The sequence below is a fragment of the Alistipes sp. D31t1_170403_E11 genome (assembly GCF_015553985.1).
GTDB lineage: Bacteria > Bacteroidota > Bacteroidia > Bacteroidales > Rikenellaceae > Alistipes > Alistipes montrealensis.
In genome coordinates, this window is the sequence record NZ_JADNHQ010000004.1 from 437,096 (window position 1) to 494,766 (window position 57,671).

The 57,671-nt window shown below is 58.2% G+C and carries 39 protein-coding genes and 1 tRNA gene (2 of these 40 running past the window's edge); 16 read left to right on the forward strand and 24 right to left on the reverse strand.

Annotation, left to right across the window (positions count from 1 at the left end; genetic code table 11):
- The 8 genes in view from I2E69_RS11040 to I2E69_RS11075 are tightly spaced (at most 33 nt apart) and all read right to left on the reverse strand, a layout consistent with a single transcriptional unit that may run on beyond the window.
- Positions 1–1,045, reverse strand: partial view of a hypothetical protein gene (locus I2E69_RS11040; protein ID WP_195461261.1) — the 5' portion only. 1,250 nt of this gene lie to the left of the window's left edge; the window shows 1,045 of its 2,295 coding nt (coding positions 1–1,045); the start codon lies at positions 1,043–1,045; its stop codon lies beyond the left edge, outside the window.
- A gap of 33 nt (positions 1,046–1,078) precedes the next feature.
- Entirely contained in the window at positions 1,079–2,650 is a 1,572-nt protein-coding gene (locus I2E69_RS11045; protein WP_195461262.1) for a RagB/SusD family nutrient uptake outer membrane protein, read from the reverse strand.
- A gap of 18 nt (positions 2,651–2,668) precedes the next feature.
- The gene (locus I2E69_RS11050) at positions 2,669–5,875 is read right to left on the reverse strand and encodes a SusC/RagA family TonB-linked outer membrane protein (protein ID WP_195461263.1); all 3,207 of its coding nucleotides are present in this window, start codon (positions 5,873–5,875) and stop codon (positions 2,669–2,671) included.
- Between the two features lie 9 nt (positions 5,876–5,884).
- A complete protein-coding gene (locus I2E69_RS11055; RefSeq protein WP_195461264.1) occupies positions 5,885–7,816 on the reverse strand; it encodes a hypothetical protein in 1,932 nt (643 codons plus the stop codon).
- A gap of 31 nt (positions 7,817–7,847) precedes the next feature.
- Positions 7,848–9,764 (reverse strand): S8 family serine peptidase, encoded by a 1,917-nt coding sequence (locus I2E69_RS11060; protein WP_195461265.1) that lies wholly within the window; start codon positions 9,762–9,764, stop codon positions 7,848–7,850.
- A 22-nt stretch (positions 9,765–9,786) separates the two neighbouring features.
- Positions 9,787–11,292 carry a BACON domain-containing protein gene (locus tag I2E69_RS11065; RefSeq protein WP_195461266.1) on the reverse strand — a complete coding sequence of 502 codons (1,506 nt, stop codon included), beginning with the start codon at positions 11,290–11,292 and terminating at the stop codon, positions 9,787–9,789.
- 20 nt (positions 11,293–11,312) lie between these two features.
- On the reverse strand, positions 11,313–14,873 hold the full coding sequence (locus tag I2E69_RS11070; protein WP_195461267.1) for a BACON domain-containing protein: 3,561 nt from the start codon (positions 14,871–14,873) through the stop codon (positions 11,313–11,315).
- A gap of 14 nt (positions 14,874–14,887) precedes the next feature.
- Positions 14,888–16,063, reverse strand: coding sequence for a BACON domain-containing protein (locus I2E69_RS11075; RefSeq protein ID WP_195461268.1), 1,176 nt, complete (start codon positions 16,061–16,063; stop codon positions 14,888–14,890).
- A gap of 459 nt (positions 16,064–16,522) precedes the next feature.
- On the opposite strand from I2E69_RS11075, the gene I2E69_RS11080 reads away from it, so the two are divergent.
- From I2E69_RS11080 to I2E69_RS11090, 3 genes are all read left to right on the forward strand, one after another.
- Positions 16,523–18,355, forward strand: a complete 1,833-nt coding sequence (locus I2E69_RS11080; RefSeq protein WP_195461335.1) for a peptidase U32 family protein — start codon at positions 16,523–16,525, stop codon at positions 18,353–18,355.
- 20 nt (positions 18,356–18,375) lie between these two features.
- Positions 18,376–19,263 (forward strand): class I SAM-dependent methyltransferase, encoded by an 888-nt coding sequence (locus I2E69_RS11085; RefSeq protein ID WP_195461269.1) that lies wholly within the window; start codon positions 18,376–18,378, stop codon positions 19,261–19,263.
- A gap of 118 nt (positions 19,264–19,381) precedes the next feature.
- Complete coding sequence (locus tag I2E69_RS11090) at positions 19,382–19,669, forward strand: hypothetical protein (RefSeq protein WP_195461270.1); 288 nt, start codon at positions 19,382–19,384, stop codon at positions 19,667–19,669.
- A 1-nt stretch (position 19,670) separates the two neighbouring features.
- Here I2E69_RS11090 and I2E69_RS11095 read toward each other — a convergent pair whose 3' ends face one another.
- The 11 genes from I2E69_RS11095 to I2E69_RS11145 are packed head-to-tail and all read right to left on the reverse strand — an operon-like array spanning position 19,671 to position 29,953.
- Complete coding sequence (locus I2E69_RS11095; protein WP_195461271.1) at positions 19,671–20,360, reverse strand: hypothetical protein; 690 nt, start codon at positions 20,358–20,360, stop codon at positions 19,671–19,673.
- Positions 20,361–20,372: 12 nt separating this feature from the next.
- Positions 20,373–20,945, reverse strand: coding sequence for a chromate transporter (locus I2E69_RS11100; protein WP_195461272.1), 573 nt, complete (start codon positions 20,943–20,945; stop codon positions 20,373–20,375).
- 18 nt (positions 20,946–20,963) lie between these two features.
- Positions 20,964–21,398 (reverse strand): DUF3828 domain-containing protein, encoded by a 435-nt coding sequence (locus I2E69_RS11105; protein WP_195461273.1) that lies wholly within the window; start codon positions 21,396–21,398, stop codon positions 20,964–20,966.
- Positions 21,399–21,410: 12 nt separating this feature from the next.
- On the reverse strand, positions 21,411–21,971 hold the full coding sequence (locus I2E69_RS11110; protein WP_195461274.1) for a chromate transporter: 561 nt from the start codon (positions 21,969–21,971) through the stop codon (positions 21,411–21,413).
- Between the two features lie 2 nt (positions 21,972–21,973).
- Positions 21,974–22,738 (reverse strand): NADH:ubiquinone oxidoreductase, encoded by a 765-nt coding sequence (locus tag I2E69_RS11115; RefSeq protein ID WP_195461275.1) that lies wholly within the window; start codon positions 22,736–22,738, stop codon positions 21,974–21,976.
- A gap of 24 nt (positions 22,739–22,762) precedes the next feature.
- The gene (locus tag I2E69_RS11120; RefSeq protein ID WP_195461276.1) at positions 22,763–24,286 is read right to left on the reverse strand and encodes an NADH-quinone oxidoreductase subunit C; all 1,524 of its coding nucleotides are present in this window, start codon (positions 24,284–24,286) and stop codon (positions 22,763–22,765) included.
- Positions 24,283–25,683: a complex I subunit 5 family protein gene (locus I2E69_RS11125; protein ID WP_195461277.1), complete on the reverse strand. Its 1,401-nt coding sequence runs from the start codon at positions 25,681–25,683 to the stop codon at positions 24,283–24,285. The genes I2E69_RS11120 and I2E69_RS11125 overlap by 4 nt, the downstream gene beginning before the upstream one ends.
- Before the next feature lie 4 nt (positions 25,684–25,687).
- The gene (locus I2E69_RS11130; protein ID WP_195461278.1) at positions 25,688–26,317 is read right to left on the reverse strand and encodes a hypothetical protein; all 630 of its coding nucleotides are present in this window, start codon (positions 26,315–26,317) and stop codon (positions 25,688–25,690) included.
- Positions 26,314–27,228, reverse strand: coding sequence for a respiratory chain complex I subunit 1 family protein (locus I2E69_RS11135; RefSeq protein WP_195461279.1), 915 nt, complete (start codon positions 27,226–27,228; stop codon positions 26,314–26,316). The genes I2E69_RS11130 and I2E69_RS11135 overlap by 4 nt, the downstream gene beginning before the upstream one ends.
- Before the next feature lie 2 nt (positions 27,229–27,230).
- Positions 27,231–29,219 (reverse strand): proton-conducting transporter membrane subunit, encoded by a 1,989-nt coding sequence (locus tag I2E69_RS11140; protein WP_195461280.1) that lies wholly within the window; start codon positions 29,217–29,219, stop codon positions 27,231–27,233.
- 20 nt (positions 29,220–29,239) lie between these two features.
- A complete protein-coding gene (locus tag I2E69_RS11145; protein WP_195461281.1) occupies positions 29,240–29,953 on the reverse strand; it encodes a 16S rRNA (uracil(1498)-N(3))-methyltransferase in 714 nt (237 codons plus the stop codon).
- 129 nt (positions 29,954–30,082) lie between these two features.
- Between I2E69_RS11145 and I2E69_RS11150 the strand changes: the two genes are divergently transcribed.
- The 9 genes from I2E69_RS11150 to I2E69_RS11190 all read left to right on the forward strand — a co-directional run bounded on the left by I2E69_RS11150 (position 30,083) and on the right by I2E69_RS11190 (position 46,038).
- On the forward strand, positions 30,083–32,197 hold the full coding sequence (locus I2E69_RS11150) for a M3 family metallopeptidase (protein ID WP_229095465.1): 2,115 nt from the start codon (positions 30,083–30,085) through the stop codon (positions 32,195–32,197).
- A gap of 76 nt (positions 32,198–32,273) precedes the next feature.
- The gene (locus I2E69_RS11155; RefSeq protein WP_195461336.1) at positions 32,274–34,355 is read left to right on the forward strand and encodes a M3 family metallopeptidase; all 2,082 of its coding nucleotides are present in this window, start codon (positions 32,274–32,276) and stop codon (positions 34,353–34,355) included.
- Between the two features lie 138 nt (positions 34,356–34,493).
- The gene (locus I2E69_RS11160; protein WP_195461283.1) at positions 34,494–35,459 is read left to right on the forward strand and encodes a hypothetical protein; all 966 of its coding nucleotides are present in this window, start codon (positions 34,494–34,496) and stop codon (positions 35,457–35,459) included.
- A gap of 462 nt (positions 35,460–35,921) precedes the next feature.
- The gene (locus I2E69_RS11165; protein ID WP_195461284.1) at positions 35,922–36,458 is read left to right on the forward strand and encodes an RNA polymerase sigma-70 factor; all 537 of its coding nucleotides are present in this window, start codon (positions 35,922–35,924) and stop codon (positions 36,456–36,458) included.
- Between the two features lie 75 nt (positions 36,459–36,533).
- The gene (locus tag I2E69_RS11170; protein ID WP_229095466.1) at positions 36,534–37,523 is read left to right on the forward strand and encodes a FecR family protein; all 990 of its coding nucleotides are present in this window, start codon (positions 36,534–36,536) and stop codon (positions 37,521–37,523) included.
- A gap of 196 nt (positions 37,524–37,719) precedes the next feature.
- On the forward strand, positions 37,720–41,154 hold the full coding sequence (locus I2E69_RS11175) for a SusC/RagA family TonB-linked outer membrane protein (RefSeq protein WP_195461285.1): 3,435 nt from the start codon (positions 37,720–37,722) through the stop codon (positions 41,152–41,154).
- A gap of 13 nt (positions 41,155–41,167) precedes the next feature.
- On the forward strand, positions 41,168–42,919 hold the full coding sequence (locus tag I2E69_RS11180; protein WP_195461286.1) for a RagB/SusD family nutrient uptake outer membrane protein: 1,752 nt from the start codon (positions 41,168–41,170) through the stop codon (positions 42,917–42,919).
- 18 nt (positions 42,920–42,937) lie between these two features.
- Positions 42,938–43,813, forward strand: coding sequence for an endonuclease/exonuclease/phosphatase family protein (locus I2E69_RS11185; protein WP_195461287.1), 876 nt, complete (start codon positions 42,938–42,940; stop codon positions 43,811–43,813).
- A 5-nt stretch (positions 43,814–43,818) separates the two neighbouring features.
- A complete protein-coding gene (locus I2E69_RS11190; protein ID WP_195461288.1) occupies positions 43,819–46,038 on the forward strand; it encodes a DUF5689 domain-containing protein in 2,220 nt (739 codons plus the stop codon).
- Between the two features lie 108 nt (positions 46,039–46,146).
- Here I2E69_RS11190 and I2E69_RS11195 read toward each other — a convergent pair.
- A tRNA-Gln gene (locus I2E69_RS11195) sits at positions 46,147–46,217 on the reverse strand.
- 138 nt (positions 46,218–46,355) lie between these two features.
- Here I2E69_RS11195 and I2E69_RS11200 point away from each other — a divergent pair.
- Positions 46,356–47,600, forward strand: a complete 1,245-nt coding sequence (locus tag I2E69_RS11200; RefSeq protein WP_195461289.1) for a nucleoside permease — start codon at positions 46,356–46,358, stop codon at positions 47,598–47,600.
- Between the two features lie 42 nt (positions 47,601–47,642).
- On the opposite strand, the gene I2E69_RS11205 is transcribed toward I2E69_RS11200, so the two are convergent.
- Entirely contained in the window at positions 47,643–48,089 is a 447-nt protein-coding gene (locus I2E69_RS11205) for a GNAT family N-acetyltransferase (protein WP_195461290.1), read from the reverse strand.
- A 129-nt stretch (positions 48,090–48,218) separates the two neighbouring features.
- On the opposite strand from I2E69_RS11205, the gene I2E69_RS11210 reads away from it, so the two are divergent.
- Complete coding sequence (locus I2E69_RS11210; RefSeq protein ID WP_195461291.1) at positions 48,219–49,082, forward strand: nitroreductase family protein; 864 nt, start codon at positions 48,219–48,221, stop codon at positions 49,080–49,082.
- Positions 49,083–49,144: 62 nt separating this feature from the next.
- Here I2E69_RS11210 and I2E69_RS11215 read toward each other — a convergent pair whose 3' ends face one another.
- From I2E69_RS11215 to I2E69_RS11225, 3 genes are all read right to left on the reverse strand, one after another.
- Entirely contained in the window at positions 49,145–49,942 is a 798-nt protein-coding gene (locus I2E69_RS11215) for a DNA/RNA non-specific endonuclease (protein WP_195461338.1), read from the reverse strand.
- Between the two features lie 60 nt (positions 49,943–50,002).
- Positions 50,003–52,273, reverse strand: a complete 2,271-nt coding sequence (locus tag I2E69_RS11220; RefSeq protein ID WP_195461292.1) for a hypothetical protein — start codon at positions 52,271–52,273, stop codon at positions 50,003–50,005.
- Between the two features lie 433 nt (positions 52,274–52,706).
- Positions 52,707–55,550: a putative LPS assembly protein LptD gene (locus tag I2E69_RS11225; protein WP_195461293.1), complete on the reverse strand. Its 2,844-nt coding sequence runs from the start codon at positions 55,548–55,550 to the stop codon at positions 52,707–52,709.
- 140 nt (positions 55,551–55,690) lie between these two features.
- Here I2E69_RS11225 and I2E69_RS11230 point away from each other — a divergent pair, with 140 nt between their 5' ends.
- Together I2E69_RS11230 and I2E69_RS11235 are read left to right on the forward strand one after the other, a co-directional pair.
- Entirely contained in the window at positions 55,691–56,965 is a 1,275-nt protein-coding gene (locus I2E69_RS11230) for an N-acetylmuramoyl-L-alanine amidase (RefSeq protein WP_195461294.1), read from the forward strand.
- Positions 56,966–57,092: 127 nt separating this feature from the next.
- Positions 57,093–57,671: the 5' portion of an MlaD family protein gene (locus I2E69_RS11235; protein ID WP_195461295.1), read on the forward strand. The gene runs 429 nt beyond the window's last position; the window shows 579 of its 1,008 coding nt (coding positions 1–579); the start codon lies at positions 57,093–57,095; the stop codon falls past the right edge of the window.

Consider the following 57,671-nt stretch of genomic DNA (forward strand, 5'->3'; position numbering starts at 1 on the left):
ACTGGCGCACCTGCTCCTGGCGGGTACTGTTGTTCGTGATGTCGCCTGCTATCACCGCCGCCTTGTAGAATTTCGTGTAGCTGTTGGGCGAGAAGTAGAGTTTCGGGGCCTTGAATCCGGTGCTGGTAGTTTCGACGCCCTTGAACTCGATATTCACCACGGGGGTCGTATCGAGGTCGCTGTCGAAAACCAGCGTCTCTTTGCCCTGCGCGAAGTAACCCGACGAAACGTAATAGATCAGGTAAAACGAATAGGTGTTCGTATTCTTGTCGAATGTACAGGGATAGGAGCTGTAAGCCGCATCATTGCCGGTGTACACCGCCATGTCGGCGACGTAGACGTACTCGTTGTAGTTCGAGTTGTAGTAACCGATCGACTGCGCCGGAACCGTGCAGGTATCGTCGTCATGGACGATGAACTTGAACGTTACGCCGCTTGCCCAGTCCTTCAGCCGGTAGATGTTGGCGCCTACGGCCTTTTCGACCTCCAGACCCGAATCGCGGCCCGTGTAGTAACCGTTGTAGTGGTAAGTGGCCAATTGCGGAATCGTTTCCCCGCTCTCGGTGGTCCGGTAAAAAGTCTCCCATTCCAGCTCGAAGGAGGCCGAAAGGGTTACCTTGTCGCTGTACTGTGCTACCTGTGCGGAATTATTGCCCGGGAGCGCTTCGCGGTCGCTGATGTAGAGCGTGGTCTTGTAGCTCGATCCCATGACGAATTTCGAGAGGTTCACTCCGACCTGGATTGTGACGGCGTGTTTGCCGTCGGGAATCGTCACTTCGGTCGGAATCGTGAAAATGTCGTCGTTGACGCCTTTGGTCGTCAGGTAGACCGTATAGGCGCCTTTGTCGCCCGGACGGGCGATCTCTACGTCGATCACTCCGTCCCGGACATCCTGTGCAAACTCCTTCTCGATGGATGACTGGATGAAATGAATCGCCTTTGCATCGTCTTTGTTCGGGGTGTAATAGGTTCCCTCCTGCGTCTGGCTGCATGCAGTCGCGAGGAGCAGCAATCCCGCACCCAGGTATTTCGATATGTTTTTCATAGTGTACATGATTTTCACCGTTTCAATCGCTTGTTAGGGATTCTGGTCCTCTTCGTTGATGTTCGGGTTGGCGTCGAGCTCGGCTTTGGGAATGGTCAGCACCCAATCGTAGGTGTCGGGCTTGGTGATATCCACGTTGCGGCGGTTCATGCCGGAGATGCACTCTTCGGAAAAACCGTCGTCCGAACGGCGGTCGATGCCCTGTCCCAGACGGCGTACGTCGAACAGACGGCCGTATTCGCCCCACAGTTCGATCCGGCGCTGGGTGATGATGTCTTCGAGCAGCGACCCCGTCCAGGTCGTGGTCGTAGCGCCCAAATTCAGGCCGCTGCGGTTGTTGGCGTTGTACTTCGAATCGCGCTCGGCCATGACCGTATTCATCAGGTTGCGCGCAGTTTGTACATTGTCGGCAATGGTCTGGGAACGCAGGGCCGCTTCGGCCGCCGTGAAGTACATCTCCTCGACACGCATGTAGATGTAGTCGCCCAGGTAGGACGCCAGGTTGCTGAACGAGAATTTTTTGCCGATATAAGGAGACTCCTTGTCCGCGGGATCCCACCAGGCACGGCGGATGTCGGTCGGATTGATGCGGTTGTAGAGCTGCTTGTTGATCAGTTTCGGCGCCGACTTGGCATAAGTTCCCTGCTGGTTGTCCATGTGGGTGAAAAATCCGGCATAAACACCCGATTGGTCGGCAATCTGAATGCCTGCGCCCCAGATGACATTTCCCTTGTTGAGCGAGTTCATGCCGCCCATCAGATCGCTCTTGGTCCCTACCGTATAGCCGCCTTCGTCGATGACGCGCATTGCGGCCTTGTAGGCTCCGTCCCAATCACCTTCCGCCAGGCAGGCCCGGGATTTGATGCCCAGGGCTGCATAGAGGCCGATGTGCGATTTGTTGTTCTCGGCCAGGGTGGTCTCCTTGCCCTTTTCGAGCAGTTCGATGGCGCGGTCGATATCTTCGTCGATGCGGTTGTATACGGTACGTAACGATTCACGGGGTTTACCGCCCGTTTTGATCGTGGTTCCGGTCGTATAAACCGGAACGCAGGCCTCGGTCCAGCGGGAAGTCCCCGTCATGGGGTTGTAGGGGGCGCGCGAAAACCAGGTCGCCAGATTCAGGTAGCAGAAAGCGCGGATGGCGTAAGCCTGCCCGATGACATAGGCTTTGTCGGCTTCGGAACCCTCCATGGTCGTCTCTGCGTCGATAATGTAGTTGACATTGGCGATCCATTTGTAGTTGGCATACCACACGTCGTACGAACGGAATGCCGACGAAGTATAGTTGCTTTTTACGTTGTAGGTCTGGTCGCCCCAGAACCAGCCGTTACCCTGCGACTGCATGATCAGGTCGTCGGCCATGCAGTCGAGCGCCAGTCCGTAAGCCGCTACGCCGAAGCATTGGTGGGTATTGGCCGTCGTGGACCATCCGGCGGTCCACATCGAGCGGTAGACACCGTTGACCGAGGTGATGGCTGTCGATGCCGTTTTCAGCAACTCCTCGCCCGAACCCGAATCGGTCGGTGAGAATTCGAGCATCGATTCGTTGCACGAAGAGACCGACAGGCCGATCAATGCAATGAAGAGATATATTGTTTTTTTCATACTTGTTTCCTCCCTTGGTTAAAAGTTCAAATCGAGACCGAATGCAATCACGCGCGAAGGGGTGTAGCTGTAAGACACCGAGCCCGTGAAGTTATATTGCGGGTCCATACCGTCCATGTGGTTGAACATGGCGATGTTGTCCAGCGTGGCGTAGATGCGCAGCGATTCGATGTCGATCTTCTTGAGCCAGCGTTTGGGCAGCGTGTAGCCGATAGTGATGTTCTTGATGGCGAAATACGAAGCATTGATGAGCGAGTTGTCGGCCGTGGCATACGAACCGCCTACTTCGAGCATCGGAATGTCGGTCTTGTCGCCCGGCTTCTGCCAGCGGCGCTGGACGTTCTTGTGCCAGTTGTTGCCTGCATACTGCACGTACATCGAGCCGTTGTAGAGGCTGTCGTAGACCCATCCGCCGATCGAGTAGGTCGTCAGGAACGAAAAATCGATGTTCTTGTAGATCGTGAACGTCGACCCGATACTGCCGTAGAGTTTCGGCTCGCGGCTTCCCGCATGGTACTTGCTCAGGGTTGCCATCGCCACGTTGTCGGTGATGTACTCGTCGCAGCGCATGTTCGTCAGCGCGCCTTCGTCGTTGACTCCCTGTGTCCAGTAGGCATAGTAGAGTTGTTTACCCGTGGCGGGGTCCACACCGGCTGTTTTGGACAGGTAGAAGGTGTAGATCGGCTTGCCGACTTCGATGACGCGGGCGCCCGATGAAATGACATCCTGGCCGCCTGTGAGCGAGAGCACCTTGTTGCGGTTGAGCGCTCCCATCAGCGTGGCGTCCCAGCGGAAATTCGTTTTGTTGAAAATCGTTCCGCGCAGCGAGGCTTCGAGACCCTGGTTGCGCAGGGAACCGACGTTATCCTTGAACCCGGTGAATCCGGTCGAGATCGGCAGCGGGCTGTCGAGCAGCACGTCGGTAGTCTTGCGGTTGTAGTATTCGACCGACACATTGAGCCGTCCGTTGAAAAGTGAGGCCTCGATACCCGTGTTGAAGTTGCCGCTCTTCTCCCACGTCACATTTTCGTTTTTGAGTTTGCTGGCGAAAGCGCCCGCTTCGGAAGCGTTGGCCCACGTGAAGTCGTAGAGTCCCTGCCAGGCGTAGTAGGTTCCCAGGTTGTCGTTGCCCTGTACGCCATAGGCGACCTTCAGCGTCAGGTTGTCCAGCCATGAACGGGTGTTTTGCAAGAACTCTTCTTCGGTGATGCGCCACGAAGCGCCTACCGACCAGAAGTTGCCCCATTGTTTGTTTTTGTCCTTGCCCCGGTAGAAGCGCGAGGAACCGTCCGTTCGCCAGCTGGCGTCGATGTAGTAGCGGTTCTTGTAGCCGTAGTTGACGCGCGAGAGATAGGACTCCACGGCGTAATTGTGCGAATAACTGTCATTGTTGGTCGTCGTGACGGCGGGACCGAGTTCGTCGATTCCCTCCATGATACCGGTTTTCTCGCCGATGGCGTAGTTGTACTTGTAACGGTAATACTCGTGTCCGGCGAGCAGGCTGACGGAGTGGTCGCCGAACGTGCGGTCGTAGGTCAGCAGTTGGTTGAACGTGTAGCTCATCGTTCGGGTGTTGGTCTTGCTGAGGCGTCCGCCCTGCAGGGCCGCGTTACCGTGGTTCTTGTCGTTGACCAGCGTGCGCTGATAGTCGGTGAAGTCTGTACCGAAGTTTACCGAGAGTTTCAGTCCGTAGAGTTTGGCGTCTTCCTTGATGGTTCCCAAGGTGACGTATGTGCGGGCCGAAAGCGAGTTGCGGTTGTAGTAGGCTTTGTTGTTGAACAACTCTGCCTTGGAGTTGAAACCCTGCGCCGAAGGACGGTTGGCGTAGCCGTTGTCGTCCTCCGAACCGTATTCGTACTGCCGGTTGCCGTTGGCGTCGAGGATGTTGTTGCCATCCATGCCTTTCAGGTAGATGGGGTAGACCGGAGCCATGAACTGCGCCGTATACCATACGTTTGAGGTCGCGGTGTCCTCGAAGTTTTGGTAATCCGATTCGCTGTGTGCAAAGTTGGCGTTCATGCCGATCTTGAACCAGTCTTTGGCCTGTGTGTCGGCGCTTACGCGTCCCGTGTAACGGGTGAAGTCTGTATTTTGCAGGATACCGTCCTCCATATAGTAGCCCAGCGAGACCAGGTAGTTCGAACGTTCCGAACCGCCGTTGACCGAGACGATGTGTTCGGTGCGTACGGCCGAGTTGTCGCTGATCTCGTCCATCCAGTTCTCGTCCCACGCGGCTTTGGCGTCCGAGTGGATTTTTCCTGTTGACTGGTCGATCAGCGTCTCCCACTTGTAGTTTTTGTAGGGGTTGTAGTATTCGGGATTCTTCAGACCTCCGATCTGCTGGCCCAGATTCGCGGCCGCATAGCGGCTTGCACCCTCGAAGTCCATACCCGTGCCGTACTGGGCGCTGTTGCGCAGCGCTTCGTAGCTCATTTCGACATAGTCTTTCATGTCGACCAGGTCGTAGCGCGGCAGCGCCCGCGAGGCGATACCGACGTTGCCTTTGTAGGAAATGCGGATTTTGTCCTTCGAGCCTTTCTTGGTGGTGATGATGATGACGCCGTTAGCGCCGCGGGCTCCGTAGAGGGCGCCTGCCGAAGCGTCCTTCAGGACGGTCATCGTCTCGATGTCTGCCGGGTTGATGGCGCTCAGCGAACCGTCGTAGGGAATGCCGTCGACCACATAGAGCGGGGTTGCCGAAGCATTCACCGAGCCGATGCCGCGAATGATGACCGAAGCGGCATCGCCGGGCTGTCCGCCGCCGGATGCGACCTGCACGCCGGCTACGGTTCCTTCGAACGATTTGGTGACGTTACCCACGACGCGTTTCTGCAGTTCACCGCCCTTTACGACGGCGGCAGAACCGGTGAACGACTCTTTCTTGGCCGTACCGTAGGCAACGACCATCACACCTTCGATCTCGGCTGTGTCTTCCTGGAGCGTAACATCGATCCGGGTTTTGGCGCCGACGGGAACTTTCACCGTCTTGTAACCCAGGTAGGTGATGACGAGCGTGGCTTTGGCCGGAACCTTTGGGAGCGTATACTCTCCGTCGACGTTGGTCGTGGTGCCCTGCGTAGTGCCGTCGACCAGGACATTGGCGCCGATGATGGCTTCGCCGTTGGCTCCGGTGACTTTGCCGCTGACGGTAGCGGTCTGAGCCGCTGACGGCATCATCCACACCAATGCCAACGCGCACCAGAGAATTGCAACTATCTTATTCATAGGTTTCTCTTATTTTAAAATTTGCATGTTGTGAATGAGCGTCCACAGGTCGCTGTCGGGGCGCGCTCCGGCGGGCAGTTGCTCGGCTTCCATCGGGAAGATGAAGCGTTCGGGACGGTCGATGGCACGACCGGCGGGCGACTGTCCGAGCATCGCGCTGCGCATGCTGAGGGATCGGGCCGTTACTGCTGGAGGTACGGGCGCTGCATCTGTGGTTACCGACGAAGACCGGGTCAGCTTGTCGCCTGCCGAGTTGGTGACTGTCATCATGACGACGTATTCGGTCTGGGGTTTTATCCCGGCCTCTTCGCCGAATACCAGCGCGAATCCGTTGTTGTTGATGTACGGGATGTAGCCGCTGTCGAGGTCGACGCCGTACTCTTCGATGACGGCGGGATATTTCGACTCGGCGATGCCGCTCAGTGCTGTTGCCGGGAAGAAGGCATAACGTGCGGATACGACATCCACGCCCTGCATAAGGGCGGCGAAGGTGTTGTAGGTCGGGCCGAAACTTTCGTCCTTCTGGGCCTTGAGCAGGAACCACGATGCCGCCGTGGTACTGGTCTTCGTGGTCACCGAATTGACGCAGAGCGTCTCTTCGCCGCCCGACGAAATAGCCAGTGTCGACTGGGTGTACGAAACGCCCATGTTGGCCGGGGTGACCATGTTGTTGCCCGTGCCGCTGTTCACCAGCGCCAGGGCTGCGTCTTCGAGTTGATAGCCGTAGTTGTCATCCTTGAGGAAGGCGATGATGGCCTGTTTGTCGTTGGGGTCCGTGAATACCTGGCTGAAGACCTTGGTGGTCAGCGTGCGGTAGCGAAGTTTCGCCACATCCTGGCCTTTCCAAAGGCTCCACACGGAGTTTGTCCAGCCGTAACCCATTAATGCGGCATAAGCGTTGGTGATGTAGAAACTTTGCGTAAACCACGAGCTTCCTCCGTAATTCGGGCCCGAAGAATAACCGTCCGACGTGGTCTTGAACGGGGCATAGCTCAAATCCGAGGTAATGTTACCCTTGTAGTCCATGCCGAAGGCGAATGCGACGTAACTCAGTTCGGGTGTCAGGCCCATGATCGTGATGGTCTGGGTTCCCGACTTGAGCAGCGAGGCCATGGCCAGTTGGATGCTGATGCCTTGTTTCTGCGCATATTCGAGAGCGTACTGCTGGTAGGCGCTCACGATCTGCTCGGGGGTATATTTGGCAAAAAGGGCTGCACTTATCACGTCGTAATAGTAGGTTACGTCGCTGGTGGCGTAAACATCGAAAGCCACGGCGTCGGAGATAACCTCGACGGGCGCGACGAGCAATGTCGGAACATCGTCGTCCGAGGTGGTAAACTTCAGTTCCGAAGCCTGCGAATCGCTGAAACGCGTCGGATCGTTTGAGAGCGCACGCACGGTAAAGGTATATTCCTTGGATTTGCCCAGCGCCGAGAGCGAAATCTGCCGTTTGTCGGTTGTGACGGTTTGGTCGCCGATGGTGTATTCGTAACCGTCCGATTCGGGAACGGCCGACCAACTGATGACCGTACGCGAAGAGTAGGCGCAGCCGAGCAGGATTTTAGGCTTGGGCAGTTGCTCCATGTCGTCCGTAACCACGTGGATGTAGGTATAAGCCGACTCCGCGTATCCGGACCCGGATTTGGGGCAGCTCTTGACCGCCACGACGTATTCGGTTTGCCGTTCGAGTTCCTCGAAAACGATCTCGCAAGCCGATGTCGTCGCCGGAGTTCCGTCGTTGAGTGTGTAGGTGTAATTCCCGGCGTCCTCGACGGCGTTCCAGCGAAGGGTGAAGCCCGTGGTCGTCAGGTCGCGTACCGTGACTTCCGGCTGGGCGAGCGCCGCCCGGCCGGATTGTTCGTCCGTGTCGTCCGACGAGCAGGAGCCCAATGCGAAAAGACCCACCAGTGCGACGGCCGCATATCTGAAGAAATTTTTCATAATCGTTGTTTCTTTATCGTTCATAAATGGGTCAGCGGACCGTGACTCCGATCGGTTTGCGGATGGCGCCGCCGTCCGAGACGATGACCGTGGTCTCTCCCTTGCGCAGGCCCTTGATCCGCATCGTTCCGCCCGAGAGGGAAACTTCGACGATCGAAGAATCGGCGATCGTATAGGTCAGTACGTTCGTTGCGAGGAAATAGCTGCCCAAATCGAGCGTCGCGCTTTCCCCGGCTGCAATCGTCTGGGCCGGGATTCCGTCGATTTTCGCAATGGTCAGCAGCAGTTTGTAAGTGTCCAGGGCGCCTACGCCGATCATGCCTTTGTAGCCCGCATAATCGCCTGCGCAGAAAGAATCGGTCGACTGCGTGCTGCTTAGCAAAGCCTGGCGCAGCATCTCTGCGGTGAGTCCTTTGCGTTTCTGTGTGCCGTAGTAGTAGCTGACAGCCAGTGCGCAGGCTCCCGATACATGCGGACAGGCCATCGAAGTGCCCTGCATCGACTCGTAGCCCGAGTTGCCGTCGGCAGCTACACTGGTGCTGTAAATGCCTCCGTAGGAGCCGTCACGCGACAGGTCGCCGCCCGGGGCTGACATGGAAACCCATTTGCCGTAGTTGGTGAAGGACGAGGGGAGTCCCATGCAACCCGTAGAAGCCACACTCACTACGTTGGGGTCTGCGGCAGGGTAGCAGTTTTCGTTCGAGGCGTCGTTGCCTGCGGCGAAGATGACGATACCGCCGGCCATCGGGCCCGTCTGAACCCCGTTTTCGTCGATTCCCGCATACTTGTTGAAGTATTGGATGGCCCGGCTCAGGGCCGAGTAGGTTCCGCGGGTCCATTCGGAATCCGAAAAGGTTCCGGCCGGATAACCCCAACTGTTCTGGCAGATGACGGCCCCGTTGTCGGCGGCGTATTTCATCGCCCGGATTTGTCCGGCGAGGCCGGCGCCCGAGGTCCCCGATTCCGATTTGGCGAGAATCTCGCAGGACATGATTTTCACGCCGTCGTTTTGGCCCGAGCCGCCTGCGATGCCGCAGACGCCGCGGCCGTTGTTGTTCACGGCGGCTACCGTGCCTGCCACGTGCGTGCCGTGAGACATCTCCTGTGAAAAGGTCAGCGTGCCCGAGTTGGTGATGAAGTTGTAGCCGTAGATGTCGTCGACATAACCGTTGCCGTCATCGTCTGCTCCCTCTGCACCGTTCAGTTCCGCTTGGTTGACCCACATGTTGGGAGCCAGGTCTTCGTGATCGTATTTCACGCCCTGGTCCACCACGGCCACGATCACGTCGGGATTGCCCGTCGCCAGTTGCCATGCTGCGTAAACGTTGGCGTCGGCGCCTATGACGGTCTGTTTCGAAAAGACATTTCCCGTATTGTTGTAGTGCCATTGCATGGTCCGTTCGCGGTCTCCTTCGTTGAAGGGGAACGGAACTTCGCGCAGGGCGTTGGCAACGGCGCGGGTTTCGGCTGCTGCCGGGGTTTCGACGCGCTGGTAGTCCGACGATACGGCTTCGATCGAATATTCGATGATTTCGATCTCTTTGCAGGCCGAAAGCATTTTGGCCATTTCGTGCGTGGGGACCGAAGCATCGTATTTGGCGTAGTACCACAGGTGTAGTCCTTCGCGGCGCGTGCGCTCCTCGAAGCGTCCGCAGGCCGGGAACAAGCGTTCGAACTTCACGGTTCCGGCCTGGGTCAGGATGCGGTCCAGTTCGTCGATGCCGCTGCGCGGGTCTGAAGTTCCCGTAGCACGGGTCTTTTCGACGACGGGCGATGCGTCCGGCTTGAGTTTGAGGATAATTTCGCCGTTGACGGCGCTTGACGATTGGTTGACGACGATCGGTCCGTCGGTCGTGTCGCCGCCGCGTTGCGCGGATTCGTCCTTGGCGCACGAGGCCAGCGCGGCGAGGACAGCGACTGCGAGGATCGTTCTGAATATATGTTTCATTGAGACTTCGTTTTATGGGTGTTTACTCCTTTATGCAACGAATTTGAGCCGAGAAAACCGGGGATGCCGAGAAATATTCGGCCCAGTAAGGGGTGAAATCCACTCGATACCACCGTCCGCCGTCCGCATATTTCTGCGTCGTCCAGTAAAAACCGTAAGTGCCGGTGTTGTGGTGCGGCGTGTTCTCGGTGATGGCCACGGTCCCCGCCGCCGGATAGTAGTCGCCGGTGTATTTCCACCGCCGTCCGCCGTCTTTGAAGACGTTCCAGTCGTAGGCCGGGTTTTCGCCGTTTTCATCATATTCTTCGGCCTTGCCTCCGGTCGTAATCTTCTGGTTGCCGGCCGGGATGCCCCACATGTCCTTACCCGGGATTTTGTAGCCTGCGGGACAGGGATCGAAGATCGTCTTTTTGTCAGACCAGAGGCCCGAGTCGGTGACGGTGCCGTCCGTGCTCATGCAGTACCATTCGTACACGTCGTTGTAATAAGGTACGAGGAATGCCATCGGGTTCTGGATGGAATACGGAATATTGCCGGGAACGCTGACCAGGGGCGGGGCTATGACATGGAACTGCCATGTGCCCGAGCCGTTGCCCACTTCGGCGTTCGTCTCGTTGTTGGAGAGTTCGTCGTTGGAACCGTCGACATAGGGCGAACGGGCGGGTGGGAACGGATCCTTGCGGCCCCACTGGTAGGACATGCCGCGGTTGTCGACATCCATCGGGTTGTTGTTTATCGCTCCCAGGTTACGGTCCATCACTTCTGCGATGATGTTGTCCGGGGTGTTGAGGTGGTAATGCGTCGTAATTTCATCGTTGCAAACCCAGATATGCCAACTCCAGAGCACATTGCCGGTGATGTCGCGGACGGCGATCACGGCGTTTCCCTGGCTGCGGCCCGTAGAGAAGGCCACATAACCGTCGCGGTAAACGGGTGAGCCGTCGATGATCTCGCGGGACATTGTCCGGTCGCCGTCGTTGCGGGTCTCCCAGAGCAGGTCGGCGTAGGCGATATCGGTGATGCCGATGCCGTGAAGCTGGAGGTAGGTGCTGCGGCCGTCGCCTTCGGTGTTGCCGTTGCCTTTTACCGTTGCCCGGAATTTATAGGCCTGGTTGGTGTGGACAATGTAACAGTTGGCCGTGCCTGCGGCGCTGAGGTCGGTGCTGCGTTCGGCGCGCTGGGTCAGGTTGACGAGTGCCGTAACGGTTTGGTCGCCCTTTTTTCCGCTGACAGTTACACTTCCTGTCAGCAGACCCGGTGTTCCGTTGGCCGGAACCGTGATTTCCAGTGTATTGCCGTCCTTCTGCGTGACGGTGAACCAACTGCCGGCGGCCTGGTATTCCCAGCCGTCGGTATTGGTTGCGACGATCACCGCGACGGAGCCGCCGTCGGCGTCGAAGATTACTTTCGTGCTCGACACCTCGATCTTCGCCGGGGCGGTATACTCCTCGGGACCGATCTTGGTCGTTTCCGTGCAGGCCGTCGACAAGCCGCACAGCACGATAAGGCTATAAATATATTTTTTCATGTTTTCCCGATTTTACAGTGTTATTTCCATACGGACGGAATCTGCTCGTAGTCGCTCAGTCCGGTGCAGCCTGCGAAGCAGCCCTTCGAACTGGTTATGGCTACGAATCCCGACGCATCGGCGGTTTCGGCGGTGCGCTCGTAAAGATGGTATTTCACACCGTCCTTACCCGTTGCGACCGGGGATTCGCCCGTCAGCGAAGAGCAGTTGTTGAAGGCGTTGCCGACGATCTTCAGCCCGGTGAAATCTTCGAATACCGAGTCCGGAATGCGCGTCAGCGACGAGCAGCCGTTAAATATGCTGGAGATCGAAGTTACCTTCGAAACAGCGAAGAACGGCTTCTCTCCGATGGTTTTCAGGGATACGCAGTTGGCGAAGGTGTTCGTGAACGAGGTGTTTTTCGTGCTGTTGAAAACTTCGGTGCCGACGGTTTCGAGGCTCGAGCAACCGCTGAAAATACTGCTGTAATTGCTGACCGTTTCGTTGTCCTTGAAAAGCCCGTCCGGAACGCTTCTCAGCGACGTGCAGTTCAGGAAAAGGTTGGCGAAGGTCGCCGAGGTGGCCCGTACGCCTACGAATGCAGTCGGGTCGATGGTCTCGATCGAAGAACAGCCGTTGAACAGCGAAGTAAAGGTCTTGGCCGTCGTGTTGTTTACGCCCGTCGTGCTGAACAACTGTGCGGGAACGCTTTTCAGCGACGTGCAGTTCTGGAAGCAGAAGCCGTAGGTCGTGACTTTGGTGTTCTTGGCGAAAAGACCGGCCGGAATGGTCTGGAGTCCTTCGCAGTCGGTGAATGCATAGTCGAACATCGTAGCGCCGGTCTGTCCGTCGAAGACGCCTTCGGGGACAGTGGCCAGTTTGGGACAGGCGTTGAACACATAGGAGAACTTGACGCTCGCCGTGCTCGTGCCGAAGACTTTGCCAACCGTAACCAGTTCGGCGCATCCGGCGAAAGCATAGGTAAAGTCCGTAACCTTCGTATTCGCGGCGAACAATCCGTCGGGAACCTCGGTCAGCCGGGGACAGAGGTTGAAGACTTTGCTGAAAGACGTGATGTTGGGGTTGCGGCTGAAAAGCGTTGCTGAAACGCGTTTGATGCCCGAGTTTGCGAATACGCTCGATGCGGCCGTAAGGGCCGGGAACGAGGCGAACAGGTCTTCGGGAACCTCTTCGAGCGATTCGCAGCTGTCGAACAGTCCGGCGATGGTCGTGATGCCCGGGGCGCCGCGGAATGCGTCGGGTGCGATCTTCGTGAGTTTCTTGCACCCCTTGAACATCGAGGAGATGCCCGTAAGGCTTGAACATCCGTCGATAATGCCGGACCCGATCTCTTCGAGCGATTCACAGCCGCTGAACAGGCTGGAGAAATTCTTGACCTTTTCCAGGCCGCTCAGCATGCCGTTGGGAATTTTCCGGAGCGATTTGCAGTTCTGGAATGCGCTGGAGAAACTCGACGCTGCGGTGTTCGTGGCAAAGAGGTTCTCGGGAACGGTCGTCAGCGATTCGCACCCACCGAAAACGTTGTCGAAGGTGGTGGCTTTGGAGAATCCGTCGAACAGGCCGGCAGGTACTTCCAGCAGGCCCGAACAGCCGTTGAAGACATAGCGGAAGGCCTTGTCTGTGGTCAGCGTTTCGAATGCGCCGGATGCCGTGAACAACTCGGCGGGAATGGAGGTCAGTTCGGTGCAGCCGCCGAAACAGTTGTTGAAGGTAGTGATCTTCGAACAGCCTTTGAACGTATCCTTGTCGATGCGCGTGATTTTGGTTTTGGAGAAGGTCTGGTCGAAGGAGGTGCACTCCGATTTGCCTTCGAACAATCCGGTGGGAACTTCTTCCAGTTTGGTGCTGTAAAAAGCCATACGGAACGAAGTGACTTTGGGATTGTTGGCGAAGAGTTTGGACGGAACCGTCGTGAATTCGGTCGCGGAACTGAACAGTGCGTTGAAGGTGTTGATCTCGGGATTGTTGGCGAAAAGTTTCTCCGGGACGGTTTTCAGTTGGGTCGCGGTGAAGAGCGAGCTGCAATCTTCCAGTTCGGGGCATGACGCCAGCAGGTTTTCTTCTACCTCCGAAAGCGCTGTGTTCGCAAAGGCGTTGTTGACGCTTTTGAGCTTGGTGTTGTTTTTCAGCAGGTCTTTGGGGAGTTTCTCCACCGACTTGCAGTTGTAGAACGTGTATTCGAGGCTGGTCAGTCCGGTGGCGTTATCCAGCAGGCCTGCGGGAATCTCCTCCAGTACGGTACAGCCGTAGAATGCTTTCGAGAAGTCGGTGATGTCCGTGAAAGCCTCGGTCTGGTCGGTTACGATGCGTTCGAGATAGGAACAGCCGTTGAAGGCGTTGGCAACCGATTTCAAACCGGTGCGGCCCCAGTTGAAGACCTCCTTGTACTGGTAAATCTGGTTGTAGCTGGTCTGATTGGCTCCCGTGCAGTTGATCGAGGGCACGGTTCCCTTGACCGAAACGACATAGTAGTCGGGATCGGTGTAGGTGTGCTTGGGATACGCCTCTGTCGTTTCCTCGACGGTTCCGTCGCCCCAGTCGATCGTGGCATTGATCGCTTTGTCGAAGGGCAGGCAGGCGCGGAGGTCTTTCGACGAGACTTCGAGGCCGATGATGAAGGCGTCGAAGTCGAAGCCTGACTGCGAGACGGTGATCACGACCTCGGCCATGTTAGCCTTGCCGTCGCCGGCTTTGAGGGTGATCGTTGCCGAGCGCGATCCGGCGTCCGGGTTGGTTCCGGTGGAAATGATCAGTCCTTCCTCGGTTTTTTCGACCGAGAGCCAGTTGCTGTTATCGGAAACGGAAAAGTCCCATTCGAAGTTGGAGTCGATTGCGATCTCCTTGGATTTGACGGGCGTCGAGGAGAACGGGACGGTCTTTAAAGATGGTGTTACATATGCGGCGCGATCTTGCGCGACGCTGATTGTTTCAGTGACGGGATTTCCCCCCCCCTCGCCGGCGATCAGGCTAAAGGTCGTTTCGCGGTCGATGAAGGTTTCGTTCTCCGCAAGGGTGATCGTTACGTCGTTACCTTCGCGCTCCACGAGCATCCAGGGGCAGGCTTTGGTCTCGATAACCCAGTCTTCGTCGCTCGACGTGACGGTGAATTTGGCTGCGAGCTCACCGCGTGCCGGAACGGTGAAGTTGTTTTCCGAAGCGGAAATTTCAAGCGTTCCGTATGCATTCTGCGAAACAGCGATCGTTGCGGTCTTGTCGCCGGCCGTGATAGTGACGGTGGCCTGCTGTTTCTCTTCCGCTTTGTTGCTTTCGCAGTTCAGGATGAGTTGTGCGGCTTTGTCGTCTTTTTCGATGGCGAGCCAGTCGCCGTTTACGGTTTTGTAGTCCCAGTCGACGTTGGTCGAGATATTTACGACCACCTCGCCGCCTACGCTCTTGAATCCGATGGCGGCATTTTTATTGTCTTCGGTCGTGAACCAGGTGTTCTTCGACGAAATGCCCAGCTCGGCCTTGACTCCGGACGGTTCGTCGCCGGGTTTGGGATTGGTGTAGGTAATCGTCTCCTCGGAGCAACCCATCAGGGCCAGCATCGCCGCTGCCATTATGTAAATGAATTTTTTCATGTCAGCTTCGGATTTTAGTAGTTATAAGCGGAAAAACCCTCCTGGGACGGGGTGACCTTGGCATTGCTGACGGCCGTTTCCGTGGAAGGACGCTCCCAGCGGACGAGGTACATCTCCCCGTTGGCGTAGTAGCGGTCGCTGAACGAGGCGTACTGCTGATTCTGGTAAACTGTCAGACCCAGCGAATTGTAACCTTCGCCGAATCCGCTCAGCAGCAGGGCGTCCTTGATCTGGCCGTCGTCATCGGCTCCTTTGCCCGGCGTGGCGTGAAGTGCACCGCCGCGGAATGATCCTGTGCCCATGTTGAGCTTGGTGAGATAGATATAGCGTTTTGTCGACGGGGTAAGGTCCTGGGTGAGGCACAACTTGCCCAGTTCGATGTCCAGCGTGCCGTCTTCGCGGTTGAAGAGGGCTTCGACAACCGTACCGTCGAGGAACAGGTCCTTGATGTAGACGCTCTTGCGGTATTCCTTCTCTTCGATGGTGCAGAACGTACCCGTGCCGCTCAGGCCCAGCGGGCTGCCGCCGTAATACCAGTTCTTGGCAAACAGTCCGTAATAACCGAGTAATTTGTAGTAGGGGCTTTCTTCGCGGGATATCTGTGAAACAGCTACTTCCACGCTCTCAGAGGCGGTCCCCCTGGTCGAGGTGACAACCAGCGTTGCCGAACGGGAGGCCTCGTCGTTTTTGGCGGCGGAAACAGTGACCGTATTCCGCTGCGGGTCGCAGGAGACGGTCAGCCATTTGGCTTCGCTCTTCGCGCTCCATTCGCCGTTAGTGTTGACCGTAAAGGTGTTGCTTTCGCCTTCGGAATCGAACTCGATTTTTTGAATGCCCGTCAGCGTCAGGTTGACGGATTCGCGGGAGTAGGCCTGACGGACCTCGATTTCATGTTTGTCCGAGGACGATTCCACGGTGACTGTAGCAGTACGGGGGCTTTGCGTGTCGTTATCTCCGGCGGTGATGGTCAGGGCTCCGTTTTCGCGGTGCAGCATGACCCAACCGTCGGCGCAGGCGGCATCCCAATCGGATGGACTGGCTACCGTCACGGTCGTCGTTCCACCTTGCTCGGAGAATGCGACGCTGCTGCGCGAGAGGACGATGCGGTCGGCAACCTCCTCTTTCGTCTTGTCGTCGCAACTGCTCGTTACGAATACGACAAGAAACATCAATAGTAGGTTTCTTCTCATAAGAAATTGTTTAGAATAGGGACTGAAAAAACACGGCAGCCAGATTGTCGGCCAACCGTATTCGGGGTGATTTGCATAGTAGTGAGTTTAAAGAATTCTGTTCATCCACAGGCGCAATATAGAAAAATTTGTCCCCAAATTGCTCGTATGTGAAAAAAATATTCTTCCGATTGATCGCGCATATTGATTCATTCGCTATTTAAATATCTTGTAATCAATATATTATGCTAGTTGCTCGAATTTTGCATTTATTGCGGGGTATTTGTAATATATTGACATTTTGTCGGATTGGTTATGTCGGAGTCCGTTCTTTTGTCCGTTTGCCGGATTTGATTGCCTCAGGGTCGGGCCGGGTTTGAAACGGTAAGTTCTGCTCTGGGTGGAGCCGGCGGAATCGTGATTTTTACCCTCCGTCGTCTGACATTGTCGTGTTTTTTGTATTTTTGCAAAAAGAAAATGATGAAAACCGTCGAATTGTTGGCGCCCGCCAAAGACTTTGCCTCGGCAGTGGCCGCTGTGGATTACGGCGCCGATGCCGTCTATATCGGCGGTGCGAAATTCGGTGCGCGGCAGGCCGCGGGAAACTCCGTAGAAGAGATCGCCCGGGTTGCGGAGTATGCCCACCGTTTCGGCGTGAGGGTTCATGCGACGCTCAACACGTTGTTGTGGGACGGTGAGTTGGAGGCTGCCGAACGACAGGCCCGCGAACTGATCGCGGCGGGGATCGATGCGCTGATCGTGCAGGACATGGCCCTGCGGCAGATGGATCTTCCGGTGGAACTGCATGCCTCGACGCAGGTCTGCAACCGGACTCCCGAGGGGGCGCGGTTTCTGGGGGAGGTCGGGTTCGCCCGGGTGATCCTGGAGCGCAACCTGTCGCTGGAGGAGATTCGGGCCATCTGCGACGCTACGGCGGCCGAAGTGGAGTGTTTTGTCCATGGAGCGATCTGCGTGGGATACAGCGGCCGTTGTTTCCTGTCGCGGTCGATGTCCGAGCGCAGCGGCAACCGTGGTGCGTGCAGCCAGCCCTGTCGCCTGACGTGGGACCTGACCGACGGAAAGGGCCGGACGTATATCGCCGGGAAGCACCTGTTGTCGGTACGCGATCTGAATCTTTCGGAATCCATTGGCGACCTGCTGGATGCGGGCGTTACCTCATTCAAGATTGAAGGTCGGTTGAAGGATCTCTCTTATGTCAAGAACGTTGTGGCTTATTACCGCCGGGCGGTCGACGAGGCACTGGCCGTGCGTCCTGGATTCGTACGGTCGTCCGTCGGCGAGAGCGTTCCGGATTTCAGGCCCGACCCGTCGAAAAGTTTTACACGCGGGGAGTCGGCTTATTTCCTCTCCGGAAAGCGGGCCGGAGTGGCTTCGTTCGACACTCCGAAGGCCGTCGGCGAACGGGTGGGCCGCGTGGCGAAGGTTTTCCCGAATGGTTTTATGCTTCTCGGGGAGGCGGAATTGGCGCCGGGCGACGGTATCTGCTTCATCACGCCGCGCGGCGTGACCGGAACCAACGTCAACGCCGTGGACGGCAATCGTATCACGCCCAACCGCATGGAGGGGATCATCCCCGGTGCGGAGGTGTACCGGAATTTCGACCGCCGTTTCACGCTGGCGCTGGAACGCAGCCGTACGCGGCGGGTCATTCCGGCCAGGGCCGTGGCGGAGGCGACGGCGGAGGGGATTCGGATTACCTATGCAGATTGCGAGGGGGTGACGGCTTCGGCGGAACGGAGCGTGAAACTCGATCGGGCGAAAAATTCCGATGCCAATGCCGCTGCGCTGCGTACGCAGGCGATGAAGGGCGGCGATACGATTTTTTTGGTCCGGGAGGTCGAAGTGCGGGGTGCGGAGTGGTTCGTGCCTGCGTCACTGGCGGCGGAACTGCGACGCGAAGGACTTTCCGGGCTGGCTGAGGCCCGCCGGAAGCGGACGCCGGAACACCGTATCCTGTCCGGGGACCCCGCTGCGAAATACCCCTCGGAGCAGCTTGCGGCCGAAGAGAATGTGACCAACCGGCTGGCCGAAGCGTTTTACAGGGATCACGGGGTCCGGACGATCGAGCGGGGGCTGGACCTTGCGCCGGCTACTGCCGGGCGGCGTGTGATGCACTCGTCCTACTGCATTCGCCGTGAGATCGGCGAATGCCTCCGGGAGCGTCCGCGGCTTCGCGGCGACCTTTATCTCGAACGCGGCGCATACCGTTACCGGCTGGAATTCGACTGCGCGGCATGCGAAATGTCCCTGATCGACGAACCGCTCGGGAAGCGGGCTTTGGAAAGTTTATAACCGATTGCAATACGAACTTTATGCAGGAACAGCTTACACCCGATTTCGGGGATTATGAATTGCTCGACACGGGCGATTTCGAGAAACTGGAACGTTTCGGGCGCTATGTGACGCGCCGTCCCGAGCCGCAGGCCATCTGGCGGCGGACACTCTCCGAAGAAGAGTGGCGGCAAACGGCCGACGCTTCGTTCCTGCGCGACGCGCGCAGCGACGAGCACGGGCAGTGGTGTCTCGGCGAGAAGATGCCCGACCGCTGGGTGGTGGAGTATGCCTATAAGGAGATGCGGCTGCGCATGCGGCTGGCCCTCACGTCGTTCAAACACGTGGGTATCTTCCCCGAGCAGGCGGCCAACTGGAATTTCATCTACGACAACTGCCGGGAGATGGTCGCTGCGGGAGGTTTTACGCCCAAGGTGCTGAACCTGTTCGCTTATACGGGCGGCGCGACGCTCGCGGCGCGGGCTGCCGGGGCCGAGGTGACGCATGTCGATTCGGTAAAGCCGGTGGTGACCTGGTCGCGCGAGAACATGGAGCTGAGCGGCCTGGAGGGTGTGCGGTGGATTGTCGAGGATGCCTTGAAATTCGTTCAGCGCGAGGTGCGCCGCGGCAGCCGCTACCGTGGGATTATCCTCGATCCCCCGGCTTACGGGCGCGGAGCCAACGGCGAGAAATGGATTCTGGAGGACAATATCGGCGAAATGCTCGATTGCTGTGCCCGGTTGCTGGAACCGCAGCGGGCATTCCTGGTGCTGAACCTCTATTCGATGGGATTGTCGTCGACGCTGGCCCGTACGGCCGTGAGGCAGGCATTCGGCGCGCCGCACGAGGAGCAGTGGGGCGAGTTGTGCTTCACCGACCGGGCCGGCAAAGAGTTACCCCTGGGAACATATTACCGCTTTAAACGGTAAGTTTCGCGGTCGGGGCGGGGCAAAAGCGAGCCCTGACCGTTTATAACGATTGCCGGAAGGCGCGTGCACGGTTTGCGTTGCCGGGCTGTCCGGGTCGAATCGGATTAAAACACATGATATGAGTATTCTAACCCTGTTATTCGGAGTTCTGAGCGGCTGTTTTCTCGCCGTGTTGGTAGGTATTATCGGCAGTCACCGCCGCATCGGTTTCGGCTGGGCGTTTCTGATCAGTGTGATTTTCACACCGCTGGTGGGGCTGATCATCGCCCTGCTGACCGACCCGCTGCCGGGCGGCGGACAGCGCTGGGGCTGTATCGGAACCTTCGTCGCCATTCTGGGACTGCTGTTCCTCATCGTGTTCCTGATGCTGGTGCTGACGGGCGGCGCACTGATTGCCGCCGTCTGATCTACTGGTAGCGTTTCTCCAGTTTGACAATCATCGCTTCGAGTCTCTTTTCGTTTGCCTCGAAATAGTATGTGTCGAAAGCCCTCGGAATCATGCCGAGCCAGTTCCGCACCTTTTTGCTGGCGAGCATTTTGCCGAATGCCTTGTCGATATTCGTATCCGCAGACCACAGGGTTTCCCCCATCTGTTCGGGCAGGATGGCTTTCATGCGCTGGTCGTAGTAGATATTCATCGAGTTGTCGAATGCCCCGAGTTCGTTGTAGCAGCGCAGAAGGTCGATGACGATCTGTTTGTCGGCGATGTCGGACGCGATGTCCGTTGTCTTGAACATCTCCAGCGCGTCGGTCAGGAAGCGGTAGGGTTTTCCCAAGCCGCCGGTGATCCGCCGGGTATAGTAAGCTACCGTGTCGGCGGGGAGACCGTCGAGGGAAAAATCCAGCTCTTTCAGACGGTATGCGATCCGTTTCTCGTCGTTGTACATCCATTTGTAATCCTGTATAACTTGCAGGTTGTCGCGCAGTTCGAGCACGACGAGCTGCATGGCCTGCCGCACCTCCCTCTGTTTTGCCGAGTCGGCGATTTTGGCCGTCAGCCACAGCGTCAGCAGTACGCCACCCGTAACGATCGAGAACTGGCGGACATAGTCGCCCAGATGCCAATTTTTAAACCGCTTTTTTAAGGATTTCTTCATGGTGTGTTTGGGTTAGAATACGTAGTAAATCAGGATTCCGGCCGCGGCCGAGAGGATGATCAGCAGGATGGGGTTGACCTTGCGCCACGAGCCTATGAAAACCCCGCCGAAGAGCACCCAACTCCACGCGTCGATGAAGTTCTGGTCGCCGGGGGCGGTGCTGTGGGGAAAGATCAGCAGCAGGGCTGCGGCGGCTATCATGCCGATCACCACGGGGCGCATGCCCCGCATGGCTCCTTCGACCAGCCGGTTTCCCTTGAGTTTCATGAAAAAACGCGCCACGAGAATCATCAGCGTCAGCGACGGCAGGCAGACGGCGAAGGTGGCGATCACGGAGCCGAGGATGCCGCACCAGGTGTGTCCGGTCTGGATGCCGACGCTGTAACCGACATAGGTGGCCGAGTTGATGGCGATAGGCCCGGGGGTGATCTGCGAAACGGCGACGATGTCGGCGAATTCGGCGGCAGTCATCCATTGGTGCTGTACGACTACTTCGTTCTGAATCAGCGACAGCATGGCATAGCCTCCGCCGAATCCGAAGAATCCGATTTTGAGATAGCTGATAAAAAGTTGCCAGAGAATCATATGCCTGCGGTGTGCCGGTTATCGGATTGTGATGTCGGTGATCTTCAGCGCGCCGTTCTCCACCGTCGCTTTCACGGGGATGACGACGCACTTGTTGTTATACCGGTCGAGGTAGGCTACGGCATACCATGCCCCGTCGACGTGCGTGACGGTGATCGTCGCCACGGCATCCGTGTCGAAATCCTGCGCCCGGATAATCGGGTCGTAGAGCTGTTCGGTGCGGACTCGGGTCACTTTCCGCAGGGTCTCCGGGGTCAGGCATTCGCGAAGTTTCGGCTCCGCGGCGGAATCCGGACCTTGGGCTATGAATGTGCAGTAGTCGGTGTAGAACGCCTGCGTCTGCTCCGTTCCGGCTTTCGGGGCGGTTGCCGGTTCGCCGGCGACGGCCCGGCTGTTTGCCGCTGCGGCGAACAGCATGCAGGAAAGCGTTATGGTGAATAGGCTGATTTTCATGGTTCTATGCTTTTAATCTTTCTTTTTCCGTTCGGGACAGTGCTTTCCTGCGACCGCCAGTTCCCAGGCGATGCCTATGGCCGCGGCTGTGACGAGTACGTAGATCGGCGACCAGTCGAGCCACCAGATGGCGAGGGCTGCGGCGGCGATGACGATGAACATGATCCAGTGCATGCCGCGGGCCAGTGAGATCACCGGACCGATGATCAGCGCCACGACGGCCGGGCGCATGCCCTTGAAGGCCGCGTCGACGACCGGATTGTGACGGATGTCGGCGAAGAAGATGGCGATCACGAGGATGATGACGAACGACGGCAGAACCGAACCCAGCAGGGCGGCGACGGCCCCGCCGAATCCCCGGACCTTGTAACCCACGAATACCGACGTGTTGACGGCGATGGGGCCGGGGACCGACTGCGCAAGGGTCAGCAGGTCCAGAAATTCCTTCTGCTCGATCCATTTGCGTTTGGTGATCAGCTCCTGCTCGATCAGCGGCAGCATGGCGTAGCCGCCCCCGAAGGTGAACATTCCGATTTTCAGGAACGAAAAAAATATGGTGCTCAGCCGTTGCATCGTCATTCGCGTTTTTTTCGGCCCAGCAGGTTCAGCATGCCGTCGATGTAGGTCATCGGGTGGGTCGGTGCGCCGGGCAGCCAGAGGTCGGGGGTGTGGTCGTCGAGGAACGTGCGGTCGACGGCGCGGCTGTCGGCGAACAGGCCGCCCGAGCAGGCCTCCGTGCCGCAGGCGACCAGTATCTTGGGCTCTGCGACGGCGTCGTAGCAGATTTCCAGCGCTTCGGCCATGTTGGCCGTGACGGGGCCGGAGATCACCACGCCGTCGGCATGGCGCGGCGAGGCGGTGAAGCCGATGCCGAAACGCCCGAGGTCGAAATTGACATTGCCCGTGGCGCCCAGTTCCATTTCGACCGAGGCGTCGCCTCCGGCCGAAACTTCGCGCAACTGGAGCGCGCGGGAGAAGCAGCGGCGGATTTCGGGGCGCACCTTTTCGGCGTCGAAGGCTATGCGCGTATCGCCCGGACGGACGACGAGGCCTTCGCGCGTGGGCGAGCCGATGCGGTAATCGTTGGTGAAGCGGACGTTGCGGGGCGCGATGCGGGCGCATTCGCCGCAGAAGAGGCAGCGTCCCAGGTCGAGCGCCAGGGGCGCGGCCGTGAGGGCTCCCGTGGGGCATATGGCGGCGGCGCGCTCCGTGTCGCCGGTGTCTTCGGTGGCGGTCAGCACGGGACGGCCCCGGAACTCCGGAGTGAGTTCCACGGCGTCGAGATCGGGAATCGCCTGCCGTCCGTGGCTGTGCAACACCTTTATTTTCGGAAAGATCATATCCGCAAAATTAAGCATTAAAAATCATAAATCGTGCCCGCAGTAGGAGAGGTTGAAACTCTTGTTGCAGATCGGGAAGTCGGAGATGCCTTCGCTGCGTACGGCGAGGGCCAGCGCCAGCCAGTTGTGCAGGCTCGGGTCCTTGATGCGGCAGGCGGCGATGCGGCCTTCGGCGTCGGTCAGCAGGACGTGGCAGGTCTCGCCGCGCCACCCTTCGACAAGCCCGAACGCGAGCGACGACGGGGCCAGCGGCGCCGTGTAGTCGGGGGCGGAATTTTCCGCCGCGGTGCGTTCCTGTTCGCCGGTTTCCAGCAGGCGGCCGATGTATTCGGCCGATTGCAGCACCTCGCGGCTGCGCACCATCAGCCGGGCCATCACGTCGCCCTGCGTACGGACGATGCTTTCATGGCGCAGCGGTCCGGCAAAGACACCCCACGGATGCGAAGTGCGGATATCGCGGGCCAGACCGCTTGCGCGGGCCGCCTGTCCCACGCCGCCGATGCGCTGCATCTCGTCGCGCGGAACGATGCCGCACTGCTCGAAGCGTGCCAGCAGCGTAGGCGACGACTTGATATCGCGGCGCACCTGGTCGTAGCGGCGGGCGATTTCGCGTACGTTGCGGCGGATCATCGCCGACTTTTCGGCTGTCAGCGGATGGTCGGTTCCCTGGGGGCGGATCAGCCCTTTGCCGAAGCGGTTGCCGCACCATGCCTGGGTGGTGTTGATGGTCAGGGTGCGCAGAGCTTCCGAGGCCACTTGCCCGAGTTGATAACCCACGTCCATGCACAGCGCGCCCGTGTCGGCGATCTGCATGGCCATGCGTTCGAGTTCGAGGGCTACGGCGCGTTCGCGTTCGAGGCGTTCGGGGTGTTGGAAGCCGGAGAGTTTCCCGACGGCCTGGGCGAAGGCTGTGGCGTGCGCCACGGCGCTGTCCCCGGCGACGGCTTCGGCGAGGCACGCCTGCCGCAGACGGTTAGTCGTCGTTTCGAAGGCCTGTTCGACGCCCCGGTGCTGGTAGCCCAGCGCGATTTCGAGGTGCAGGACCTGCTCGCCGTTGCAGATGAAGCGGAAAGCACCCGGTTCGATGACGCCTGCGTGGATCGGTCCGACGTTGACTTCATGCAGCGAACGGCCCTCCATCGTGTAGAAGGGATAATTTTCGATCGAACTGCGGCGGTCGTAGCGCTCGGCGGGGAATCGCAGGGGCTTGGGCCACGGCATGCCTTCGAAGCGGATGCCGTAGCGCTCGGCGATGTCGCGCTCGAAGGGGTGCATCTGCGGATGCCGGGCCGTGAGCGAGGGGAGTTCGGCCTCGTCGTAATAATCCGTAGCGTGCGAGGTGATCAGAACCCGGTTTTCTGCGTCGTCGAGCAGGAGGCAGAAAAAACGCATCCTGTCGCCTGCGGGAAGGGCGAAATAGTGGGCCACATGGTAGCGCGCATCGGCGAGCCGTGCCGAAAGGTCCTCGTAGAATACGGCGTAGGAGACTTCGGGGATGTCGCTCAACGATACGGCACGGGCGGTATTGTCGGTTACGTAGTAATTCATAGCGAAACGATTTGGTCGATCAGCGTCAGGAGGAATTGCGGTTGCCAGAGGCCCAGCACGATGGCGGCGGCGAGCAGCGACAGTGCCGACCACGACAGCGTGCGGGCGGTTTTCGAGGGATGCAGTTCGTCCTGGTTGGGCTGGTAGCAGAGGCGCAGCAGGCGCGAGCAGAAGGAATAGATGACGATGCACAGGAGCAGGAGCATTCCGGCGACGAGCCACCAGCGCCCTTCGGCGATGGTTTGCTTGAGAATCATCAACTCGGAGAGGAAGAACGGCGACGGCGGGAAGGCTACCATGAGGACCATGCCCGTGAGCAGCCCGACAGCACCCACGCGGTTGATGTGGATGTAGTCGCCGATGCGGTTGATGCGGTAGTTGTCATAGACCTGCCGCACGACGGCCATCTGGAGGAACAGGCTGCTCTTGACGAGCGTGTGGCAGACGACGTGGAACACGGCGGCCCAGACTCCGATGCCTCCGATGCCCAGTCCGATGGCCGCGATACCCATGTTCTCGACCGTGGAGTAGGCCAGGAAGCGCTTGTAGTTGTTGGTTCGGCGCAGGAACAGCGCGCCGATCATGAGCGACAGCACGCCGACGAGCAGCAGTACGGAGCGCACCCACGGGAAAACCTCCGTGGCGGCGAGCAGTTTGTAGATGCGGAAGACGGCCAGGAACCCGGCGTTGACCAGTCCCGTAGAGATCAATGCCGCGGCGGGCGCCGGGGCGGCGAAGGCAGCGTCGATACCCACGGTATAGAGCGGGAACAGTTCGCATTTGCAACTGTAACCGCAGAGGATCAGCAAAAAGGCGGTCTTCAGGTAGAGGGCGTTGCTGCCCGGGGCCGCGGCGGCTACGGCCTCGTAGCCGAGCGACTCGCATTTGGTCGCAGCGGCCAGCAGCAGGATGCCCAGGTAGGCCATGGCGATACCTGTCGAGCAGACGAAGACGTATTTCCAGGCCGCTTCGAGCGCCTGGGCCGTGCGGCGGTGGTAGATGATGCCCGCCGAACAGAGCGTGGTGGCTTCGATGAAAATCCACGTCACGGCGAGGTTCGAGGCGAAATAGGCCCCCGCGATGGCCGTGGTGAGGAGCATCAGGAGTCCCGAGTAGGTGCGGACCTGGCTGAAACTGCAATCGTGGAGGCTGGCCTTCGAGTGGAAGAAGGCGAAACCGGAGACGATGCAGAGCAGTGCGTAGAAGAGCGTACCCGGAGCGTCGAAGGTGAACCAGGCGGCCGAAGTCTGCCCGTAGAGTCCTCCGGCGGCGATCCAGACGGCAAAAGCAGCCTGCACGGCGTAGAAGACGATGCCCGCGAGGCGCAGCACGCTTTCGCGGCGGGCCGTGAAGGCCGCTGTGGCGACGAGGATGCTGAGGATGAGGTAACAGATCATGGCGTCAGTCTTTTACGTTGGTGAGCGAATCGGCGTCGTCGGCGTGGAGCTTGTCGTCGATCTTGGTGAAGAAGATGCCCAGCATCAGCACCGAGATGAGGATGTCGAGCAGGATGGCGAAGTTGATCAGCAGCGGCATCTCGACGCCGATAGCCGTCGAAAAGAGGAACACGCCGTTTTCGATCACGAGGAAGCCGATCATGTGCGAGAAGATGCGGCGGCGCATGACGATCAGGATCAGGCCGCTCAGCAGCGAATAGAGGGCTACGCCGAAGAACACCAGGTCGATGGTCGTGTCGGCGATGTAGTAGGTGACAGAGGCGCTCACGGCCAGCGCCATGAGCGACAGCAGGAGCGATCCCGACTGTGTCGAGCCGGAGCGGCTCACGCGGTTGATCTTCGTGCGGCGAATGACGGCGAAGAGCATTCCCGGGACGAGGATGCCTTTGAAAAGCAGGGTTTCGAGGCCGATGAAGGCCAGCTCGGCGGGGTTGATCGCGTGCAGGCGCACCAGTGCGATGGCGAATAGCAGCCACCCCTGAAGGCCGATCAGCGACGCGAAGTTGCGGAACCGTTCGGTGATCGCCAGGTAGACGAGCGTCACGACATAGAGGATAATCAGCGGCAGAATCATTGGATACCGATGTTAAGTTGCAGCAGGTAGCCCGTGAAGAAGACCAGGGTGGCCAATGCGGCGACGGTGAGAATGAATGTGGTGTTGCGGGCGAGTTTGTTGCGGGCCTGGGTCGATTCGACGATGCCCACCGAAAGTCCTGTAATCAGCACTGCGAGCGGGGCCGCCGCCCACCAGCGGGGACAGCAGGTCGCGGCGACGGCGTTGGCTGCGATCACCGACAGTGCGGCGGTTTTGAGCCATCCGGCCATCTTGATGAACGCCAGGTCGACGCCGCAGTAGTCGAGACACATCACCTCGTGGATCATCGTCAGTTCGAGGTGCGTGCGGGGATCGTCGACCGGCACGCGCCCGGCTTCGGTGAAGACGATCTTCGTCAGCACGTAGGCTGCGAGCAGCAGCACGACGACGAGCTGCACGCCGTTCACGGCGTCGCCGGAGAAGATCGCGGCGAAGGAGGTGTAACCCGACAACAGGGCCAGCGTGCCGAAGACCAGCATCAAGGCCGGTTCGACAAGTGCGCCGTACAACGCTTCGCGGCTGGCGCCCATGCCTTCGAACGAACTTCCGGTGTCCATGGCCGCCAGGATGAGGGCCACACGGCCCAGGGCCAGCAGGTAGGCGAAGGCGACGAGGTCGCCGTCGAACGAGAGCACCGGCGGCAGGTCGCCGACGGGGATCAGCAGTGCGGCGACGAGCGCCGTGCCGAGCATGACCGACGGAGCCGTGCGGAACAGCGCCGTAGTGGTAGGGGAGTAGACGGCGCCTTTGCGCAGCAGCAGGCGTACGTCGTAGAGGTGCTGGGCGAAACGGATGCCCTTGCGGCCCGCCAGGAGCGCCCGGGTGCGGTTGATCAGACCCGGAATCGCGAGGGCTGCCAGCAGGAGCAGAAGTGTATTGAGTACTGCCATCTTTATATCATGTTAAATACCGACAACAGGAACACCAGCCCCAGGAAGGCCAGTGCGAAGAGGATGTAATGGTTGATCTTGCCCGTGCGCAGGCGCATCACGCGCTGGTTGATCATACGCAGCAGTTCGACCCACCAGGCGGAGAAGAGTTTGCCGATGCGGTCGCGGTGGCCGATGTCGAACGTGTGGGCCGCAGGGAAGATTTCGCCCTTGCCCACGGGGGAGCCTTCGCCGCTGTTCTGGGTCAGCGACGTGGCGATGGACTGCAACCCTTCGGAGAAGGATTCGCCCGTGTACTGCATCCTCACGTTGGGCGCGGTGAAGCCGCAGCCCCAGGTGGGGCCTTTGGCGACGGTGCGTGTGCGCAGGGTGCGGCGGCGGAGCCAAAGCAGCAGGCATACCACGGCAATCAGCAGCCATGCCGTGCGTCCTACGGCGGAGAGCGTGGGCGAGAGCAGCCAGTCGGCGGCGTCGGCAGGGGTGCGGAGGAAGAAGCCTGCGGCGCGGGTCACGGCCGAGACGGCCGCCCGGGGGAAAAGCCCGACGAAGAGGATGCCTGCGAGCGGCAGGGCCATGGCGGCGATGCGGAAATTGTCGGCTTCGGTCGATTCGGCGACCTCGTGGGTGCGGGGCGAGCCGAGGAAGACCGTGCCGTAGAGTTTGGTGAAGGCCATGACGACGAGCCCGCCGATCAGGGCCAGTGCGGCCAGTCCGGCGGCGGAGGCCAGCACGTTGCTGCCCGAAGCGATGCCGTCGAGCATCCCGAGGTAGATGAGCAGTTCCGAGATGAAGCCGTTGAGGGGCGGCAGGGCGCAGATGGCCACGGTCCCCGTGAGGAAAAGGATTGCCGTGAGGGGCATATGCTTCGCCACTCCTCCCAGCGCATCGAGCGACGTGGTGCGGGTTTGCGAGAGGAGGTTGCCCGCGCCGAAGAAGAGCAGGGTCTTGAACAGCGAGTGGTTGAGCGTGTGCAGCAGGGCGCCCGCGATGCCGCACAGCGCGACGAGCTGGTTGCCCGATGACTTACCCAGCGCGGCGATGCCGAGGCCGATGAGGATGATGCCGACGTTCTCGATCGACGAGTAGGCCAGCAGGCGCTTTACGTCGTTTTGCAGGACGGCGAGGATCACGCCCCAGACGCCCGTAACGATGCCTACGGTGAGCAGGATCACCCCTGCGGTGTGCAGGGCGGGCTGTTCGCCCAGCGCAGCCGTGACGCGCAGCAGGCCGTAGATGCCCGTCTTGATCATCACGCCCGACATCAGGGCCGAAACGTGGGACGGGGCTGCGGGGTGTGCTTCCGGGAGCCAGACGTGCATCGGGAAAAGGCCCGCCTTCATGCCGAAGCCGAGGAGGAAGACGATGAGCAGCGGCAGGGCCGGTTCGGTGCGGAAATATTCGCCCAGCGCGCTGAACGAGGCGGCGCCGCAGACGGCGTCGAGCCGCACGAAACCCACGATGAGCAGCACGAAGCCGATGTGCATCATGATCAGGTAGGAGAGCGCCGCACGCCGGACCTCGCGACGCTGGGCGTCGAAAAGGATCAGCAGGAACGACGCCACGGTCATCAGTTCCCAGAAAAAGAGGAACGAGAAGCCTCCGTCGGAGAGGACCACGCCCAGCATGGCGTAAAACATCACCACCAGCGCCGTGTAGTGCAGCGAGATGTGGGCCGGGGATTTGCTTCGGAGGTAGTGCTCGAGGTAGCCCCGCGAGTAGAGCACTGCGGAGACCGCACCGACCGAAATGATTAAAACGAACAGCGCCGAGAGGCTGTCCATCGAGCCGGTGTCGCCGCCGAAAATCGTGCCGGGGATCGACCACAGCAACTCGTGGGCGGTTCCGGCGAGCACCCCGACGGCATGCGCCGAGCACGACAGGGCTCCGACGGCCGTGAGGGCCAGTGCGGTCCAGACTTTGGACCGCAGCGGCGCGGCAAAAACGGCTGCCGCCACCACCCCCAGGGCGAGAAGTGAATAGAGAAAAAACATATTTCGCAATTATTGTATTCCTAACCGTTGACCACCGCTGCCATGACCACAGCCGTGAGGGCCGCGGTCTCGGTGCGCAGGCGTTGCTGCCCGAGGGTGATCTCTTCGAAACCGTTTGCCAGCGCAAAATCGATTTCCGCAGGTGAAAAATCGCCTTCGGGACCGATGAAAACCAGGGCCGCCTCTCCCGGACGGAGTGTCCGGGCCAGGTAGGCTTTGCCGGCGGGCGACTGGGCCGGGGCGCAGTGGGCGATGAACTTCCGGCCTTCGAACGGGCGCAGCACCGCTTCGCGGAAGGGCGTGAGCGGTTCCAGCAGCGGCCGGTAGGCTTTGAGCGATTGTTTGAGCGCCGCGGTGACGACCTTTTCGCCCCGTTCGGGTTTGAAGACCCGGCGTTCGCTGTGTTCCGTTTCTAACGGGATGAACGCCGTGACGCCTACTTCGGTGGCTTTTTCGAGAAACCATTCGAAGCGGTCCGAGTTTTTGGTCGGCGCGACGGCCATCGTCAGCGCGTAGGGCAGTTTTTCGAATCCGGCTTCGGTGCTGACAACCCGCACGGTACAGCGTTTGGGGTTGTCGTCGGTGATTTCGCAACAAAATAAATTGCCCCGTCCGTCAGTTATATGAATGCGCCCGCCACGCTGGAGCCGCAGTACTCGGATGCAGTGTTTCGACTCCTCCTCGCTCAGCGTATGGAGCGGGGGAACGATGTCCGGCGCGTAAAAGAGTTGCATGTTGGAGACGTATTATTTATTTTATTTACAGATTTTTATTATAACTTTGTCAAATAATGCGCGACAAAGTTACATAAAATAACACGATCGATGAAACGTATCACCGCTTTATTAACACTTTTTCTGGCTATGACATTCGTATCCTGCAAGTCCGGGAAAACCGTAGGTGAAAATCCATTTTTCTCTGCCTGGGAAACTCCCTACGGCGTGCCGCCGTTCGATAAGATCGAACCCGGGCACTTCCTGCCCGCGCTCGAACGCGGCATGTCACTGCACGAGGCCGAGATCGACGCCATCACGTCGAACAACGACGCCCCGACGTTCGAGAACGTCATCCTCGCCTACGACAATTCGGGGAAAATGCTTTCGCAGGTAGAGTTGATTTTCGGGATGCTCTGCGCCGCGGAGAATACCCCGGCCATGCAGGCGCTTGAGGAGCAGGTGATGCCCCTTATGGCGGCGCACAGCGATAAGATCCGCCTCAACGAAAAACTTTTCGAACGCATCCGGGCGGTTTACGACCAGCGCGCCGCGTTGGGTCTCGACGCCGAACAGAGCCGCCTGCTGGAGAAGACCTACCGCGATTTCGTACGTGCGGGAGCGCTGCTCGACGCGGAGCAGAAGGCGCGCCTGAAGGCGATCAACGAGGAGTTGTCGCTCACGTCGGTGAAATTCGGACAGAACATCCTGGCCGAGAACAACAACTATGCGCTGGAACTTACGGCGGCCGACCTCGACGGGGTTCCGGTTTCGGCCCGCGATCAGGCCCGCGACAAGGCCGAGGCGATGGGGCGGAAGGGTAAATACGTCTTTACGCTGCACAAACCCAGCCTGATCCCGTTCCTGACCTATGCTTCGAAGCGCGAACTGCGCGAGGAGATTTACAAAGCCTATATCAACCGCTGCAACAACGGTGACCAGTACGACAACAAGCAACTGATCAACGACTTCATCCGCCTGCGTACGGAGAAGGCCCACCTGCTGGGTTATCCGTCGTACGCCGCCTACGTCGTGGCCGACCAGATGGCCGGAACGACCGACGCCGTGTACGGCCTGCTGGAGGAGATCTGGACCCCGGCGCTCGAAAGCGCCAAGGGCGAGTTGTCCGAGATGGAGGCGTTGTTCAAGAAGGACTTCCCCGACGGCGAGTTCGCTTCGTGGGACTGGTGGTATTACGCCGAGAAGGTCCGCAAACAGAAATATGCGCTCGACGAGGAGATGCTGCGGCCCTATTTCTCGCTGGAGAACGTGCAGGGAGGCATTTTCTTCCTGGCCAACCGCCTTTACGGCATCACGTTCCGGCCGATCGTCGTGCCGCTGTACCACCCCGACGCCACGGCTTACGAGGTGCTCGATGTCGACCAGTCGCACCTGGGCGTACTCTATTTCGACTACTTCCCGCGCGACGGCAAGAGCCAGGGCGCCTGGTGCGGCAATTATGTCGAGCAGACTTACGAGGACGGCAAGCGTGTGGCGCCCGTGGTGTCGATCGTCTGCAACTTCACGCGCCCGGTGGGCGATACCCCCGCGCTGCTGACGCTCGACGAGACCGAGACGCTGTTCCACGAGTTCGGACATGCGCTCCACTTCCTGTTCCACGACGTGAAGTACCGCGGCCTCACGGAGGTCGAAGGCGACTTCGTGGAACTGCCTTCGCAGTTGATGGAGAACTGGGCGTTCGACTCCGAAGTGCTGAAGCAGTATGCCGTTCATTACCGCTCGAACGAGGTGATCCCGAAATACCTGGTCGAAAAACTGCACCGCAGCGAACTCTTCAACCAAGGGTTTATGACGACCGAACTGATCGCTTCGTCGCTTTCGGACATGGATATCCATTCGATGACCGAGTATGCGCCTTTCGACCCGATGGAGTTCGAGCGCAAGTCCCTGACCGAAAAACGCGGACTGATCCCGCAGATCGAGCCGCGCTACCACTATCCCTATTTTTCGCACATCTTCGACGGGGGCTACTCGGCAGGCTACTATTTTTATACGTGGGCCGAGGTGCTCGACAAGGATACGTTCGAGGCTTTCCGCGAGAGCGGCGACCTGTTCAACAAGAAGATCGCCGACGATTTCCGCCGCAAGGTGCTCGCCCGCGGCGGTTCGGAGGACGGTATGACGATGTACCGCGATTTCCGCGGCAAGGACCCCGACAAGAAAGCGATGCTCCGCAGCCGCGGCCTGCTGGACGAACCCGAACCGTCCGATGAAGACGCCGCGCCCGCTGCCCCCGAAATCTGACCTGTAACCCATCGAGAAGAAACCGCATAACTGATATAAAATGAAAAAAGCACTGGTAATTATGGCATTTTCCGCTATGGCGGCAGGCTGCGCCGACAATTCGATCCCCAAAGCGCAACTGCCCGAACTTGATCTGTCGAATCCCCTCCTGGCGGCGTGGAATACGCCCCACCAGACCCCGCCGTTTTCCGAGATCGAACTTTCGGACTATGAACCGGCGTTCGACGCTGCGATCGCCTGCTCGCGCGCCGAGGTGGATGCGATCGTCAACAACCCCAAAAAGCCGACCTTCGGCAATACGATTGTGGCGCTGGAGCGCCAGGGGGAGTTGCTGAACCGCATTTCGGGCATTTTCTTCAACCTGCTCGAAGCCGACACGTCGGACGAAATGCAGGAGATCGCCCTGCGTGTGCAGCCCAAACTGACCGAGTTCTCGAACGACCTTTCGCTCAATCCCGAGCTGTTCGCCCGGGTAAAATATGTTTACGAGCATCCGGGACGCCTCAAAAAAGAGGATAAAAAGCTGCTCGAAGACACCTACCAGGGTTTCGCGCGCAGCGGTGCGGCCCTGTCCGATGCCGATAAAGAGCTTTACCGCAAGTACTCCTCCGAACTCTCGGCGCTGACGCTCCAGTTCGGGCAGAACGCACTGGCCGGAACCAATGCCTTCACGCTCAACATCACCGATCCGAAGGTGGTGGCCGAACTGCCTGCTTTCGTGAAGGAGGGTATGGCCGCCGATGCCAAGGCCCGCGGCGAGAAAGGCTGGACCGTGACGCTGCAACAGCCCAGTTACCTGCCGTTCATGACCTATTCGTCGAACCGGGACCTGAAAGAGAAACTCTGGCGGGCCCGCAGTACGATCGCGCTGGGCGGCGAGTTCGACAACTGCGAAAACGTGAAAAAGATCGCCAACACGCGTCTGAAAATCGCCAACCTGCTGGGTTACAAATGCTATGCGGATTATGTGCTCGAACGGCGCATGGCCGAGAACACCCCGACGGTCAATGCTTTCCTCGAAGAGTTGCTGACGGCGACCAAGTCCTATGCCGATGCCGACTACCGCATGGTGAGCGACTACGCCGCATCGCTCGGCTTCAAAGGACAACTGATGCCCTGGGACTGGTCTTACTACACCGAAAAATACAAGGATGAGAAATATGCCCTGAACACCGAGTTGGTGAAACCTTACCTGAAACTCGAAAACGTGAAGAAGGGCGTCTTCATGCTGGCCAACAAGCTCTACGGGCTGAATTTCACGCCCAACGACAAGATCGGGGTTTACCATCCCGACGTGACGGCTTACGACGTGACGGACGAGAGCGGCCGTTTCATGGCGGTCCTCTACCTCGATTTCTTCCCCCGCGAATCGAAGCGTTCGGGGGCGTGGATGACCGAGTTCCGCGGCGCGAAGATCGAAGACGGCGAGGAGACCCGTCCGCTGGTGTCGCTGGTGATGAATTTCACCAAGCCGACCGAAACGGCCCCCTCGCTGCTGACGTTCGATGAACTGGAAACCTTCCTGCACGAGTTCGGCCACGCCCTGCACGGCATGCTGGGCGAGGGCAAATACGAATCGCAGACCGGAACGAGCGTATACCGCGACTTCGTGGAGCTGCCTTCGCAGTTGATGGAGAACTGGGCTACCGAGAAGGAGTTCCTCGACCTGTGGGCCGTGCATTACGAGACCGGGGAGCCGATTCCCGCCGATCTGGTCGACCGCATCGTCGCTGCGCAGAATTACCTGGCTGCTTACAGCAATGTCCGCCAGTTGTCGTTCGGCCTGACCGACATGGCATGGCATACGCTCACGGAGCCTTTCGAAGGCGACGTGGTGGAGTTCGAAGCTGCTTCGATGACCCCGACGCAGGTACTGCCCGTCGTTCCCGGAACGGCGATGGCCCCCTCGTTCGGACATATCTTCTCGGGCGGTTATGCGGCCGGGTATTACGGCTACAAGTGGGCCGAGGTACTCGAAGCCGACGCCTTCTCGCTCTTCAAGGAGAAAGGCATCTTCAACCGCGAAGTGGCGTCGTCGTTCCGCGAGAATGTCCTCTCGAAGGGCGGCACGGAGCATCCGATGGAGCTCTACGTGCGTTTCCGCGGCCACAAGCCCGAAACCAAAGCCCTCATCGAGAAAATGGGACTCGGAAAATAACGAATCCGCATGCTGTCAGCAAAGGAGGGCCCGCGGGCCCTCCTTTGCTTTATCCCCGGGGTGGAACCGCAAATTGCTGTTTCCGAATTATTTTTCGTATCTTTGCAAACTGGGAAGAGAATTTTTTTGACTACACCTATGCTTGAAAAATCGAATGCAGCATTGATCGAGGCGATCCATGCACATACGCCGCACCATTCGAATCCGGCCGTGATGCTCATGGATATCCTGAATATAGGCCGCGAAGCTGCTTACCGCAGACTGCGCGGCGAAGTGCCGTTCACCTTCGGCGAGGCATGTCTGCTGTGTGCAGAAATGCACTTTTCGCTCGACCGGGTATTGGGGCTGGCGGCAACGGAGAACGTGTCGTTCCAACTCAAATTCAAGGAGTTTACATCGCCGCTCGAAACCTATAACGAGATCTTGGAGCGTGACATCGCCTTTATGCGCGAAGTGTCGTCGGATCCCGTGACCGAATTCGCAACAGCCAGCAATTCGCTGCCTGCGGAATTTTACGGCAAATACGAGAATCTGAACCGTTTCAAACTCTTCAAGTGGCTCTACCAGCACGAGGTGGGCGATCCGGCGGTGAGGACCTTCGAGGAGTTGAAACTCCCCGAAAAACTGCAGCGCAACTGCCAGGAATATGTCGTGTGGGCGCAGTCGGTCGCGACGACCTACCTGATTTTCGACGACAGTAATTTCATGCACTGGCTCAACGCCCTGCGTGCATACCGGGAGATGCACCTGATTTCGCCGGAGAGCGTCCGGGTGCTGCGGGACGAGTTGTTCGGGATGCTCGACGAAATGGAGAAACTGGCCGTCAACGGGGAATTTCCGAACGGGAACAAGGTCTTCCTGTACCTTTCGGATATCGACCTCGAATCGTCGTACAGCTATGTCACGACCAGTAAACACCAGGCCGTGAACATCGGGTTGTTCTCGCTGAACGGGCTGCGGACGCCCGATCCGCAGATGTATGAATATGTGAAAAAATGGATTAAGACCCAGAGCCGGTTTTCGACGCTCATATCCGGCAGCGGAGAGCTGCGGCGCATCCACTATTTCAAGCGCCAGCGCGAAATCGTCAGTTTGCTGGGCTAAGGGCGGAGGGTTCGTACAGGTACAAAAAGAAAGGGGAGGATTTCCCAACCCTCCCCTCCGAAGCTTCCGGATGTGCGGAACATAGTTGCGTCACTGTTTAGCAATCCTTCCAACTTCTGTGGGCGTCACTACATGCAAACTGAATTCTTCATAGTCCCTCTCGGAACTGATACAAACGTACTCCATTTCATCGGAAGAACCAAGTCGGAAAACGAAATATTTCATCGTGTTATGTTCTAATTTCGTGGATAAAATTTTTTGTTGCATCTTAGTTTTCGAAATGCGACGATCCCGTGTCGGCTATTTTCGATATTCGAAACAAACGCTGTTTTTTCGTCCCGAATTTCGAAATGCGCTTTTTGTAGGATGCTCCGGTGAAAAAAGACTAAATTTTGCACAGACTGTAACCAAGTAGTAAAAAATTATTACTTTTACCCCGCCTGTTCATGTTCGGCGATTTCCATGGAAGACGAAAGAATACTGCTTGAAAAACTTGCCCGCGGCGACCGTGCGTCGTTCGACGCTCTCTATATGAGGTATGCGGCGAAGACGGAGGAATTCCTGTGCCGCATGCTCAAGGACCGGGCCGAGGCCGAGGACATCACCCACGACCTGTTCCTGAAAATCTGGCAGAACCGCACTTCGATGGCTGGCGTTACCGTGTTTGGCCCTTATCTGTTCCGGATGGCCCGCAATGCCGTCTACGACCGTTTCGACAGCCGTACGGTGCGGATGAACTTCGCCAAACAGGTCAATTTGCTGCCCGAATACGAATTGCCCGACGTGGACAACCGCGACCTGCTGCTGCTGATTCAGTTGGCCGTGGAGAAGATGCCCGGGCAGCGCCGTCGTATTTTCCGCATGAGCCGTGAGGAGGGAATTGCCAACGAGGAGATTGCCCGGCAGCTCTCGATCAGCATCCGTACGGTCGAAAACCAGATTTCGAGGGCCCTCTCCGAGCTGCGCAAACTCGTCACACTGATCCTGTTCTTCATCTAAAAAAAACTTTTTTGTTTTTCAGGCGTGCGTATCGTACGCTCAAACCGTCTTATCTATGAAACGGGAAAGATTGTTATGTCTGTAAATCGAGTAAAAAACATTATTGAGACCTTCCTCGGCAACGATATGCCCCGGGAGGTGCAGCAGCGCTTCGCGGGCTGGCTGCGCGATCCTGCCTCGCGCGACGAGAAGGAGCGGGAACTGGAAGCGTATTGGAACGGACTCCATGTCGAAGAGCATGCGGGCCGGGAGCGCAAACTCGAACGGCTCCACGAGGCGATGCGCCGCGACGAGAGGTTCCGCCTGCGCCACATTCGGCGCATCGTAGCTGCTGCGGCCGCCGTACTGCTGTTCGCGATCGGGGCAAACTACGTCGTCGTGAAAAATTACCTGCAAACGAAAGTGCAGACCAATATCGTGACTTCGGCCCACGACAAGGGCGAGTATATGCTGCCCGACGGTACGCAAATCTGGCTCAATGCCGGGAGTGTGCTCCGTTATTACGGCGACCTGAAAGGACGCCGCAGGGTGGTGGAGCTCAGCGGCGAGGGATTCTTCAAGGTACGGCACGACGCGGAACGTCCCTTCATCCTGCAGATGAACGACATGAATATCGAGGTGCTCGGTACGGAGTTCGACGTGATCAACTACGAGGAGTTCGCCACGACGGAAGCGATCCTTTGCAGCGGCAGTATCCGCGCTTACGGCGGCCGCCTGCCGGCGCCCGTGACGCTGAAACCCGGCGACAGGCTGGTTTTCGACAAGAAGAGCGGCCGGGCCTCGCGCTCGGCGGTTTCGACGCAGAACTACTCGCAGTGGATGGGCGGCTCGCTGTCGTTCGACGATACGCCGCTGGGCGATATTCTCACCAATCTCGAACGCTGGTATGCCGTCGAGATCGACGCGCCGGACGAGTGGGTGCAGCACGTACGCATGTCGTTCAAACTGGACCGCAAGGAAAATATCGAGGAGATACTCAAAGCCATGTCGCTCGTCGTGGAGATGGACTATGTCTGCGCCGGGCGTCACATAACGATCATTCCCAAACACCCGAAAAAACAATAAAAATACGCGCCTATGTAGAAAGGACCTGGACTTTCCCGCTTTCACATCCGGAACACCGACCCCGTTCCGGGCCATTTTTACCATCACCTAAATTACAAACCCATGCGTAAACTTATCCAAGCCAAAATCCTTGGTGTAGCCCTGCTATTGCTGTTACTGGCCACGGGAGGACGGGCCCAAACTCCCCCCCCCCACGGTGAGCATCACTAAGGATAATGTCTCTATCGAGCAGGTTCTAAAAGAGATAGAGCGACTTACCAATTACACGTTTTTCTATAACAACGGCGATTTCGACCTCAAACGGATCGTTTCCGTCTCGGTTGTCCGCAAGCCCGTGGCCGATGTGGTGCGCGAGATGCTGCCCGACTGTTCGTGCCGTTTTGAAAACCGCCGCATCATCCTCGTCAAGAACGCTGCGCCCCAGCGCCAGACGGTGAAGGGCGTCGTCAAGGACGAGAAGGGCGCGCCCGTGATCGGTGCGACGGTGCTGCTCACCGACGCCGGGCAGACCCGTGGCGTTTCGACCGACCTGAACGGTAATTTCACCCTCACGGTTCCGGCCCTTACGCCCGAAGCCTTGATCGAGGTGTCGTTTATCGGTTTCGACTCCTACAAATCCACCGTCGGCAGCCGCACGTTCTTCGATGTGGTGCTGACTTATGCCCAGCAGAGCATCGACGAAGTGGTCGTGGTGGGTTACGGCGTGCAGAAGAAGGCCAACCTCACGGGAGCCGTGGCAACCGTATCGCAGAAGGAACTGAAAGACCGTCCCGTGTCGAACGTGGGCCGCGCCTTGCAGGGCGTAATCCCCAACCTCAACGTGACGCTCTCGTCGGGCCAGCCCGGAGCCGGAGCCACCTACAACATCCGCGGTACGACCTCGCCCAACGGCGGTAACCCGCTGGTGCTGATCGACGGCGTGGAAACCTATCCCGACCGCATCAACTCGAACGACATCGAGTCGATCACCGTCCTGAAGGACGCTTCGTCGGCCGCCATCTACGGCGCCCGCGGAGCCTTCGGCGTGATCCTGATCACGACCAAGAGCGGTAAATACAACGAGAAGGCCGAGGTGTCGTACAACGGCTATTTTTCGGTGTCGAGTCCCACGACTTCGACCGACTACGAGACCCGCGGCTACTATTCGGCCAAGATCGCCGACTTCTTCATGATGTCGACGCAGAATACGCCCTACACCTCTTATACCGATGCCGATTACAAGGCCCTCTGGGAGCGGCGTAACGACAAGACCGAGAATCCGGCGCGTCCGTGGGTGATTACCGACAAGCGCAACGGCCGCCAGCAGTATGTCTACCTGGCTAACTTCGACTGGTACAACTACCTCTACGACGACAGCCGCCCGACGTGGGACCACAATATCAACATCAAGGGCGGAACCAAATCGCTGTCGTACATGGTCAGCGGGCGCTACTACCAGCAGAAAGGCGTCAACCGCATCGAGCCCGACATGTTCAAGTCCTATAACTTCCGCGTGAAGCTGCAGGCCGAGATCAAACCGTGGCTGACCATCGCCAGCAACACCAAGTTCTTCCAGTCGAACTACAAATATTACGGTTACGAGGACGAGTACAACAACTTCCGCAAACCCACGCTGCATGCGCTGGCGTCGTTCGTGCCGGTGAATCCCGACGGAACGGCCGTGTCGCACACGTCGGTGACCAACTCTTCGACCCACTACCTGATGGACGGTTACAGCGCCATGATGCAGAAGGGAAAGAGCTTCGGCAACAAGAAGACACAGGAGATCACCACGACGTTCGAGGCCACGTTCAAGCTGCACAAGAACTTCAACGTCAAGGCCGATTTCAGCTATACGCAGGGTTACCTGCACAACGACTACCGCAGCGTCAATGTCCAGTATTCGCAGTATCCGGGCGAGGTGATGACCGAACCCGAGGGCAGTTTCCCCAATAAATACAAGGAGGTCGTGTGGGACCAGAACTACTACGTCGCCGATGTCTACGGAACCTACAACAAGTCCTTCAACGAGAAGCACAACCTGACGGTTATCGGCGGTTACAACTACGAAGCCAAGTATTTCCGCGACCTTACGGCGGCTAACGACGGCCTGCTGTCCGAGGATCTTTCGGACTTCAACCTGGCCAAGGGAACCAACAACTTTACGCTCAACGGCGGGCGTAACGAGTATGCCATCATGGGCTTGTTCTATCGTGTGGCTTACGATTATAAAGGCAAGTACCTGGCCGAGGTCAACGGCCGTTACGACGGTACGTCGCGCTTCCCGCGCGGCAAGCGTTACGGCTTCTTCCCCTCGTTCTCGGCAGCTTACCGCATCAGCGAAGAGGCTTTCTTCGAACCCCTGCGCAAGACGGTCGACAACCTCAAGATACGCCTTTCGTACGGTTCGCTCGGCAACCAGCAGATCGGTTACTACGATTTCATCCAGACCATCACGACCAAGGGTTCGATGAGCGATTACTCGTTCGACGGCACGGCGCTCGGGCAGCATGCCACGGTGAGCGATCCCGTGTCGGGCGACCAGACCTGGGAGAAGGTCGTTTCGAAGAACCTCGGACTCGACCTCAATATGTTCAGCAACCGTCTGTCGCTCACGGCCGATTTCTACATCCGCGATACGAAGGGTATTCTCGGAACAGGCAAGAAGCTGCCTTCGATCTACGGTGCTACGGAGCCGCAGGTCAACTCCAGCGACCTGCGCACGAAGGGTTACGAACTGGTGCTCGGCTGGCGCGACTCGTTCAAACTGGCGGGAAGCACCTTCAGCTACGGCATTACGGGCTCGTTCTCGGACTATACGGCCAAGTATACCAAGTGCGACAACCCTTCGGGGCTGATCAACCAGCCTTATGTGGGCCAGAAATACGGCGAAATATGGGGCTATAAGGTCGACGGACTGTTCCGCACCGACGAGGAGGCTGCCGAATACGCTTCGCGGATCGACCTCTCGACCGTGGCGGCGGGTTACTACTCCGCAACGGGCGCTTACGGCAAAGGCGTGCGCGCCGGCGACATCAAGTACCTCGACCTGGACGGCAACAACATCGTCAACGGCGGTGCGGGTACGCTCGACGATCCGGGCGACCGCCGTGTGATCGGCAACTCGTCGCCCCGCTACCAGTACGGACTCACGCTCAACTTCTCGTGGTATGGATTCGACTTTTCGGTGTTCATGCAGGGCATCGGCCGGCTGGACTGGTATCCCGGCGCGGACAACCTGCGTTTCTGGGGCCCTTACAGCCGTCCCTATGCGACGTTCATTCCCAAAAACTTCATGAGCCAGGTGTGGAGCGAGGACAATCCCGACGCTTACCTGCCGCGTGCCCGCGCCTACACGTCGCTCAATGCGTCGTCCGGTACGGCTTACTATACCAACGACCGCTATCTGCAGAACCTGGCTTACTGCCGCCTGAAAAACCTTACGGTCGGCTACACGATTCCCAAGCGGCTGACCTCGAAGGTCGGCATCAAGGAGTGCCGCGTCTATTTCAGCGGCGAGAACCTTGCTACGTGGAGTGCCCTGAAAAACGATTTCCTCGATCCCGAGCAGGCTGCTGCTGACAAGGACAAGAAGTCGAACGTCTATCCCTGGTGTAGGACCTACTCCGTGGGCCTGAACTTAACCTTCTAAAGCGACTGCCGTTATGAAAAAATACATTCTTTATCTACTTGCCGGAGTGGCTGCGTGCGGACTGAACAGCTGTGAGGATGCACTCGACCGCTTCCCGAAAGACAGGCTCTCTCCCGACGAATTTTTCCACACGGAAGAGGAGTGCCAGCTCTATACCAACGATTTCTATACCATTTTCCCCGCTGCCGGGACGATCTACGGCGAGACGGCGGATATCATTGCCAAAACCACGCTTACGAGCGAGGTGCTGGGCAACCGCACGATTCCGGCGAAGGCCGACAGTTGGAAATGGGAAAAACTGCGCGACATCAATTTCTTCCTGCAATACTCTTCCAACTGCACCGACGAGCATGTACGGCTTCAGTATGAAGGCGTGGCGCGTTTCTTCCGGGCTTACTTCTATTTTGAAAAGGTGAAGTACTACGGCGATGTGCCCTGGGTCGACCGTCCGATCGCTTCGGACGACCAGGAACTCTACAAGGGCCGCGATTCGCGCGAAATGGTGATGCAGAAGGTGATCGGGGACCTCGATTTCGCCATCGCCAACCTGCCTGCTGAAAAGTCGGTTTACCGCGTGACGCGCTGGACGGCGCTGGCGCTCAAGAGCCGCGTCTGCCTGTTCGAGGGAACCTTCCGCAAATACCATGGACTGGAGGGTTACGAAAGTTACCTTTCGGCGTGCGAGACGGCTTCGAAGCGCTTTATGACCGAGAGCGGTTATTCGGTCTATACGTCGGGGACTACGCCTTACCTCAACCTGTTCTCGTCGCTCAAAGCCATCGACACGGAGATCGTTCTCGCCCGGGCCTATAACACGGCTATCGGCCTGAAGCACGACGTAAACGGCTACCTGACGAGTATCACGATGGGACGCCCGGGCCTGCTGAAGAACATTGCCAACATGTACCTGATGAAGGACGGCACGCCTTTCACGGCGCAGCCCGGCTGGGAGACGATGCAACTGCCCGACGAGAGCAAAAACCGCGACGGCCGCTTCGCCCAGACGGTTCGCACGCCCGGCTACAAACGCATCGACGACACGGCCCTGTCGGCCCCGAACCTTGCGGCGACGATGACCGGCTATCAGTTGGTGAAATACCTGCAGGCGGCCAAGTACGATTCGTACAACGCATCGACGAGCGACATGCCGTTGTTCCGCGCGGCCGAGGTAATGCTCAACTATGCCGAGGCCAAGGCCGAACTGGGAACGCTGACGCAGGCCGACATCGACCTTGCGATCAAGCCGCTGCGCGACCGTGCGGGCGTTGTGAACCTCTCGCTCGAAGCAGCCAATGCCGCCCCCGACCCCTACCTGGCGTCGGCTGAAACGGGCTATGCCAATGTGACGGGCGACAACAAGGGCGTGATTCTCGAAATCCGCCGCGAACGTACTGTCGAACTGCTGATGGAGAACCTCCGCTACTGGGACATCATGCGCTGGAAGGAGGGCAAACGTTTCGAAAAGCCCTTCACGGGACTTTATTTCCCCGGCACGGGTTCCTACGACCTGAACGGCGACGGCGTGGATGACATCTGTATCTGGTCGGGCTCTAAGCCCTCGACCTCGGCGCCGGTGGTGTACGAACTCGGCAAGGAGATATTCCTCAGCGGGGGCGGGAGCGGTTACGTCATCGTTCACACGGACTATACCCGTACGTGGAACGAAGCGCGCGACTACCTCTATCCCGTGCCTACCGACGACCGGGTGCTGACACAGGGCGCCATTTCGCAGAATCCCGGCTGGAACGACGGCCTGAATTTCTAACCTGAAAAACGAAAGATCATGAAAATCAAACGATTCATATTGCTCGCCTTCTCCGGTTGCTGCCTCATGCTGTCCGGAGCGGCCTGCTCCGAACTGGACGGGGACAACTCCGATTTCGATTTCGGGGACATGACCTCTAACGAACCCGAGAATCCCTACGACGGGCAGGGTTACGACCGCCTGCCCAATTCGGTCCGGCTGGCGACCTACAACACCCATCGCTGCGAGGGGTGGACCCAGAACTCCGGGACCGACCGTGCGAACTATAACAACACGGCCAAGGTCATCTCGCTGATGGACCCCGACGTGATCGCGCTGCAGGAGTTGGACAAGAACACCACGTGGCATCCCAACGACCAGTTACGGGAGTTGGCGGACCGCACGGGCCTGCGTCCCTATTACTGCAAGACGATCGACTACCGCGGGGGTGAATATGGTATCGGCATCCTCTGCAAGGCGGCGCCCAAGACCACCTATGCCGGCGACCTGCCCGGTACGGAGGCCCGCAAGTTCTTCCTCGCGGAGTTCGACGATTACATCTTCATCGCCACGCACTTCTGTCACCAGGAAGAGGCGAACCGGCTGCGGTCGTTCGAGATCATCAGCGAGTATATCGCCACCAACTATGCTTCCTACACCAAGCCGATTTACCTGGCCGGCGACCTCAACACGTCGAAACTGCCGGCTGTGGCGCTCGAATCGTGGAAGATTATCAGCACCTCGGCCAATACCTTCGTGAATACCACTTCGCCGTCGCGCATCGACTATGTGCTCGTCTACACGGGCAACTCGCCGGAATACGAGGTGCTGGGGACAGCCGTGCCGTCGTATGAGGAGATCAACGTGATGACGGTTTCCGACCACCTTCCCGTATTGGTAGACCTCAAAAAGTAAGCATTATGAAGAACAGACTTTTAAATAGCTTTTTCCGGATCGCGGCAGCCTTCGCGCTGCTGCTCGCGGCCGGGGCGTGCAAAGACGGCGTGGACCTGCCCGGACAGTCGGTTTCGCTGAGCACGCATGCGATTCTCGCGCCGTCGTTCGCAACGACGCTCTCTTTCGACGTTGCGGCCAACTGCGACTGGACGATCTCCGTAGCGGGCGACGACACTTCGTGGGCCGAGCTTTCGAAGACAGAAGCCACGGGTATGGCTACCGTAGCGGTATCCATCGCCGAAAACGATACTTCCGGGGCCCGGACGCTGACGATCCGCGTTACGGCCAAACGGAACCCGTCGTTCGTGGAGGAGTTGTCTTTCGTGCAGGCTTCGTCGACGGCACAGGGTTACCTGAGCGTTCCGGACCTGCGGAAACTGGCCGCCGACGGCGATTACACGGTGACGCAGGATGTGAAGATGCGCGGAATCGTGGTGTCGAGTGTCCAGGACAACAATTATTATGACAACTGCATCGCGCTTCAGAGCGCCCTGAAAGCCAACTGCGGCATCACGCTGCGCACCGACGAGGTGCTCTACCGCAAACCGGGCGAAGAGCTGGAGATCGACCTGAAAGGCGCGGTCGTCGGGGTGAATGCCGCGACCGGCGTGATGGAGGTGAAGCCGGCTTCGGACGAGATGGTGAGCCGGACGGAGACGACGCAGGTGACGCCTGCGGCGATTCCCGTGACCTATGCCGAACTGATGTCCGGCGAGTATGAGTCGATGTACGTGACGCTTAATGTGCAGGTGGTGATCAGCGACATAAACAAGAAGCTGAGCGACAACGTCACCGTGCAGACGCAGGACGACGAACGGTTCGTGCTTTACGCCCGCCAGGCCAGCACGTTCGGTATCGACGCGGTTCCCGTCGGGAGCGGCCAATTGTGCGGCATTGCCGGAATTTACGACGGCGCTTATGCCGTGATGCCCTGTACGGAGAAGGACATTACGATGTCGTCGCCCCGTTTCGACGGCGGTATCGGGCTGCCTTACGTGCTTTCGATCATGACCAAGACGGCGACCAACGGCGACGGCAAGTATGTCTATTATTCCGGTTCGAACGGTACGGGTTCGATCGACGGCGTGGCCGTGACGGCCATGGACGGCACGGGGGCCAATATCACCGCCAAACTGAGCTCCTCGGGCGGCAATCTGGGCTTCCGCTACTGGAACGAGGGCAGCGGCCACCACAACCTGCCGATGAAGTCGTGGACCAGCGGCAAGGACAAGGACTATGCGCTCTTCACCTTCCCGCTCAACGAGGCGATCGACGGCGCGTTCCGCTTCTCGTTCGGATGGAGCGGATCGGGAACGGCTCCGGCCAACTGGACGCTCTCTTATTCGAATGACAATACCGTCTGGTATACGCCGGCCCCAACCGATGAACCGCATTTCGTGATTCCGCAGGGCAAGACGGTCGGCAGCGGTAAGAACTTCTTCTACTGGACGATCGACATTACCCCGCAGATACCGCTCGAACGCCGCGGAACGCTTTATATCCGGGTTACGCCGTTCAATCAGGTCACGGTGAACGCCGGAACGGTGGGTAACGGCGGTGAGATACGTCTCCATTCGTGCGTGGTCGTCGAGAAGATTCCCGCCTTCAATACCCAGAAACCGGCGGATGCGGTCTACTTCGAGCCGTTCGACCGCCTGACGACGGGACTCGACTACCGTCACGGCGACAAACTGGCCGGCATGCTCAACTTCTGCGGCAGCGACATCGCGACGTGGGATGCGGCGACGAAGAACGGTCTTTCGGGCAGCAATGTCCGCCAGCGTCCGGGATATGCCCAGATCGGTTTTGTCGAGACGCAGACCGTGGCCCAGGGTTCGTACACGAACAATACGGGCGCATTGCTGACCCCGGCTTTCGGGGTCTCGGGAACGCTGAAACTCTCGTTCGACGCGATGGCTTACAAGAACACTTCGGTGCATTCGAACAGCGGCGCCAAGGACATGAACGGCGACTTGAAGTCGGTAGTCGTCGAGGTGATCGGCGGCGGTACGATTGACGGCGCAGCGAAAAAGGTCGTGAGCGGTTTGACCTACACGGAATTTAAGAATTTCACGCTGACGATCGAGGGTGCGACGGCTTCCACGGCGGTGCGCTTCACGAGCGAACCGGCTTCGGGTCAGTTCTCGCGCTGGTTTATCGACGATATTTGCGTGATGAAGTAGGGTATTGTCCGATTTTTGAGGGAGTTCCGGCCGTTGGGTCCGGGACTCCTTTTTTTACGGCGTATAAAACATAAAAAAGGATGTTCGCGATGAACATCCTTTCTTGTGTTGAGCTACCAGGATTCGAACCTAGAATAACAGGACCAGAATCTGTTGTGTTACCATTACACCATAGCTCAATGATATTTTGGTGATGCAAAAGTAGAACTTTATTTTGCAAATGCAAAGAAAATTCCGAATTATTTTTCGTACATTTGCTTTAATCCCGGAAGGGAAAAACCGCTTGAAACTTAAAATTTACACAAAATCAGAAAATTATGGGAATTAAATTTCGGCTTATCGTCATGAACTTTCTCCAGTATGCGATCTGGGGCTCGTGGCTTATTTCGCTGGGCGCTTATCTGGGCGGCGGCCTCGACTTCTCGGGATTGCAGATCGGCAGTTTTTTCGCGACGATGGGGATCGCCTCGCTGTTCATGCCGGCCGTGATGGGAATCATCGCCGACAGATGGATTCCGGCGCAGAAACTGCTGGGCATCTGCCACCTTGTCAGCGGTGCGTTTCTGATTGCCGCAGCCTCGCAGACGGCCTATGCTCCGCTGTATAGCTGCATGCTGCTGAGCGTGATGTTCTACATGCCGACCATTGCCCTGTCGAACTCGGTGGCCTACAATGCCCTCGATCTGGCGAAGCTCGATACCGTGAAACACTTCCCGCCCATCCGCGTATGGGGAACCGTGGGATTCATCGCCGCAATGTGGTTCGTCGACCTGACGCACATCGGGGGCGTGCAGATCAAACTCACCGAGTGGCAGTTGTACGTTTCGGCCCTGCTGTCGTTCGTATTGGCGGTCTATTCGTTCTCGCTGCCCGGGTGTCCCGTCCAGCGCAGCGTGCAGAAGCAGTCGTGGGTCGATACGCTGGGCCTGCGGGCTTTCGCGCTCTTCAAGGAGAAGCGCATGGCCATCTTCTTTATTTTCTCGATGCTGCTGGGCGCTGCGTTGCAGATTACCAACGCTTTCGGCGACAGCTATATCCAGAATTTCGGCACGATGGCCGAGTATACCGATTCGGCGATCGTGAAGCACTCGGTAATTCTGCTGTCGCTGTCACAGATGTCCGAGACCTTCTGTATCCTGTTGATTCCCTTCTTCCTGAAACGCTTCGGCATCAAGAAGGTCATGCTGATCTCGATGCTGGCGTGGGTACTGCGCTTCGGATTCTTCGGAATCGGCAACCCCGGGTCGGGTGCGGCGTTCCTCGTACTTTCGATGATCGTCTACGGCGTAGCGTTCGACTTCTTCAACATTTCGGGGTCGCTCTTCGTCGAGAAGGAGACCAGCCGCGAAATCCGCTCTTCGGCGCAGGGTGTTTTCATGATCATGACCAACGGTTTCGGCGCTTTCTTCGGTTCGTATGCCGCGGGCGCCGTCGTGGATGCCTTCCATTGGCCCGATTCATGGTTCATCTTCGCAGGGTATGCGCTCGTGGTGGCGGTGGTTTTCGCCTTCGTCTTCAAATACAAGCACGACCCGGCTGAAATGGAGGGTGTGAAACACTGATCGGAATCCGGCGGCGGGGCAGACCTTGCCGCCGGGGTTCTTTTATTTGCGCAGGAGCATTTTGACATGGGGGATACCCGCTTCGAAGTATTCGCCGGAGACGGTTTCGAAACCCAGCGACGCGTAGAATTCCGCGAGGTGCTTCTGGGCTGAGATACGGACGGGCTGCGGGCCCCAGTGTTCGGCGATGTAGCGCAGGGCCTGGTGCATCGCCAGACGGCACAACCCGCGGCGGCGGTAGGAGGCGTCGACCAGCACCCGCCCGATGGAGGCTTCGGCGTAGACGATCCCGGCGGGAATGATGCGCAGGAAAGCCACGACGCGTTCCCCGTCCTCCATCCACAGGAACACGCTCTGCGGATCGACTGCATCTGCATCGGGGGCGGTGATGTGCTGTTCGAGGAAAAAGACGGCTTCCCGCGCCCGGACGATGCGGTGGTATTCGTCGGCGGAGAGGCGGCTGAAAGGACGGATGATGACGGGGTACATGGTTCTGGGAATTGAAATCGGTACAAAGGTACGAAAAAGCCGGGTAGGGCCAAAAAACGGATTTGTGCCGAGGTTCCGGCAAATAGAAGTGCCGTTAGGAAACCAAAGATACGTAAAAAATCGAATGATATGGATATGATTCGTGTGAATGATTCGAGCTGTATCCGCTGCGGCCGTTGTGTGAAGGTATGCCCTTCGCAGATTTTCGTGCAGGAGAAGGCGGGCGGCGACGTGACGCTGCACAAACCCGAAAACTGCATCGTCTGCGGGCATTGCGTGGCAGCCTGTCCCACGGGATCGGTGGAGCATGCGGAGTTCCCGGCAGGGCGGGTGCATGCGGCCGATTACGCCGCGATGCCTACGCCCGAACAGGTGGAACTGCTGTTGGCCGTGCGGCGTTCGAACCGCGCCCTTACGACGCGTCCCGTGCCGCAGGAGATGCTGGACCGCATCATCGCAGCGGCCGACCGTGCTCCGACGGCGAGCAACGCCCGCCAGTTGGGCTATACGCTGGTGACCGATCCGGCGCAGTTGCGCGCCATTGCGGAATATACGCTCGGGGTTTTCGGCAAACTCGAAAAGCGTCTGCTGCATCCCCTCGTGAAACCGTGGCTGAGCCGTATCGTGCCGGGGGTTTACCGCTACGTTCCGGTTTTCAAACGCCTGCGGCGCGAATATGCCGAAGGGCGCGACCGTATCCTGCGGGGCGCTACGGCGGTGCTGTTCATCCATGCCCCGAAGGCGAACCGTTTCGGGGCGGAGGATGCCAACCTGGCTTACCAGAACGCCTCGCTGATGGCAGAGGCGTTGGGCGTGAGTCAGATTTACATGGGATTCGTGCTGACGGCCCTGCGGCAGGACAAGCAGGAGAAACTGGCCGGGATGCTGGGGCTGGACGACCGCCGCATCTGCGCCGTGATGGCGCTCGGAATGCCGCAGTTCCGCTATCCCAACTACATCGACCGCGCGCCGGCGGAGGTGACGCGTAAATAAAAACATGAAAAGGCGGGGATGCGATCGAGCATCCCCGCTTTTTTTCCATAGACTCCTCTCGTTTACAGGTTCCAGTCGGAAAGCGTGTAACTGCTTTTCGGTGCGTAGGGCACATTGGCGAAGAAGGAGAAGCCTGTCAGGTTTTCGATCTCTTCTACGCTGCGGACGCTCCCCGTTATGCTCCAGCTTCCGGCGGCATGGTCGACCCAGAATCCGATGCATTGCAACTCGGAGGCGGCGCAGTCGACAACCCATTTGCCGCTTACCCGCGACTTCAATACCACTTTGTAGTAGCTCGTCGGCACGGGGCAGGCTTTTCCGCTGCCCTTGTTGTCGTAAACCAGGTTGTTTTTATTCGCAAAATACGCTCCCGTAACCACATAGAGCGTATCGCTCGAAGCCCATTGGCGCACTTTGCCTTCCAGTTGCTGCCACATGCCGCCGTTGAGCGTTTGCAACTGCGGGGTCATGTTCGTCGCATAGAACGTCGTGTTGTTGTCGGCGGTGTTACGGTTGCGGTCGGCCGAGGGTAACTGGTGTCCCCGCGAGTGGGTCTGCACGCCGGCCGCGGAGTAGTAAGCCCCCGTGCCGATGTTCGCCTGATACTGTCCGGCATAGCTTTCCCATGCCGACTCGAATTCCTTGTCGTAGCCGAAGTTGTCCGTCCTGACGCCGCTGTCGACGAAATAGCACGCATGCAACGGATAAGCCACCCATTGCGAGCAGTTGACTGTCTTGTCGAAACAGAACGAGTAGTTGCGTTTCGATGCGTCGGACGGCAGCGCCTTGTGCGTAAAACAGATGTAGTCGTTATCCTCTTTTGCCGCGGGCAGCTCTGCCCAGCCGGTATATTCGGGGATAGCGGGTTTTAATCCCGGGGTAGGGCCTGGGGGAGGATTGTCACCTCCCCCGCCCGAAGTTCAATTACTGCTCCAGCTTATGCTGTTGATGCCGGGCCTGTTGTCTTTTGAGCCGACTTTGCCCGCTCCGGTGATTTTTATTACAGCATTGCCTGCTATATTAAGACCTGAGATCGTTTCTGTTCCGCTGTCGCCCGATGCCGCCGTGATATTGAGTGTTCCGACGGAGACGTTGTTGACGTAGACGGTCATTTGCAGTTTGTCGGATGAGAAGGGGGCTTTCCATCCGATACGGATTTCGGAAATTCCATCGCTGATAGTTCCGGATGTTAACGTTGCCTTGTCTGAATTTTTGCCCAATACGAATTTGGCTCCGCCCTGATTGAGGGCACAACTTGTATATGCCCATTGCAGTGCAACTCCGTCGATCGTTACTTCGGTGGATATGTAGTTCCCCGTATTTGTATAACCGCTGTTGGCGGTTGTGAAATTTTTAAAAGTTTCCGTATATTCGTTTTTTACCGCTTCTCCCTTTTTCAACTGCGTAACCGTGATCGTATGGGTGATCGCCGGATTGCCGTTCTTCATGACAGAAACCGTAACTGTGCCCGAGCGGTCAACATCGGTGGCCGTGTAAATTTCGGGCTTAATGGTCAGTGTGCCGGTTCCGTTGCCGTTGTCGTTTTGCGTAACGGTGTACCAAGTGTCCGCGTCGGCTTTTTTGAACGTAAGCGTGCAGTCGTCGCCTTCCCACATATATTCGATCATCTGGCTTTCGGGAGCCGCCCCCGAACCGTTATCGGCGGCGAAACTCAGCGCTCCGCCGTCGTCGGGCGTCGTAGTCAGAGCGGGCGCAGCTTTCCAGTCGATCGGGTACGAATCAGCGGCAGGGGCATCCAGCGGCATTAGTTTGATGTCGTCGAGTTTGCAGCCCTGAGAACTGGTATTTTCAAATTTAATGGATACGTTGTCGGTAAGGGCCGCATTCAGGTTGAAGTTTACGGTTTTCAGCAATTCCGACCCGCTTATTTTGGTGTCTACGGCGACAGCGCTTTGGGACAGTGGGAAGAAATGGGTTCCGTCTTTGGAGATAGACGCTTGAATCGTTGATGTGCTCGTGCTTGCCCCGGCGGCGAATGTCAGGGCGAAAGCGGTCTTGCCGTTCAGAGCGACATCGTTGAGCGTCATGGTCGTGTTTGTGGCCGACCACCAGCCGAATGTGCCCGATGCACCGTCATAACCACTGAAGGCGTTCGTGCTTCGGATTGCCTCTTTGGGGGTTGAAAAATCGAAAGTGAGGCTTGATGCCGAACTGCCCGTTACGCCGAGGTCGAGCGAAGGCGAGTAATCCACCCGGTTGTTGGATACGCCCGGATGCGTCGCGCCGAAGGTAACCGTGAAGACCGAGGGGTCGGTAACGGCCGGGGTAAAGTCGGCCGAAGACATATTGACGCTGAAGGTCGTCAGGTCGCCCAATGTGAAATTCAGGCTGCCGTCGGCAGGAATGGTTACGGTGCGGGTGTAAGTCCCTCGCGAGGTAACGACCTCGACGGTAAAGGTTTCGTTGGCTCCGACCGAGAACGGGGCGCAGGAAAACCAGGCGTCGAAGGTTGCAGTCGCGGATACATCTTTGTACAGCATGGAAACATATTCCTTGCTTTGTCCGGAGTAACCCCATTGATCCGTCAGGATATTGCCGGTATCGAAATTGAATTTGCCGCGGCCGGTAACCACTTTGCCGGGGGCGGTGAACGTGATGTCGGAAACGGTTTCGTCCGTTTCCACGGCCAGGTCGGTCAGCTGCATTTTACCGAGCGCAACGATTCGGGCGAATTGAAGCGACAGAGATGTCGGCTGGGCGTCGGTCACAATCGTCTTCGATGCCAGAATGTCGGCATCGGGGTCGAAACTCGTTGTTGTCGGAAGCTGAATTTCGGGAACGACGAATTTGATTGCGGCGAAGTCGGTGTTGCTGCTGGATGCGTAAGCTCCTTTGGGATGGAGGGTCGCGTAATGGAACGAGGTCCCCGTTTTGGCCGGCAGCGCAACCGTGAAAGAGGCTTTGCCCGAGGCCGCATCTTTCGTGTAACCGTTGTTGTCCAGTGCGCTTAGAGCCGCCGCGTCTACTTTTTCGAGGATTTTGAGGGTTTCGCCGGATTCGCTCCAGGTGATTTTGTTATCCGGACCGATCTCGGTCCGCGTTGTGTTTCCGGCAATGAGTTCCAACTGAATAGGTTGTACTTCGGGAGCTACTTCCGGATCGGAAGAACACCCGGTGAATGCCATTGCAGCTACTGCAAAGGACATCATCGATTGGAAGAATGTCTTCATTGCAGTAGGTTTTAATAGCTGCCGCCGTCGTTGAGCCCCGGATCGCTGCCGGCGTCTCCTTCGGGACCGTAGTTTACAACGTCGCTTTCGGCGAATCCTTTTTCAATGCGGACATCTACGATGTCGATGGCCGGGGCGGAGTACTCAAATTCCCCCCCCCCTTGTGCTGAGGCGAGTTCTGTTCATAGGTACGTATGTGTTTTAAGGTGTTGTGGTTTAAATATACGCATAATAAAGGAAAACTACGTTACGCAGACGTGAAAATTTATAATTTATCCGTATCATAGACCAATATTGCTTTTGGGAATGGCGAATCCGCCCGGGTGCAGTATGGTTTCGCCGAAATCGACATCGGTCCGTTCGGGGCCGGGGAGCATAAAAAAACGCTCCGGAGGAGCGTTGTGGGTTTATGCCGCGGTGTGTTGACAGAGGATTAGTACATGTTGTCGTACATCGACTGCGACTTGTCGTATTTCAGGTCGGAAAGCGATGCGGCCTTGACGCCGATGTTGAAACTCCATGAGCGGTGGTAACCGAACGGAATCCACGAGAAGGACATCTGCCAGCAGTGGAGGTCGCGCGTGATGGAGACCGACGACGTGGTGAGTTTGCGTTGCTTGATGTCGTAACCGCCCTGGAAGGTGATACCGGTTTTGGGCGTGACGTTCAGCGAGCCGTTGAACCCGACGGTCTGGGTGACGTTTTTCCGGTAGCCCGTCGTGCCGTTGTTGGTGTACGAGATCGAGTAATTGACCGCGTAGTTGAATCCGAAGTTCCATGGCAGGGAGAAGTCGTAATAACTTTGGGCCATGTATTGCCTTCGCATCACGGGGTCGAGCTGCCCGTAGGGGTCGTAGAATGGATTCTGGTACTCCGGGGGAATCGACGTAATGTCGTTGATGGCCGTCTCGGTCCGGTCGTTGCGCGATTTGAACGTGTAGCCGAACGACCAGCCTGTCGAGACGACACGGCCCGGGAAGAAGAGTTTGTTGTAGCGTTTGCCTTCGGGCGAAACACGGTAAGGGTCGAGCGTCAGCGAGAGGTTGATGCCGAAGTTGTTGAACAGTGTCGTCCGGAACGAAACCGGGATGTTCGAAAGCCCCATCGAATCGGCCAGGAAGTTGTACGAACCGCTGATGCGCAGTTCGTCGATCAGCTTGATCTTTTTCACGCCCGAGGTGTCGCGTTTCGAGAGTATTTTCATTTCGAGGTTTTGCGACAGCGAAAAGTTCATCGACATCGAACGGCCCGACGAGGGGACGCCGTAGGCGTTGACCGCATAGGGCGAATAGGTCGTGAAGCGGCCCGTCGAGTCGGTCTGGCGGGTCTTGTAATAGCCGTATTTCTGGTCGCTGAAGTCCGGGGCGTAGGAGAATCCGAACGAGGGGGTCAGCGTGTGGCGGATCGCCTGGATTTTGCGGTTGCGGCTCTTTTTGGTGAAGTCGTACATGCCGTAAACCGTCGTGGAGGCAGAAACGCTGAAATTGTAATTGTAGAGGCGGTAGAAACCGTAGTTCGTGGGAAGCGTGTCGGTCTGGTTGGTGACGGGGTTCCACTCGAACTCCACCTTTTTGAAATACCACTTCTCGTTGTAGTTGACCGACGGCGAGAGGTTGATGTAGTTGAACAGGTTGAACGACGCCGAGACGGGAATCGAGTGCTCGATACCGTTCTTCATGTTTTCGAGCGTCTCCTTGGAGAAGACCTCCGATTCGGTGGTGGTCACCGAGTTGGTCATCTTACCCGTATACTGCATCGAAATCTTTTCGTACCAGCGGTCCTTGCCGGTTTTCTCCTTGCGCTTGAACGGATAGAAGCGCGAGACGTTGAAGACCATCGTAGGCAGCGTGATGGAGATCGTCTTGTTCTGCGAGTTCTGCGAGATGGCCATGTTCGCCGACAGCGAGAAAGGCGTTCCGGCCCAGTTTTTCGAATAGGAGACCGTCGAGTTGGTCTGCGTCGAGAGGATGTCGTTGAGGTTGGTGGCCGAGTAGCGGCTGTAACCGCTGGTGGCGAAGTTCACCGAGGCCGAGAAGGTCGATCCCGGGTTGGCCTTGGCGTCCTGCGAGTGGGTCCACTGGATGCGGAAGTTGCTCTGCTTGATGTAGTCGTCCTCGCCCTTTTCACCGGTCTTGACGTTCGAGTACTGCATGTTGAAACTGCCGCTGTACTTGTAGCGCTTGATGTAGCGCGAGGCGGCCGAAGCCTCCCACGAGCCGAGTGTGTAGATACCGCCGCGCACGGCCAGGTCGGCGTATTCGCCCAGGGTGAAGTAGTAACCCAAATCGCGCAGGAAGAAGCCTTTGGAGTACTCTTCGCCGTAGGTGGGCATCAGCAGTCCCGATTTGGGCCCCATGTTGATCGGGAAGAAACCCTCGGGGATGCCGAGGAAGTAGATCGGTACGTCCTCCATCACGAGGTAGGCCGGGCCGGTGATCACCTTTTTGCCGGGAATGACCTTGGCTTTGGTCATCGCCAGGTAGAAGTGGGGGTGGTCCGTCTCGTCGCAGGTGGTGTATTTGCCGTGCTCGATGTTGATCGTGTTGTCGGGCATCTTCTTCACGCTGCCGCCTACCAGCCAGCCGTCGCCCTGCTGTGTGGCCACACCCTTGATTTTTGCTTTCTTCGAGTTGAGGTTGTAGGTGATCGTGTCCATCTGGTAAGTGGCCGACCCTTCGGTGAATTCGGGCTTGGTGACGATCGCTTTGCCCTCGAGCGAATCGGGCTTGCCGTAGGCGTAGACCATTTTCGAATCCATGTTGATACGCATGTAGTCGGCCTTCAGGTTGCTGTTCTGGTAGGTCACGTCGCCCTGGTTGTAGATGTAGACGAGTTTGTTGCGGACATCGTAGACCAGCGAGTCGGTGTTTTTACCCGAAATCGGATCGTCGAGAAATGCCCCTGCGGGCCGGGGCTTTTTTACCGAGTCGCGGTGGAGCGTGTCCGTTGCGAGCGAGTCGGTTTTCAGCGAGTCGGCTTTCTGTGCCACGAGCGAATCGACCTGTGCCGAGAAGAGCGAATCCTTCTCCTGCTGCGACAGGGCGTTGAAGGCCGCATTGCGGCGGTTCTGCCGGCGGGCTTCGCGGCGTGAAGGGGTGATGAAGGGCGGACGGACGCTCGTATCGGGGCGGATCGAGTCGGCCCGGGAAGGAGTTTGGACGCTGTCTCCGGCGGCGGGGAAATAGGCCGTGCGGGACGTTCCGCCGCCCAGAACCATCTGGGCAAACAGCAGGATTACCGTCGCCGACAAGAGATATTTTACCCTAATTTTATCCAAAATCCCAAAAATTTTCAGTACCTTTGCCGACATGTCGGCAAAAACGCCCGGATCGGGGCTCTGAACCCTTCCCGCCGCGTTTTCGGCCCGACAAAGATAGGTAAAAATTTATAGAAAGCTCACACTTGATACTATTAAATATGCGCACACGACTATTGTTGTTATTCGCCTTCGCTGCCGTAACTGTTTTTAGGAACGTTGCGTCTGCGGGGAATATTGCGCACGGTGTCGAAGTCGTGGTAATCGATGCCGGGCACGGAGGAAAATTTCCCGGTGCACACTATGGCGGGGTCTATGAAAAGGACCTCACGCTGAAGGTGGCGCTCAAACTCGGAAAACTCATCGAGGACGGGATGCCCGGTGTGAAGGTGGTCTACACCCGCACGACGGACAAGACGCTGGGAAGCGACCTGGCGACCGACCTGCAGGCTCGGGCCGACATCGCCAACAAGGCCGGCGGCGACCTCTTCATCTCGATCCACGCCAATGCCGCGCCCAAGGCGACGGGGGTACGGGGCGTCGAGACGCTGATCATGGGCGAAAGTTCGAAGGAGCAGCGTTACAATGAGAACGCCCTGTTCGAGAACAACCGCGAAGACCTGATCGACATGTCCGACGAACGGACGGCGGCCATCGTACGGGCCTATATCCAGAATCTCCAGTTCACCTACGGCGAATACAGCATGGCTTTTGCCCGGTGCGTCCAGAACAGCTACCTCAAGGCGGGCCGCCATTCGCGCGGCGTGAAGCCGCAGTTGCTGCGTGTGCTCTATGCTACGGACATGCCGGGCGTGCTGACCGAGATCGGTTTTATGTCCAACCAGCAGGAGCTGGCTTACATGAAGTCGGAGAAAGGGCAGAACGAGATCGCCCGGTCGCTCTACCAGGCCGTGCGCAACTATTCGGCCTATGTGCTCGGGGCCCGGATGGCCGAGGAAGAGCAGGCCGTGACGACGGCTCCGGCGGTTGCCGAACAGGCTCCCGCCGGGAAACCGGCTCCGGAGAAGAAATCCGATGAAAAGCCCGCCGGGAAACCGACGGCCAAACCCACGGAGAAGCCCGCTGAAAAACCGGCGGCGAAGCCCGCGCAGGGGAAAACCGCGACGCCTGCTCCGGCTGCCAAGTCACCGGAAAAGACGGCAGATAAACCTGCTGCGCAGAAACCGGCCGAGCAGCCTTTGCGCTATACGATCCAGGTAATGGCTTCGGCGTCGTCCGTGCCTGTCTCCTCGCCGCAGTTCCGTTCTTACAGCGGAAAAGTGACGCAGTTTACGGCGGAAGGGCGGTTCCCCTATAAATACGGCGTGGGCGAATACGACACGCGCGAAGCCGCACAGCGGAAACTGTCCGAGGTGCGCAAAGTGTTCCCGGGGGCCTTTGTGGTGAGTTGCAGAGGTACGCGGATTGTGAAATAGCAATCCTTTCCGGGCGTTCGCGATTAAGTCCCTGCCGGGACGGGGATGCGGTGTAAAGACACGCGCCGCGGTGGTTTCGGGCAATAGCGGAAGACGGTAAGATTTATGAATTAAGATTTATTTGGATATGAAAAGGGAAGTTAAAATCGGAATTTTCGGTGTGACGATGATCATTGCCGCGTGGGCCGGAGTCCGGTTTTTGAAAGGATTCGATATTTTCAGCCGGAATTCGGTTTATTACGCTGCTTATGACCAGGTTAACGGTGTGCAGTCGGCATCGCCCATCATGATGAAGGGTGTCAAGATCGGTACGGTGACGGGCATTTCGTTCGACCCCCGGCGCAGCGACAACGTCGTGCTGCAATTCACCATCAAGCGCCAGTACCATATTCCGACCGACTCCGAGGCCAAGATATTCAGCAACGGACTGATGGGAGCCAAGGCCATTGAGATCAACTACGGTACGGCGCATACCTACCTCCAGTCGGGCGACACGCTGCGTTCGCTCCGCGAGCGCGACCTGATGGACGTGGCCGGGTCGGAACTGGATTTCTTCAAGCAGAAGATTTCGCAGGTGACGGGCGATCTGTCGCGCACGCTGACGAATCTCAATAACCTGATGGAGGCCAACACGCAGAATATCACCGGGACGCTGGGCCATCTGAACGCCATTACGGGCGACATGGCCGGAATCCTCGATGCCGAG

Excerpts from the sequence above, each read along its gene's own strand:
- I2E69_RS11115 (WP_195461275.1), bottom strand. The coding sequence starts at position 22,738 with ATGATCTTTCCGAAAATAAAGGTGTTGCACAGCCACGGACGGCAGGCG.
- I2E69_RS11230 (WP_195461294.1), top strand. The coding sequence starts at position 55,691 with ATGCGCACACGACTATTGTTGTTATTCGCCTTCGCTGCCGTAACTGTT.
- I2E69_RS11160 (WP_195461283.1), top strand. The coding sequence starts at position 34,494 with ATGCTTGAAAAATCGAATGCAGCATTGATCGAGGCGATCCATGCACAT.
- I2E69_RS11170 (WP_229095466.1), top strand. The coding sequence starts at position 36,534 with ATGTCTGTAAATCGAGTAAAAAACATTATTGAGACCTTCCTCGGCAAC.
- I2E69_RS11100 (WP_195461272.1), bottom strand. The coding sequence starts at position 20,945 with ATGATTCTCTGGCAACTTTTTATCAGCTATCTCAAAATCGGATTCTTC.
- I2E69_RS11095 (WP_195461271.1), bottom strand. The coding sequence starts at position 20,360 with ATGAAGAAATCCTTAAAAAAGCGGTTTAAAAATTGGCATCTGGGCGAC.
- I2E69_RS11145 (WP_195461281.1), bottom strand. The coding sequence starts at position 29,953 with ATGCAACTCTTTTACGCGCCGGACATCGTTCCCCCGCTCCATACGCTG.
- I2E69_RS11150 (WP_229095465.1), top strand. The coding sequence starts at position 30,083 with ATGACATTCGTATCCTGCAAGTCCGGGAAAACCGTAGGTGAAAATCCA.
- I2E69_RS11190 (WP_195461288.1), top strand. The coding sequence starts at position 43,819 with ATGAAGAACAGACTTTTAAATAGCTTTTTCCGGATCGCGGCAGCCTTC.
- I2E69_RS11185 (WP_195461287.1), top strand. The coding sequence starts at position 42,938 with ATGAAAATCAAACGATTCATATTGCTCGCCTTCTCCGGTTGCTGCCTC.
- I2E69_RS11075 (WP_195461268.1), bottom strand. The coding sequence starts at position 16,063 with ATGAGAAGAAACCTACTATTGATGTTTCTTGTCGTATTCGTAACGAGC.
- I2E69_RS11210 (WP_195461291.1), top strand. The coding sequence starts at position 48,219 with ATGGATATGATTCGTGTGAATGATTCGAGCTGTATCCGCTGCGGCCGT.
- I2E69_RS11155 (WP_195461336.1), top strand. The coding sequence starts at position 32,274 with ATGGCGGCAGGCTGCGCCGACAATTCGATCCCCAAAGCGCAACTGCCC.
- I2E69_RS11140 (WP_195461280.1), bottom strand. The coding sequence starts at position 29,219 with ATGTTTTTTCTCTATTCACTTCTCGCCCTGGGGGTGGTGGCGGCAGCC.
- I2E69_RS11090 (WP_195461270.1), top strand. The coding sequence starts at position 19,382 with ATGAGTATTCTAACCCTGTTATTCGGAGTTCTGAGCGGCTGTTTTCTC.
- I2E69_RS11065 (WP_195461266.1), bottom strand. The coding sequence starts at position 11,292 with ATGAAAAAATATATTTATAGCCTTATCGTGCTGTGCGGCTTGTCGACG.
- I2E69_RS11105 (WP_195461273.1), bottom strand. The coding sequence starts at position 21,398 with ATGAAAATCAGCCTATTCACCATAACGCTTTCCTGCATGCTGTTCGCC.
- I2E69_RS11045 (WP_195461262.1), bottom strand. The coding sequence starts at position 2,650 with ATGAAAAAAACAATATATCTCTTCATTGCATTGATCGGCCTGTCGGTC.
- I2E69_RS11130 (WP_195461278.1), bottom strand. The coding sequence starts at position 26,317 with ATGATTCTGCCGCTGATTATCCTCTATGTCGTGACGCTCGTCTACCTG.
- I2E69_RS11060 (WP_195461265.1), bottom strand. The coding sequence starts at position 9,764 with ATGAAACATATATTCAGAACGATCCTCGCAGTCGCTGTCCTCGCCGCG.
- I2E69_RS11180 (WP_195461286.1), top strand. The coding sequence starts at position 41,168 with ATGAAAAAATACATTCTTTATCTACTTGCCGGAGTGGCTGCGTGCGGA.
- I2E69_RS11080 (WP_195461335.1), top strand. The coding sequence starts at position 16,523 with ATGAAAACCGTCGAATTGTTGGCGCCCGCCAAAGACTTTGCCTCGGCA.
- I2E69_RS11205 (WP_195461290.1), bottom strand. The coding sequence starts at position 48,089 with ATGTACCCCGTCATCATCCGTCCTTTCAGCCGCCTCTCCGCCGACGAA.
- I2E69_RS11200 (WP_195461289.1), top strand. The coding sequence starts at position 46,356 with ATGGGAATTAAATTTCGGCTTATCGTCATGAACTTTCTCCAGTATGCG.
- I2E69_RS11085 (WP_195461269.1), top strand. The coding sequence starts at position 18,376 with ATGCAGGAACAGCTTACACCCGATTTCGGGGATTATGAATTGCTCGAC.
- I2E69_RS11220 (WP_195461292.1), bottom strand. The coding sequence starts at position 52,273 with ATGAAGACATTCTTCCAATCGATGATGTCCTTTGCAGTAGCTGCAATG.
- I2E69_RS11050 (WP_195461263.1), bottom strand. The coding sequence starts at position 5,875 with ATGAATAAGATAGTTGCAATTCTCTGGTGCGCGTTGGCATTGGTGTGG.
- I2E69_RS11135 (WP_195461279.1), bottom strand. The coding sequence starts at position 27,228 with ATGGCAGTACTCAATACACTTCTGCTCCTGCTGGCAGCCCTCGCGATT.
- I2E69_RS11165 (WP_195461284.1), top strand. The coding sequence starts at position 35,922 with ATGGAAGACGAAAGAATACTGCTTGAAAAACTTGCCCGCGGCGACCGT.
- I2E69_RS11120 (WP_195461276.1), bottom strand. The coding sequence starts at position 24,286 with ATGAATTACTACGTAACCGACAATACCGCCCGTGCCGTATCGTTGAGC.
- I2E69_RS11110 (WP_195461274.1), bottom strand. The coding sequence starts at position 21,971 with ATGCAACGGCTGAGCACCATATTTTTTTCGTTCCTGAAAATCGGAATG.
- I2E69_RS11055 (WP_195461264.1), bottom strand. The coding sequence starts at position 7,816 with ATGAAAAATTTCTTCAGATATGCGGCCGTCGCACTGGTGGGTCTTTTC.
- I2E69_RS11125 (WP_195461277.1), bottom strand. The coding sequence starts at position 25,683 with ATGATCTGTTACCTCATCCTCAGCATCCTCGTCGCCACAGCGGCCTTC.
- I2E69_RS11070 (WP_195461267.1), bottom strand. The coding sequence starts at position 14,873 with ATGAAAAAATTCATTTACATAATGGCAGCGGCGATGCTGGCCCTGATG.